The 57,671-nt window shown below is 37.7% G+C and carries 44 protein-coding genes, 1 rRNA gene and 1 pseudogene (1 of these 46 running past the window's edge); 17 read left to right on the forward strand and 29 right to left on the reverse strand.

The genetic code is table 11. The features are described from left to right. The 7 genes from B1B04_RS23210 to B1B04_RS23240 all read right to left on the reverse strand — a co-directional run. Window positions 1-187: ribosomal RNA gene (locus tag B1B04_RS23210) — 16S ribosomal RNA — on the reverse strand; the annotation flags it as partial. Window positions 188-698: 511 nt separating this feature from the next. Then, window positions 699-2,888, reverse strand: a complete 2,190-nt coding sequence (locus B1B04_RS23215) for a DNA topoisomerase III (protein WP_079563717.1) — start codon at window positions 2,886-2,888, stop codon at window positions 699-701. 387 nt (window positions 2,889-3,275) lie between these two features. Then, on the reverse strand, window positions 3,276-4,349 hold the full coding sequence (locus tag B1B04_RS23220) for a glycosyltransferase family 2 protein (protein WP_079563718.1): 1,074 nt from the start codon (window positions 4,347-4,349) through the stop codon (window positions 3,276-3,278). Window positions 4,350-4,773: 424 nt separating this feature from the next. Further along, window positions 4,774-5,532, reverse strand: a complete 759-nt coding sequence (locus B1B04_RS23225; protein WP_079563719.1) for a hypothetical protein — start codon at window positions 5,530-5,532, stop codon at window positions 4,774-4,776. A gap of 1 nt (window position 5,533) precedes the next feature. Further along, window positions 5,534-9,316, reverse strand: a complete 3,783-nt coding sequence (locus tag B1B04_RS23230) for an AAA domain-containing protein (RefSeq protein ID WP_079563720.1) — start codon at window positions 9,314-9,316, stop codon at window positions 5,534-5,536. A 119-nt stretch (window positions 9,317-9,435) separates the two neighbouring features. Then, entirely contained in the window at window positions 9,436-9,990 is a 555-nt protein-coding gene (locus B1B04_RS23235; protein WP_049667893.1) for an NADPH-dependent FMN reductase, read from the reverse strand. 395 nt (window positions 9,991-10,385) lie between these two features. Beyond that, entirely contained in the window at window positions 10,386-11,231 is an 846-nt protein-coding gene (locus tag B1B04_RS23240) for an NAD(P)H-binding protein (protein WP_079563721.1), read from the reverse strand. A 269-nt stretch (window positions 11,232-11,500) separates the two neighbouring features. Here B1B04_RS23240 and B1B04_RS23245 point away from each other — a divergent pair, with 269 nt between their 5' ends. The 3 genes from B1B04_RS23245 (at window position 11,501) to B1B04_RS23255 (ending at window position 14,722) form a co-directional block, all read left to right on the forward strand. Then, the gene (locus B1B04_RS23245) at window positions 11,501-12,547 is read left to right on the forward strand and encodes a PseG/SpsG family protein (RefSeq protein ID WP_079563722.1); all 1,047 of its coding nucleotides are present in this window, start codon (window positions 11,501-11,503) and stop codon (window positions 12,545-12,547) included. Window positions 12,548-12,930: 383 nt separating this feature from the next. Continuing rightward, complete coding sequence (locus B1B04_RS23250) at window positions 12,931-13,116, forward strand: SE1832 family protein (RefSeq protein WP_079563723.1); 186 nt, start codon at window positions 12,931-12,933, stop codon at window positions 13,114-13,116. 40 nt (window positions 13,117-13,156) lie between these two features. Next, window positions 13,157-14,722, forward strand: a complete 1,566-nt coding sequence (locus B1B04_RS23255; protein WP_079563724.1) for an ABC-F family ATP-binding cassette domain-containing protein — start codon at window positions 13,157-13,159, stop codon at window positions 14,720-14,722. 95 nt (window positions 14,723-14,817) lie between these two features. On the opposite strand, the gene B1B04_RS23260 is transcribed toward B1B04_RS23255, so the two are convergent. Both B1B04_RS23260 and B1B04_RS23265 read right to left on the reverse strand, forming a co-directional pair. Further along, window positions 14,818-15,576, reverse strand: a complete 759-nt coding sequence (locus B1B04_RS23260; protein WP_079563725.1) for a hypothetical protein — start codon at window positions 15,574-15,576, stop codon at window positions 14,818-14,820. Then, complete coding sequence (locus B1B04_RS23265) at window positions 15,569-16,078, reverse strand: sigma-70 family RNA polymerase sigma factor (RefSeq protein ID WP_079563726.1); 510 nt, start codon at window positions 16,076-16,078, stop codon at window positions 15,569-15,571. The genes B1B04_RS23260 and B1B04_RS23265 overlap by 8 nt, the downstream gene beginning before the upstream one ends. A gap of 528 nt (window positions 16,079-16,606) precedes the next feature. Between B1B04_RS23265 and spx the strand changes: the two genes are divergently transcribed. Further along, on the forward strand, window positions 16,607-17,011 hold the full coding sequence (spx, locus tag B1B04_RS23270; RefSeq protein WP_079563727.1) for a transcriptional regulator Spx: 405 nt from the start codon (window positions 16,607-16,609) through the stop codon (window positions 17,009-17,011). Between the two features lie 23 nt (window positions 17,012-17,034). Then, entirely contained in the window at window positions 17,035-17,478 is a 444-nt protein-coding gene (locus B1B04_RS23275; RefSeq protein ID WP_079563728.1) for a MarR family winged helix-turn-helix transcriptional regulator, read from the forward strand. 149 nt (window positions 17,479-17,627) lie between these two features. Here the strand turns inward: B1B04_RS23275 and B1B04_RS23280 are convergent, their stop codons facing one another. Both B1B04_RS23280 and B1B04_RS23285 read right to left on the reverse strand, forming a co-directional pair. Beyond that, the gene (locus tag B1B04_RS23280; RefSeq protein ID WP_346427008.1) at window positions 17,628-19,034 is read right to left on the reverse strand and encodes an amidohydrolase; all 1,407 of its coding nucleotides are present in this window, start codon (window positions 19,032-19,034) and stop codon (window positions 17,628-17,630) included. Further along, complete coding sequence (locus B1B04_RS23285) at window positions 19,031-20,263, reverse strand: MFS transporter (protein ID WP_079563729.1); 1,233 nt, start codon at window positions 20,261-20,263, stop codon at window positions 19,031-19,033. Before B1B04_RS23285 ends, B1B04_RS23280 begins: the two co-directional genes overlap by 4 nt. 130 nt (window positions 20,264-20,393) lie before the next feature. Between B1B04_RS23285 and B1B04_RS23290 the strand changes: the two genes are divergently transcribed. Further along, window positions 20,394-22,337: a helix-turn-helix domain-containing protein gene (locus B1B04_RS23290; protein WP_079563730.1), complete on the forward strand. Its 1,944-nt coding sequence runs from the start codon at window positions 20,394-20,396 to the stop codon at window positions 22,335-22,337. Between the two features lie 138 nt (window positions 22,338-22,475). On the opposite strand, the gene B1B04_RS23295 is transcribed toward B1B04_RS23290, so the two are convergent. Next, window positions 22,476-23,024: an RNA polymerase sigma factor gene (locus B1B04_RS23295; protein ID WP_079563731.1), complete on the reverse strand. Its 549-nt coding sequence runs from the start codon at window positions 23,022-23,024 to the stop codon at window positions 22,476-22,478. A gap of 395 nt (window positions 23,025-23,419) precedes the next feature. Then, complete coding sequence (locus B1B04_RS26300; RefSeq protein ID WP_346427009.1) at window positions 23,420-23,590, reverse strand: response regulator transcription factor; 171 nt, start codon at window positions 23,588-23,590, stop codon at window positions 23,420-23,422. Between the two features lie 296 nt (window positions 23,591-23,886). Between B1B04_RS26300 and B1B04_RS23305 the strand changes: the two genes are divergently transcribed. The 6 genes and pseudogenes from B1B04_RS23305 (at window position 23,887) to B1B04_RS23330 (ending at window position 28,134) form a co-directional block, all read left to right on the forward strand. After that, window positions 23,887-24,189 carry a hypothetical protein gene (locus B1B04_RS23305; RefSeq protein ID WP_079563732.1) on the forward strand — a complete coding sequence of 101 codons (303 nt, stop codon included), beginning with the start codon at window positions 23,887-23,889 and terminating at the stop codon, window positions 24,187-24,189. A gap of 146 nt (window positions 24,190-24,335) precedes the next feature. Continuing rightward, on the forward strand, window positions 24,336-25,040 hold the full coding sequence (locus tag B1B04_RS23310) for a phospholipase A2 family protein (RefSeq protein WP_079563733.1): 705 nt from the start codon (window positions 24,336-24,338) through the stop codon (window positions 25,038-25,040). A 69-nt stretch (window positions 25,041-25,109) separates the two neighbouring features. Further along, window positions 25,110-25,350: pseudogene (locus B1B04_RS23315) on the forward strand (SDR family oxidoreductase); the annotation flags it as partial. A gap of 218 nt (window positions 25,351-25,568) precedes the next feature. Next, window positions 25,569-26,438 (forward strand): DMT family transporter, encoded by an 870-nt coding sequence (locus B1B04_RS23320; protein ID WP_079563734.1) that lies wholly within the window; start codon window positions 25,569-25,571, stop codon window positions 26,436-26,438. A 233-nt stretch (window positions 26,439-26,671) separates the two neighbouring features. Further along, a complete protein-coding gene (locus B1B04_RS23325) occupies window positions 26,672-27,469 on the forward strand; it encodes a MerR family transcriptional regulator (RefSeq protein WP_079563735.1) in 798 nt (265 codons plus the stop codon). 20 nt (window positions 27,470-27,489) lie between these two features. After that, window positions 27,490-28,134 carry a methyltransferase family protein gene (locus B1B04_RS23330; protein WP_079563736.1) on the forward strand — a complete coding sequence of 215 codons (645 nt, stop codon included), beginning with the start codon at window positions 27,490-27,492 and terminating at the stop codon, window positions 28,132-28,134. 111 nt (window positions 28,135-28,245) lie between these two features. On the opposite strand, the gene B1B04_RS23335 is transcribed toward B1B04_RS23330, so the two are convergent. Together B1B04_RS23335 and B1B04_RS25840 are read right to left on the reverse strand one after the other, a co-directional pair. Continuing rightward, a complete protein-coding gene (locus tag B1B04_RS23335; RefSeq protein ID WP_079563757.1) occupies window positions 28,246-28,482 on the reverse strand; it encodes a hypothetical protein in 237 nt (78 codons plus the stop codon). A gap of 158 nt (window positions 28,483-28,640) precedes the next feature. After that, window positions 28,641-28,784 carry a hypothetical protein gene (locus B1B04_RS25840; RefSeq protein ID WP_170939066.1) on the reverse strand — a complete coding sequence of 48 codons (144 nt, stop codon included), beginning with the start codon at window positions 28,782-28,784 and terminating at the stop codon, window positions 28,641-28,643. 466 nt (window positions 28,785-29,250) lie between these two features. Between B1B04_RS25840 and B1B04_RS23340 the strand changes: the two genes are divergently transcribed. After that, a complete protein-coding gene (locus B1B04_RS23340) occupies window positions 29,251-30,633 on the forward strand; it encodes a dipeptidase (RefSeq protein WP_079563737.1) in 1,383 nt (460 codons plus the stop codon). 46 nt (window positions 30,634-30,679) lie between these two features. Here the strand turns inward: B1B04_RS23340 and B1B04_RS23345 are convergent, their stop codons facing one another. Both B1B04_RS23345 and B1B04_RS23350 read right to left on the reverse strand, forming a co-directional pair. Then, window positions 30,680-31,252 (reverse strand): nitroreductase family protein, encoded by a 573-nt coding sequence (locus B1B04_RS23345; protein ID WP_079563738.1) that lies wholly within the window; start codon window positions 31,250-31,252, stop codon window positions 30,680-30,682. A 95-nt stretch (window positions 31,253-31,347) separates the two neighbouring features. Further along, window positions 31,348-31,842: an amidase domain-containing protein gene (locus B1B04_RS23350; protein WP_079563739.1), complete on the reverse strand. Its 495-nt coding sequence runs from the start codon at window positions 31,840-31,842 to the stop codon at window positions 31,348-31,350. 171 nt (window positions 31,843-32,013) lie between these two features. Here B1B04_RS23350 and B1B04_RS23355 point away from each other — a divergent pair, with 171 nt between their 5' ends. Beyond that, window positions 32,014-33,036: a DUF2804 domain-containing protein gene (locus B1B04_RS23355; protein ID WP_079563740.1), complete on the forward strand. Its 1,023-nt coding sequence runs from the start codon at window positions 32,014-32,016 to the stop codon at window positions 33,034-33,036. Between the two features lie 342 nt (window positions 33,037-33,378). Here B1B04_RS23355 and B1B04_RS23360 read toward each other — a convergent pair whose 3' ends face one another. After that, on the reverse strand, window positions 33,379-34,098 hold the full coding sequence (locus B1B04_RS23360; RefSeq protein ID WP_079563741.1) for a glycerophosphodiester phosphodiesterase: 720 nt from the start codon (window positions 34,096-34,098) through the stop codon (window positions 33,379-33,381). A 249-nt stretch (window positions 34,099-34,347) separates the two neighbouring features. Between B1B04_RS23360 and helD the strand changes: the two genes are divergently transcribed. Continuing rightward, window positions 34,348-36,585 carry an RNA polymerase recycling motor HelD gene (gene helD / locus B1B04_RS23365; RefSeq protein WP_079563742.1) on the forward strand — a complete coding sequence of 746 codons (2,238 nt, stop codon included), beginning with the start codon at window positions 34,348-34,350 and terminating at the stop codon, window positions 36,583-36,585. A gap of 977 nt (window positions 36,586-37,562) precedes the next feature. Here helD and B1B04_RS23370 read toward each other — a convergent pair. Continuing rightward, window positions 37,563-38,447, reverse strand: a complete 885-nt coding sequence (locus B1B04_RS23370; protein ID WP_079563743.1) for a leucine-rich repeat domain-containing protein — start codon at window positions 38,445-38,447, stop codon at window positions 37,563-37,565. Window positions 38,448-38,983: 536 nt separating this feature from the next. Next, window positions 38,984-40,453 carry an MDR family MFS transporter gene (locus B1B04_RS23375; RefSeq protein WP_079563744.1) on the reverse strand — a complete coding sequence of 490 codons (1,470 nt, stop codon included), beginning with the start codon at window positions 40,451-40,453 and terminating at the stop codon, window positions 38,984-38,986. Window positions 40,454-40,598: 145 nt separating this feature from the next. On the opposite strand from B1B04_RS23375, the gene B1B04_RS23380 reads away from it, so the two are divergent. Then, complete coding sequence (locus tag B1B04_RS23380; RefSeq protein ID WP_079563745.1) at window positions 40,599-41,174, forward strand: TetR/AcrR family transcriptional regulator; 576 nt, start codon at window positions 40,599-40,601, stop codon at window positions 41,172-41,174. A gap of 562 nt (window positions 41,175-41,736) precedes the next feature. On the opposite strand, the gene B1B04_RS23385 is transcribed toward B1B04_RS23380, so the two are convergent. The 8 genes from B1B04_RS23385 to B1B04_RS23425 all read right to left on the reverse strand — a co-directional run bounded on the left by B1B04_RS23385 (window position 41,737) and on the right by B1B04_RS23425 (window position 54,208). Next, window positions 41,737-42,504 (reverse strand): hypothetical protein, encoded by a 768-nt coding sequence (locus B1B04_RS23385; RefSeq protein ID WP_079563746.1) that lies wholly within the window; start codon window positions 42,502-42,504, stop codon window positions 41,737-41,739. Beyond that, window positions 42,497-44,512: a hypothetical protein gene (locus B1B04_RS23390; protein ID WP_079563747.1), complete on the reverse strand. Its 2,016-nt coding sequence runs from the start codon at window positions 44,510-44,512 to the stop codon at window positions 42,497-42,499. The genes B1B04_RS23385 and B1B04_RS23390 overlap by 8 nt, the downstream gene beginning before the upstream one ends. A 399-nt stretch (window positions 44,513-44,911) precedes the next feature. Continuing rightward, the gene (locus tag B1B04_RS23395; protein WP_079563748.1) at window positions 44,912-45,928 is read right to left on the reverse strand and encodes a WxLIP family cell surface protein; all 1,017 of its coding nucleotides are present in this window, start codon (window positions 45,926-45,928) and stop codon (window positions 44,912-44,914) included. 254 nt (window positions 45,929-46,182) lie between these two features. Next, complete coding sequence (locus tag B1B04_RS23400) at window positions 46,183-46,998, reverse strand: WxL domain-containing protein (protein WP_079563749.1); 816 nt, start codon at window positions 46,996-46,998, stop codon at window positions 46,183-46,185. Window positions 46,999-47,023: 25 nt separating this feature from the next. Then, complete coding sequence (locus B1B04_RS23405; protein WP_079563750.1) at window positions 47,024-47,830, reverse strand: WxL domain-containing protein; 807 nt, start codon at window positions 47,828-47,830, stop codon at window positions 47,024-47,026. 1,487 nt (window positions 47,831-49,317) lie between these two features. Next, a complete protein-coding gene (locus B1B04_RS23415; RefSeq protein WP_240518377.1) occupies window positions 49,318-50,187 on the reverse strand; it encodes a GNAT family N-acetyltransferase in 870 nt (289 codons plus the stop codon). 467 nt (window positions 50,188-50,654) lie between these two features. Continuing rightward, on the reverse strand, window positions 50,655-52,487 hold the full coding sequence (locus tag B1B04_RS23420; protein WP_079563752.1) for an ABC transporter ATP-binding protein: 1,833 nt from the start codon (window positions 52,485-52,487) through the stop codon (window positions 50,655-50,657). Then, window positions 52,487-54,208: an ABC transporter ATP-binding protein gene (locus tag B1B04_RS23425; RefSeq protein ID WP_079563753.1), complete on the reverse strand. Its 1,722-nt coding sequence runs from the start codon at window positions 54,206-54,208 to the stop codon at window positions 52,487-52,489. Before B1B04_RS23425 ends, B1B04_RS23420 begins: the two co-directional genes overlap by 1 nt. Window positions 54,209-55,067: 859 nt before the next feature. Between B1B04_RS23425 and B1B04_RS23430 the strand changes: the two genes are divergently transcribed. Further along, window positions 55,068-57,089: an EAL domain-containing protein gene (locus B1B04_RS23430; protein WP_079563754.1), complete on the forward strand. Its 2,022-nt coding sequence runs from the start codon at window positions 55,068-55,070 to the stop codon at window positions 57,087-57,089. A 280-nt stretch (window positions 57,090-57,369) separates the two neighbouring features. On the opposite strand, the gene B1B04_RS23435 is transcribed toward B1B04_RS23430, so the two are convergent. Beyond that, on the reverse strand, window positions 57,370-57,671 hold part of the coding region annotated (locus B1B04_RS23435) for a leucine-rich repeat protein (RefSeq protein WP_079563755.1) (this coding region is incomplete at its 5' end). Its footprint extends 2,584 nt past the window's final position; 302 of 2,886 annotated nt are visible.

A 57,671-nucleotide genomic window follows, 5' to 3' on the forward strand; every position in this document is an offset into this window, starting at 1 on the left:
AATAGATTATTCGGTATTAGCCCCGGTTTCCCGGAGTTATCCCAAACTATAAGGTAGGTTGCCCACGTGTTACTCACCCGTCCGCCGCTAACGTCAAAGGAGCAAGCTCCTTCTCTGTTCGCTCGACTTGCATGTATTAGGCACGCCGCCAGCGTTCGTCCTGAGCCAGGATCAAACTCTCCATAAAAGAAATTTGATTAGCTCAAATTGTTTTGCTGGCATCATGTTTGATGTCCAAAATTTTGTTTCGTTCACTAACTCAAGGTTAGCTACTGAAAACTTTATTGATTACGTTTTGCTTGTTCAGTTTTCAAGGTTCATTGTGTTGCTGTTTTCTCAGCAGCAACTTTTATATAATATCATGTCGTAAACTCGCTGTCAACAACTAATTTATTTAATGTAGATGTTGTTTTCAGTAGTTATCTTAACGACTTGTATAATATTACTCTCTTAATCTAAAAAGGTCAACACTTTTTCTCAAAAAAATTAAAAGTTTTTATTTCATTAAGAAACTTCCTATTTAATAGCACTTCAAAAAATTTAACAAGAAAAGCTAGAACACAACCATTTTCCTTTCTTTTTATTGGTCCAAGTATATAAAGCCCAGAAAATTTTACTGTCCGTAAAATTTTCCGGGCTGCCTATTATTTAACTAAAGCTTTGTCTCAACCACTTAAATAACAATCTATCTTATACTGCTAATCAAACTTCATCCCTTTTAATAAATCTGCGAACGCATTATTAATCGGTTCAGCTTCTTTTTCTTGCTGCTTCATGTATTTTTGCACGCTACGTTTATCTACTTTGCCGCCACCTTCTTTTTTACGACGGGCTTCAAATGCAGATAATTTTTCACGATAACCACATTTACATACGAAGATTTGACCATCACCTTCACCACGAAGCTCTAGTTTTTTCTTACATTGCAGGCATCGTGCGTTTGTAACACGTGATACGTTTTTACGATGACCACATTCACGATCTTGGCAGACAAGCATTTTACCTTTTTTACCGTTGACTTCAAGCATTGGCTTGCCACAATCCGGACAGGACTTTGTTGAAATATTGTCATGCTTGTACTTTTTATCGCTCCCTTTAATTTCAGCAACTATTTCTTGCGTGTGCTTTTTCATTTCATTGATGAACACGTCTTTTTTCAACTTCCCTTTTGAAATGAGCTCAAGCTTTTGCTCCCACTCGGCTGTTGTCGCAGGAGAACGTAATTTTTCAGGCACTAAGTCAAGTAACTGACGACCTTTGGATGTAATGTAAATTTCTTTGCCGCCACGCTTTTCGATTAAGAATGAATTAAATAGCTTTTCAATAATGTCTGCACGTGTTGCGACTGTGCCTAATCCACCAGTCGATTTCAATGTATCCACAAGCTTCTTATCGTTCGTTTCCATATACTTCGTAGGATTTTCCATAGCCGACAGTAATGTTGCCTCTGTAAAACGTGCTGGTGGCTTTGTTTGACCAGATGTTTGGGCAATTAGCTTTGTCTTTAACACTTGGCCTTGTTCTAAACGAGGAAGTAATTGCTCTTTAACATCATCCGTCGATTCCTCATCATCAAAACGATTTTGATATACTTCTTTCCAGCCAACTTTTATAACTGTTTTCCCTTTGGCAATAAATTTCTCATGACCAATTTGAGCTTGTACAGTTAATTGCTCATATTCTTGTGCTGGGAATAATACAGCTAAAAATCGTTTTACTACTAAATCATAAATTTTACGCTCTTTATCATTGAACGCAGAAAAGTTCACATAGCCCTCAGTTGGAATAATGGCATGGTGATCAGATACTTTACTATCATCTACAAATGATTTATTCGCTTTAATCGGCTTTGTTAAGATTTTATTCGCGAATGTACGATATTCACCGATACCACATGCTTTTAGACGCTCAGGTAATGTGCCGACAATATCAGATGATAAGTAGCGAGAATCTGTACGAGGGTATGTCAACACTTTATGAGATTCATATAGCTTTTGCATAATATTTAATGTTTCTTTTGCAGAAAAACCAAATAATTTATTGGCATCTCGCTGTAATTCTGTTAGATCATAAAGACCTGGGGCAAATGATTTTTTAGGCTTGCGATCAACCGAAGCTATTTTTGCATCTTGATTGCCTAGTCCTTTAATAATAGCGTCAACTTTCTCTTTATTGAAGCTACGTGAATTACCATTTGCATCTTGCCATGTAAGCTTTAATGAATCTGTTTGCGCTTCAATACCGTAATACGTTTGTGGTTTGAAGTTTTTAATTTCATCTTCGCGTGCAGCAATAATTGCAACTGTTGGCGTTTGAACACGGCCACAATTTAGCTGCGCATTAAATCTTGTCGTTAAAGCACGTGTCGCGTTTAAACCGATATACCAATCCGCTTCAGAACGGGCAACTGCAGCAGCATATAAATTATCGTAGTTTTTACCCGGTTTTAAATTGGCAAATCCTTCTTTAATCGCTTTATCTGTGACAGATGAAATCCATAAACGTTTAATTGGCTTTTTCACATTTGCTTTGTCAATAATCCATCGAGCAACTAATTCACCTTCACGCCCAGCATCAGTAGCGACAATGATTTCATTTACATCATTACGAGTTAACTGTGATTTGACCGCATTATATTGCTTACCCGTTTGCTTCATAACGACTAGCTTCATTCGTTCTGGCAACATCGGAAGATCTTCTAAATTCCACGATTTATATTTATTATCGTAGGCTTCTGGATCGGCTAATGTTACTAAATGCCCTAATGCCCAAGTAACTATATATTTGTCACCTTCTAAAAATCCATTCCCTTTTTTATTACATTTCAAGACATTTGCTATATCACGTGCAACTGAAGGTTTTTCAGCAATAACTACACTTTTAACCATATATTCGTACTCCTTTACTAACTATGTAATGTCTAATATACCATAAGTTCGGGGCAGCAATTGCTTTAGAGCCATCTACTTAATGTCAATCATAGTCGCTGGTGTTTGAACATCCGCTGAAAAAGTTAAAAAAGCAAATCCACGCTAATTGTGAGTTTGCTTTTTCTATGCTTCAAAAAAATGTTTACGACGAACTGCATACTCAAACTCTCAAAACATATGTTGAGTTAACAGAATGTTCACGAAATCGAAAGGGGATGAATGAATGGATGCTCGAACTTTCAGACCTCGGAATGTGATTTTTATGACGATCGTTGTTTTTGTATCAATGTTAATTGGTTACGGTATATATATTAATTTTATTGATGTTCCCTTCCCATGACGGTCTTACTTCTTTAACTGAGTTAACAGGTATGTTCTATTATCTAGTATGCGCTGATCTTTTGGCTTATATTTACGTGCTACCTCATTATGCTGATGTGCATTTTCAAAGAGACGCAAGCGATTGTATAACAAGCTTAACTGGAAATGCGGAAGCCATATGGAATAAGCATGCTTTTGAATGCCCATCGTTTGTTCTTTAGGCTGTTGTAATGCTTGTGAATACCAGTAAATAGCCTCTTTATTTTTCATTTGTTCCATAAAAAAATGACCGATTCGACAGCATGTTTCTGGTCTTGGTCGATCATATAACAATGATTGTAATACAGCTTGTGTTGCTTGTTTTGTATCATTTAGCTGTTGATAGCAATCCGCTAAATTTAAGCAAGCTTCGATATGTTCGTCAGCAGTACCTTTTGCAGAATCAAGGAAACTATTATAGTGATTGATCGCTTCTAAAAATCGTTGATGCAATTTTAGTTCATTTGCGTAATGAAATGTTTCTCTAGCTGAAAATGGGTGCCCGTCTTTCTTTAAACGCTCATAAATAGTAATATTGCGATGAATATCACTTTTTCTTGGTAAATGCGTAACGGCTATATCGCTATGATAGAGCTGGCCTGTTACATCTAAATACTCATGGACGGCACCCTGCCACTGAAAATTACGTGCACGTTTTACGAGACGCAATCTTTTTTCACTTGATTCTACACAACCATCTGCATCGAGCGTTACATAATAATCCATGGAAACAGCATCGACGTTAGGATGATAGAGCGATTGCTTAAGTTGTAGAAATTTTCGCTGATGCTCTGTTGTGATTACGTCATCTGCATCGAGCCATAAAATAAAATCTTTCGTAGCTTGCTGAAAGGAAAAGTTACGGGCTTTAGCAAAGTCATCACACCAGGTAAAGTCGAAAATTCGAGAGGTATAGCTTCGGACGATATCTTTTGTACGATCAGTTGAGCCTGTATCAATAATATTGATTTCATCCACTAGATGTTGAACGGAATCTAAGCATCTTTCAATAATACATTCTTCGTTTTTGACAATCATACATAAACTAATCGTAAACATCGTTCCCCTCCTTTTTTGTAATAATATATGCGAGCTTAAAAATTTATAGAGGTCTTTTACCATTTTATCGCCTTACTTTTTGAATTTATCGCCATTCACCTAAAAAGAGTATGACTTCTCGGCAAAACGAGGGGTTGATTTCCGTTCCGACTGGGCGCTTTGTAGCTGTCGCACAGAAAACATCCGCTTCGCTCCAGGATCTCGGGCCAACACGAGGTTGGTCACTAAGGGGTTATCACAGGACGTGATGTTTTTAGCCTTCGTTCCTCTATATCGCTGATCCCCAAGGAGTCGCCCAGTCGTAACGAAGATCAACCACTTCACATAGCGTGGATCTTTTAGACAATATCACAAAGATATCCTTGACCATTTTTCCATCACTATGAAAAGCAAAAAACGAACGCTTTACACGTTCGTTTTTGTTTTATAAGTACTTCTTACGCCACTCTAGTTGTTCTTTTTCTGTGAGCTGTTGTTCTAGGTGTGGATCCCATTGATTTAACAACGCATTCCATACACGAACGAACATAATATCTTGTTCTTTATCGTGAAGGACAAATTCGAGGCATGGGCTATCATTAATTTGTTTAGCGTCGGTTTGCACAATTTTTGAAACTATTTTTTGTGAAGCTCCAACGCCAGCTTCTTCGCCATCCTCTTGCTGTAACGCTTCTATTAACATAGCTTCGTCGAATTGTTCCTGCTTCTCGGCCTCTTCATCCACATAACGATAGAGCTCTGGTAGATCATCATATTCTTCGATATTGCCCTCATCGACAGCAAGAAATGCAAGATGGCATGGGCTATAGTAAAGGTTAGCCATTTCTTCATCTAGCTCCTCCTCGAAGATGCCACGTTCCAGTTGCTGCTGTCCTTTAGATGTTAATCGATAGAAGCCTTCCTCTTGCTCAATCAGACTTACTCGAGACATTAATGATACTAAATCCTCAAGAAATAATGGATCGACGAGCAATAACTCACTTAAATCTTGCGCACTTGCAAAATCTGCTTCCTGTATGCTGATTAACAGCATAGTCATCAAGACATCCATAGTGGAACGACGAACGGGCTCATAGGTTACTTCTACTGTTCGAATCGGGATGCACCATTCATCGGTTTTGACGATTTTAATATTTCGATTTTGCTGAAGTTCACGCATTAAGCGCTGCTGCAGTTTTGACAATCTACATCACCTGTCCTTCATGATTACGCATGCCGTTATAGGATTTCACTGTATCTAACAGATTGCTGTACATCTCTCGTGTATCTTGATGCTTCGCACGTTTAGTAAACATTTCAGCACTTCCGACAAGTAGTAATAGCTCACGGGCACGAGATAAGGCAACGTTTAAGCGTCGGTAATCTTTTGCAAAGCCAACGTCTCCCCCTTTAGGTGTATTACGCACCATACTTACTAATATGACGTCCATCTCCATACCTTGGAACTTATCGACTGTCCCGGTTCTAATATGAAGGTGTGGTAGCTGTAATTCCTGTTGCAGAAGGCGATTAATTTTCTTTACTTGCTCCCCGTAGAAGCTAATAACTCCAACGCTTTTTTGTGCATCTTGAGGCATGCGTCCGGCTGCTTTAGCTTCGATAACAGCCTTATTCAAATCAGTTAAAATGCGTCGAATAGTTTGTAATTCACCTTCATTATAACGACTCGTTCCGCCCTTTACCTGCTCCTCTAAATAAGGTTTTTCGGTCGGAATATCGACCCATAGCAAATGATCATCTCGGCTAACAAATTGTCCCTCTAAGCAATGGTCTCGCGCTGCATCTGAATCTGGTAAACCACATTGCAAGCCATTTTCCTCTTTCGCGTAAAACGGTGTAATACTATGCATAATTTTCTCATGCATTCGGTACTGCAATGCCAGCATTTGCTTATGCGTTTGCGGTAAGTTATTAAATAAACGTTCAAACAGCGATTCACGCAGCAAATTTTTTAATTCTTGCGCGCCGTCAAAGTTTGGATTTTCATCGAGCATCGCCTTTAATGTTTCTTCCAACGTATCATCTCCAAGTAATGGAGGTAGCTGATGATGATCGCCCACTAATATAATTTTCTTACCTTTCAGCATTGGCAATAATAGCTCTGGTGGCGTGGCCTTTGATACTTCATCAATAATGACAACATCAAATGTCGGATAGTTCTCCATAAATTCCTTGCTTGCTGAAGCCACACATGTTGTACCGATCACATTCGCGTGACGCACATATAATTTTCGAATTTCATCTAAATCATATTCAGTAGCGTTTTGCAGCTTGTCACGCCATTGCTCTTGTAATTTTTTTCGAAGAGGAAGCTGCTTCTCCTTGCGCTGTAATTCCTCTATCGCTACTTCGGAGGATGCAATTGCTTCCTCTACCTCCTCAGAAGTGCGCTCCGGTGTTGACTGTAGGAGTTTCGTGCAAGCTGTGAGCTGCTTCTCTTTCTTTAACCCAGCTATATTAATTTCTTTTATATTTTCCTCTACTTGTGTGAGTTGCTGTTCAATCTCTTGTAAGCTAGTCTGCGCTGTTTGAAGTGCCGCTTTCTTTGGTAGGAGCTGTGTATTAGCCTGCTCGACTGCCTCCAGCTGTTGACGTGTTGTTTGAAGAGAAGATTTCTCTTGCGATACAAGTATTTTCAAATGCTCTACAGACTCTTCTGGTTCAGTATCCATTTGAAATGTCTCAGCTAGTTGCTGAAGTCGTTCTGTATGCTGTAAATACGGCTGCAATTGTCGCTGTATGCTTTGAACGTCAAAGCTTGTAATCGCACATTCTTGATGTATTAAGCCACCAATACCTTTACGTAAGGACTCAAATTCCTGATTTTTATGGTCTTGTTGTTGTTTCAGCGCTACACCTTTTTGCCAAACAAAATCTCGACGCATATATAAACCGAGCAAGAAACTCTCAAGTTGCTCGGTAGATGGTGTTTGATCATTTTGAAAGGCTGTATTAAGCTGGGCAAAAACACCTGTTAGATTTTGCAACGAAAACGATTGAACAGGCTGCAATTTGCTTTTAGCAAGGGCACGTTCTTTTTCTTCATCCGATACTAACGCCTCAAGCTTTGCGATCGCCTTTTGTAGACGTGAATTGATAGTTGCCCATGCGTCTAAATCTTTAGCATCCTCTAAATGCTGTAAACGACTTATTTGCTGTGACAGCACATAAGACGGGCGAATTTGATAGTGCTGTAAAAATCGTTCGATTCGCTCATAAGATGTTAAATTACTGATGTATTTTTCGGCTTCCTTCATTAATCGAAGGCGATTATTTTCCTCTTCATATTTCAATTGGATATCTTTGAACTGCACTGCTAGATGCTGCTTTTGCTCTTGTAGCTCCTTAAATTGAGCAGCTGCTTCCAATTGCTCCATCTTTTGAGTAGTTTCTTCTATAGTAAGCTTCAGTTGCTCGATAGACGGACTTTCTGCAAGAGTCTGCTCAAGCGTTTTTACAGCAGGTTCGATTTGCGCCAGCTGTTTTCCGTAATGCTCTTTATGTGCCTCGTTCTCCTGCTGCTCGGTTTTTGCAGCCTTTAACTCTTTTTTTAACGCTTGTATTTCTTGCTGTAAAATGGGCTCGTCAATTGCGGCCTGTTCTTTTGCAGCTATTTCCTTTGTAATCTCCTCAAGCCATGCCTCAAGCTTTTCTAGCTCTTCTTCAGCCTTGGTAATACTAGATTTTAGTTCCTGTTCACGTTCTGTAAAGGCTATGATTTCCTCTTCTATTGCTGCGAGAGTTTGCTCACGCCACTGAAGCGCAACATTTTCCTCAATAAATTTTTTACCTTCTTCTTCAATGCTTTCCGTTCTACCATAGCGTAAAATTCGAATTTCTTGATTGGAAAGAAGTCGTCCTAAGGCATTATCTACAGCTAAATTTGATTGTGAAGCTACAAGTGTTTTTAAACCAGCCTTCACATTTTGCTGACAAATTTCAGAAATAACGGTTGTTTTCCCTGTGCCAGGAGGTCCTTGAATGACAAACAAATCTTCTACAGACAACGCGCCTAAAACAGCTCGTCGCTGATATTCGTTTAAATTATTGTGAAAATCAACATCTTCTCGTAGCTTGGATGTTCGAACTGTGGGACGCTTTTCAAATAGTATAGTCTCTAAATTAGGGTTAACGGCCTCGCCTTTTTCTAGCTTTGTAAAACCATTGCGTAATCGTCTAATTTGACTCAATGTCGCAAAATTACTAAAGCTCGCTTGCTTCGAACGAAGGTTAAGCTGACCTTTACGTGCTAAATCTTGCACAAAAGGCTTTAAGTCAATTTCTATTGTCTGCTTCCCTGCATTAGACTTTAATACTTGTCCAATTTCACCGCGTACTCCTTGAATGTTCACACTTAACCCTTCAAGTTTCTTCCATTCCTTCGATTTTATATAAGGGCAGACTATAGTAAGCCTAGAAAAATCTTCATTAAAATAGCTTTGTTTAAATTCTGTATGAATGTCATCAACTGTCGCATCACGTTCTTGAATTTTTAAAAAGCCTTCCCAGCTCGAGATACGCTTTTTCACATATTCTGTGCGCTCCTCGGCTATAGGTAGTTGTCTTATTTTTGTATGAAGATCAAGCGGAATCCCTGCTCCATTATTAGGTCTTGTGACAAATTGTAATGCCGCTGGTAAGCGACGATTTGTATTGATGGGGCCTCGCATATGTACAAAGCGTAGATTTGTAGCTAGCAACCCTTCAGCCTTTAGCACACAATCCATAATGGCTGTTTTCTCAGCAAGGACGTCCGTTAACTTTTCATTTTGCTCTGCATTAAAATAAATCGATAAAAACGTCTCACCAATTGTTTTAGCTTTACGCTTTTCGATATAGACGGTAAATCCTTTTTGCAAGGCAAAAAAGGCATGCTCATTTGCTGAGCATTCCTCTACCGCTTCCTTCGCCTTATTCGTCAATATGAGATTACAGCGTTGTTTTTCTAGTACAGCGATGTCCTGCATGAGCAGCCCTCCCTTCCGATTCACTAAAATTATATTTTATCACATCGCAAGAGGATACTTGAAAAGAAAAATCCCCTGCACAGTGATTTCCTTCCACCGCACAAGGGATAAAGATCTTATTAATGTTGATCAATCGGTTCTTTCGGCAATGTTTTGCTCATTTCACAATATTGCACAAAAACACGAGCCAATTCACGTAAACGATTATGAACATCTTCGTCTACAATATTATTATCCGCATCAAAATGAGATGTGTGTGTGTATACATAGTTCGGAGTCACAAGTGCACGGAAGTAGTCTAAAATTGGCTTTAGCTGATTTTCCACTACTAAATGGTGTTGATATGTGCCACCATTAGCCACGATAGATACTGGCTTATAGCGCATTGTTTTTGGATGCAAGAAATCAAATGCATTTTTCAAAACGCCCGGAATCGATGCTTGGAAAATCGGTGTAGCGATAATATATGCATCCGCTTCCTCAAACTTTTGAATCATTTCCTTCATATCATCATTTAACGGTGAACCATCTACAATTTGATGCTTATATTGACTAAAATGCATAATTTCTAATTCGAAACTAGCATCTAATTCTTTAATATATTGCTCCACTTGCTCTAAAATAGCACCAGTTTTACGACCAAACATCGTGCCATCAACGAGTAAAATTTTCATTTTCTTTTTGCCTCCACATTCATCTTCTACAATAATATTGTAACAAATGAAAAGAGGCACGAAAAGATTTGTAGTAGTTAAAACCTTAAATTCAGTCTTTAGGCGGAATGTGGTCTACACAAGAAATATCGCTTAGGAATAAAGACAATGGTATGGCGATTACTTGTTATTAAAATAATATTTGGCTCATAACGTGGGGTTGATTTCCGCTCCGACCGGGCGCTTCGTAGCTGCCACTTTGCTTTCGCTGCAGAAAACATTTGTTGTTGCTGTCGCTTCGTTTTTGAACAGAGCAAAGCTTCCTTAGGGCGTCCGATGAGCCGCTTCGCTTCGCTACTGGCGGGTATTCGCTCTGCTTCCGCGGGTATTCGCCTTGCTCCCGCAGGTATTCACCTTTATTTATCCCTACGATGTTGGAAATTTACCTCTTTATCTACAACTGTTTCCTCTATTTTATATTTATCTCGATTAATCACGACTTCTTGATTTACTTTATCTCCTCCAGCGCTGATACTCGATAATTTGCGTTTCTCCCAATTAAATAAATTTTCTCTTGAAACGTCCTCATTCTGCGTTTCGGGAAAATCTAATTGAGCCAATTCCTGTGATGGATAAATGGTAACCGGCTGTTTATCGCCGTACAATGCAATAACGATCATTGCCTTCGCAACTTGGGAAGCTTCTATAGCTCTTGAACGCTTTAATGGTCCCACTAATAGTGGTTTTGCTAACTTTAAAACCTTCTCTCCCGCCTTTTCACCTAAGCGAAACTCTTCTCTCTCTCCAACCAATAAAGATGGGCGGATAATAGAAAGTCTTTGTAAGCCTAGCTCCATAAGATCGTGTTCAAGCTTTCCTTTTACTCGATTATAGTAAAATGGAGATTTTTCATTTGCCCCCATTGCTGTAATAACTAGCATATGTGGGATTCCTCGTTTTTTGGCTAACGAGGCAATCGTTAGTGGATATTCAAAATCAACTTTCTCAAATTGCTCACGAGATCCTGCCTTTTTTTTTGTTGTTCCTAAACAACAATAAAGCTCATGTGCAAATTCGAGATCTTTTTCCTCTAAAGTATCTAAATTACGAATTTTCACTTCTAGCTTTGGATGCGTAAATGCCGGCGCTCTTCGTGCAATTACCATAACTGAAACATATTCATCATTTTCACATAATTGTTCTACAAGAGAGGTACCTGTTAATCCAGTAGCCCCTACAACAATTGCTGCGCGCATTCCCATTAGTTGTACCCCCTTCTAAGCTCAGTTGCTCCAGAAACCATATTGCCGGAACAAAGCTTCTATTTTTGCTAAAAAACTAAAACAATCCTATATGTATTTTCCCGCAAACTCTACTTTCTTTATCGGTCAAAAAAGGAGCTCTTACTCATTTAATTTGTAGAAGTTTGAAAAACTATTTAGAGCTATAATTTATCTAATCCTAATTTTTTACACATACTTGCCCATCATTCACCATAATTTAAATAGACGGATGAAAGGATGGGATACATTTGCAAAACGAAACTCAACCAATGGAACTAAAAAAGACGATTGTCTTCATTATTGAAAGCTGTATTGATAAAGGGCTGTATCCTTTTGAACGGGTTGCAACGCTGACAAAGCTACTTGCAAATGAACAAGTTTTCATATTTGTAAAGACCCCTTCAAATGATGGGATTCAGATTTTAATGAATGACAATCTCTCGCCTATTTTATTTGAACATTTTGATGAGCTACCCAAGCAAATGAAAGGTATTCAGCCTGATTTAATTGTAAGAGATGGCCGTAACTCTGAAAGCTGGCAAGTACAAAATTTACGACCGTTCTGCAAATCAATCATCCATTTTGATGATTTAGGTGAGGGTGGTCAAGCCTGTGACTGTGTATTGCTAGCACTCTATCAAGAAGTTAAAGATTATTTACCCTCTCATTATATTGGTGGAAGCTTCAATTTTGTATTACCAGAAGCTTATCAAAATTTTGAGGATCGACCAGACAATAAAATACCCGAAAATCCACCTCATATCGTTGTTGCTTTTGAGGATGGGGACGAGCATAACTTAACCTACCGTACTCTTCGACACTTAACGCAGCTACAAATCCCACTACAAATTACAGTGATGATAGATGATAGCTATCGACATGCAACAGATGATTTGCAAATGATGGTACTTAGTCGTCGTAACACTGCCATTCTTCGTGATAAAAACGCACTCCTAAAACTATTACCAAAAGCAGATGTTATTATTTGTAATGCTAACTATACACCTTATAAGATCGCCTCTTATGGAGTACCTTGTATTACACTTGCACAAACTGAGGCTGAATTATTACATGCCTTCCCTCGCGAACATAATGGCTTTATTCACCTTGGACTTGGTCGCAAAATGAAACAATCACAAATTCAAAACGCTGTCATGGAATTTTTATTACATGAGGCTCGAAGTGAACGGGCTGTTAAAAAACAACGACAGCTCAATCTTGCAAGTAACAATGAAGCACTACAGTCCTTACTTTTAGATTTCGCTTACGATCGACATAATATCGCTTCTACTTAGTGATTCTTTGAAGGTGGATATGATACAATATAGAAGAATTTTTCACTTTCGTTTTTCTTTCATTACAAGAAGTGGATTCAAGCATCATAAGTACCCGATTGATAGTAACTAATAAGCGGTGGGGGATAAAAAAACCTCCATCGCTTTAACTTCTTTCAGCGGGTGTTTGGACACCCAAGAAGTTAAAGCCTCCGGCGGATGTCACGGAATCGAAAAGGAGTTCTTAGGGGATGTTAGCCTAAAACCATCGCATCCATGCGATAACGGCTAACTGACCTGCATCGTGCAGGCCTAAGCACAAAGCCGATTCCGGACACAATTATGCCGAGGCATAATTGATACGCATTCTCTATACAAAATATACACAAAAAGGAGCAATCATCATGCCATCAAAAAGTGATATTGAATATCAAATTAGAGAGCTAAAAATGGATTATATGAATTTACAAGGTGACATTGAGAAGCTTGAATCTACAGGTCATAATGATCAAGTGGCAAAAGCAGAGCAACGCCTTGCAAATATGGAAGCAACACTTGCAGAGTTAAATAAACAATTAGCAGCACTTTAATATCTAGCGGTCATGAGCCGCTACCCTCGGAGGAACATATATGGCTATATTAACAGTTGAAAATTTAGGTCATTCATTCGGTGACCGCACGCTTTTTAAAGATGTCTCTTTTCGTCTAGTTGAAGGAGATCATATTGGTCTAGTAGGTGCAAACGGTGTTGGTAAGTCAACATTAATGGGCATCATTACGGGTCAAGCAATCCATGATACTGGTAAAGTTGAATGGCTTCCAGGAACACATTACGGCTATTTAGATCAGCACACTGTATTGACAGCTGGCCGCACTATGCGTGATGCATTACGTGACGCTTTCCTTCCTTTATATAAAAAAGAAGAAGAGCTTAATGAAATTACAGGGAAAATGGCTGAAGCAACACCTGAAGAATTGGAAGAATTACTAGAGCAAATGGCTGAGGTGCAAGATGCTCTGGATGCAGGTGATTTCTATTCTCTTGATATGAAGATTGATGAGGTTGCGCGTGGTCTTGGTCTTGACGCAATCGGCTTGGACCGTGACGTTGCTGCTCTTTCCGGTGGTCAACGTACAAAAGTTTTACTAGCTAAGCTATTACTTGAAAAACCAAAAGTATTATTACTAGATGAGCCGACGAACTATCTTGATGAAGAGCATATTACATGGTTGAAAAACTATTTAAAGAACTATCCACACGCTTTCTTATTAATTTCGCATGATACAGAGTTTATGAATGAAACGGTGGATGTTATCTTCCAACTAGAATTTTCAAAATTAACTCGCTATACTGCGACTTATGAAAAGTTTTTAGAGCTTGCTGAAATCAATAAACGTCAGCATATCGATGCTTATGAAAAACAACAGGAATTCATTAAAAAACAAGAAGATTTTATTGCGAAAAATAAAGCTCGCTACTCAACTACTGGTCGTGCAAAATCTCGCTCCAAGCAGCTTGACCGCTTGGAGCGTATAGACCGTCCTGAAACAGCTGTAAAGCCTGAATTTGGTTTTAAAGAGGCACGTTCTTCTGGTCGTTATGTAGTAGAGGCTGAAAACTTAGTCATTGGATACGACAAGGACAAGCCGTTACTTCCTCCACTTACATTCGCTATTGAACGTGGGGAAAAAATCGCTCTAGTCGGTATGAATGGTGTCGGTAAATCAACATTATTAAAAACGATGTTAGGCAAAATAAATCCGCTCGATGGAAAAGTGTTTCGCGGTGACTATCTTTACCCATCTTACTTCGAACAAGAAGTAAAAGCTGAAAAAATTACACCTATTGATGATGTGTGGAATGCCTTCCCTTCTATGGAGCAGGCACAAGTACGTGCAGCATTAGCACGCGCAGGACTAAAAACGGATCATATTACTCGCCCACTTAATTCTTTATCTGGTGGTGAACAAGCAAAGGTACGTTTATGTAAGCTTATGATGGATGAAGCAAACTGGCTATTATTTGACGAACCGACAAACCACTTGGATGTCGATGCAAAAGACGAACTAAAGCGTGCCATGAAAGAGTTTAAAGGCACAATCGTATTAGTAAGCCATGAACCTGATTTCTATGAAGGTTTAGCGACAAAAGTTTGGAATGTCCAAGACTGGTTTACTTCAGGACAACAAAACTAAAAATATTATTAATGAGGGCCGCTTCCGGTATGATTTTTTTGATCATTCGGAGCTGCCTTCTTTTTTTGCTTGAAACTCATACTGGGCTTAGTGGATTATTTCACGTTGAATTTTAATAGAATATCTTTCTTCAGCCTTTCTTTGAACGCTTTCTCTTCTGTGTTTGTTGGAATGTCCTGTGCATCGCCGCCATCTAGGTTGAACTTACCGTTGTTCATATTGATAATGCTATAGCCGCCCATGCCGTTGTTCCCCAGGAACATGATATAGCGTCTGCCTTGCTTCATCTCACGATATCCACCTACCGTAACTTTTGTTTGTTGTTTGTCAGCTTCCGTGATAATACTAACCGGTTCAATCACTTCCATTTGTGAGCCAATGTTTATTCCTTCAGGTTGCTTAATTATACGCTCGATGTTTAGTTTTGTTAGCGTATAGAAGTCTTGGAGCGTGCCGTCTTCGTACTTCGTCGATTGATGATCACGGTTAGTAAAATCATCTATAGGAGATGCGACGAGAATAATATCTGCACCTTGGCTGAGCTTATCCGCCGTTTCATACCCAATATAATTAGCTTGAATATCAACCGTATGCATACTGTCCGTTGCTGATTCGGTGACATCAACCGTATGTCGATCAGAATCAGGTGTTGTACTATTTTGAACAAAATCATGATTAACCAAAGATAATATTCCAATAGATACAAGTAAACCAGCAGCTACAACGATACCTTTTACATTTTTTCTTTTTCTTTGCCTTTCGTTTTTCGCTTTTAAAACGCCCATTGCACTCCTCTTATGAAGTTCTTTTGGGATATCAATTTTTTCAACCTCTTGTTTTATTTTATTACTCATTACCTCTATCTCCTTCAAAGTATTTATTTCTAAGTTTCTTTATAGCTCTATATAAAACCGATTTTGCGGTTCCTAACGGCATATCTAACAACTCGGCAATTTCTTTAAAGGTATGATTTTGATAAAACCTTAAAAGTACGACACTTTTTTCTTCCACCTCCAAACCATCTATCAAGTCTTGTAATGATAAAGTAAGAGGAAGATCTTCTTCTTCGGTTTCAATAAACTCCTCGTATTCTGGTCTTATTAAAACAACCTTACTATTCTTTTTAATTAAATTGATTGCACAGTTCATCGTAATTTTCATCAGCCAGGTTTTAAAATATTCTGGGTTGTTCAATGTATCTATCTTTTTAAATGATTGATATACTACTTCTTGAACTACGTCTAAAGCATCTTCTTTGTTTTTGACATATACATAAGCCACTCGATAAATTTCTACCTCATATTGCTGAAAAAGCGTTAAAAAGGCTTCGTCATTCCCTTTTTGAGCTTTTTTCACTAATCGTATAATTGTAGTTTCCCCTCTCTCCTTTTTGTCCTACCTTTATAGACAATCGAAAGTTCAAATTGGCTTAAGCTTTTTTGATTTTTTTACAAAATAGCCTGAATCGCTTTTCGAGCTGTTACTACTTGAGCAATTCGCCCCTACCCAAAGAACAAAAAAATTTATAAATCTATGCATAAAAACCTGCATCCAATCATAATAATAATGAGTGGATAAACAATATATCTATTATCTATAAGTCTGACTATTTCTCTCTCTATTAAAACTGCTCTCTTTATTCTATGAGCATCTATTATTAAGGCTTAGCAAAACTTACATCATTGTAAGCATAATTTGCGAAACTTTTCGCTCTTTTGCGCGTATATTTTAGTGTAATAAAAAAAATGTTAGTTCTAGTTAAATTTTTAAAAATAAATATTGATTTATATATAGCTTACTAGTAAGATATATGTATAACCTATTTAACTTACTAATAAGATATATATTAAATATAATCCTAAAAAAGAAAGCGGGGAATGAAGAATGACAGTTACAATTTATACACAAGCGAGCTGTTCTTCATCCAGAAAAGCATTAAAATGGTTAAAAGATCACAACATCGAATATAAAGAAAAACGTATTACATCACATCCACTAACACTTGCTGAATTTAAAGAGATTTTAAGCATGACAGAAGATGGAACAGATGAAATTATTGCAACTAACTCAAATGATTTTAAAAATTTAAATATTGATATTGATCAGCTCTCTATCCAAGAGTTGTTTGCCATCATCCAAGCTCATCCAAGAATGTTACGAAGCCCTATCTTAATTGATGAAAAACGTATTCAAGTTGGGTACAATGAGATGGACATTCGCCGTTTTATTCCACGCAAAGTACGTGCCTATGAGTTAAACGCGATGACAAGATTAGCACAAGAAAGTTAAAACAGTTTTGGAGTTGACCTTATATGGATCAAGAAAAACAAATAGCCATTACCTCGTTGTTTGAAGTAGTATCTTCCATTGAGCGTAAGTGGGCAAACGAGTGGAATAATCATAATGTACTCGGCTTTTCAAAATCCCATATTTTAATTTTAGACTACTTATCGCAGGAGGGACCAAAGCGCCCTTCTGCCATTGCTGATCGGTTAAAAGTGACAACAGGTGGTGTCACTGTTTTAACAACTAAGCTTATTAATGCTGGATTTATTGAAAAAACACAGCATGCAACAGATCGACGAGCTTCTCAATTGAAAATTACAGCTGATGGCGAAGATATTTTAGAAGAATCCCGTCAGCAAGTTAACGAACTTATACACAATATGTTTGGTATGCTGTCAGCTGAGGAAGTCCAAACATTACGTAATATTTTTTCGAAATTACTCAACGCTGAACCTAATCGATATGAGTAAACACTTCATTTTCACACCGTAAAAAGTTAGACAAGCATCTAACTTTTTACGGTGTTTTTCTGTTAGCTCAATTTTTTGGTAACCTCACCCTAAAGTTTATATTCATTTATACCTCGGCATAATTGCGTCCAAAATCCGCATTCATCTCACTAAACTGGATTTGGCGCTTTTACTTCTTCTGGAATACCACATTCATACTGTTTCCCAGCTTTTAAATTTTCAAATTCCTCCTTCGCCTTTTTAAGTACATCAGGATTTAGTAAGGAATCAAGTGCAGCTCCTGCCATTGCTTTTGCCGCATAATGCATTCCTTTCATGCCGAGTGAAGATCCAAAAGCAGCGGTTGCTTGCCAAGTATGCACTTGGATCCCATACGGAGCACAAGTTGTAAATACCTGACCAAGGGGCGCTATCCACGAAACATCCCCTAAATCGCTAGAACCTTGCATGGATTGGCGAAAAGTTTGTGGCAAATGAAATACTTGCTCCACCAATACCTCCTTACTTATTTCATTTGGTACAAATGATTGCTGGGCGGTACCTGCAAGAACAGAAGGATCTAATGAAGCCTGTAGCGCCTTTGCAAAAATAAGCTCGGCCTCTGTAAAGGATAATGGCGGTAGCTCGTTCCACTGCGCCAACATTTGCTCATTTAATGTGAGATTCGGTAATGTATCGTAACACCCTGCCTTCAGCTCCCAATGCACTTCTGTTTCTGTCATCATCGCTGCCCCTTTTGCCACCTTAATGAGTCTGCGTTCTAAATCTTTGACAGCATCACGATTTGCTCCGCGTAGGTAATAATAGACACTCGCTTTATCTGGAACAATATTCGGTGCTAAGCCACCATTTGTAATTTGATAATGAATCCGAGATCCGTCTGGCACATGTTCGCGTAAATAATTGGCTCCGACATTCGTGATTTCAACAGCATCAAGCGCACTTCTCCCTAAATGTGGCGCACCAGCAGCATGTGCTGTTCGACCTGAAAAATAAAATTCAATAGCAGTGAGTGCTTGCATAGAGAAGTTCGCTGTCACGTTAAACGTCCATGGATGCCACGTATAAACAACATCTAAATCATCAAAAACACCAGCACGTGCCATATACGATTTTCCAGATAACAATTCCTCTGCCGGACAACCATAATAGCGGATCGTTCCTTGTATATTGTGAAGCGTCATCACTTCTTTTAAGGCAACTACAGCTTCTACCCCAGCCGTTCCTAATAAATTGTGACCGCAGCCATGCCCAGGTGCCCCCTCCTCCACTGGAGAATATACCGAACTGACTTGCTGCGATAACCCTGGAAGTGCATCAAACTCTCCTAAAAATCCGATGATTGGACTCCCTGAACCCCACTGTGCATAAAAGGCAGTTTGTACATCGCCAATCGGCGTAACAATTTCAAACCCTTCTTTTTTTAGAACATCTTGTTGCAGTGAAGACGCAAATGTCTCTTCATAGCCTAACTGAGGATTTTCCCAAATTTGCTTTGCCATATGACTAAACGTTTCTTCATTTTCTTGCATCCACTCAAATAGTTGTTGTTTCACAGTTCGTATCCCTCCACAGATTTTATAGTTGTTTGTTGCTGATGGTTAACTGGTAAAGTAATAGCGATTATAGCCGCAATGACACACATGATGGCTAAAAATATAAACGATGTTTTAAAGGAACCACCCGATGCATTAATTAAATACCCCATAATTGTTGGCGAAATAATACCTGCTGCTTGTCCACCAAAATTGACGATGCCAAAAGCTGTCCCAACATTTTGCTGATTGACAACACGATGTGGCGTTGTAAATATGAAAGAGGCCATAAAAGCTACAAATATAAAGGCGATTGACTGATACGTAATAGCTATTGCTGCAGAGCCGGCTGTAGCCATGAGATATAAACAAACAGCCAGCACGGCTGCTCCGAAAATCACGCCATATTTCGAACGCCCTCCTAGCTTTGAGATGATACGCCCACTTACAATCATACCAACCATTCCAAAAATCGCTGGTATGGCCGCGATGAAGCCGACATTTTTTAAATCAAGACCATGCACTTTCATTAAATAGGTTGGCATCCAAGTATTTAAGCCCCAGTTTGCAATATTAATAAAGAAGAAAATAAGAAGTACACGCATTAAATAAGTATTTCTTAATACTTTGCCAAAAGAGCCCTTCTCTTCTTTTTCCACTTTCTCCTCTGCCGTAAAAGTTTGTGCATTTTTAGTACTCCATAAAAGAGCGATCACAAAAATAAGTCCTAGACCAGAAATTAAGAAAAATACATTGCGCCAATCCATTACTAATAATAGAGGCGCACAAATAATAGGAGCGACAGCACCACCGATCATATTGGATGACATCATCGTCGTTTGAGCATTTGTACGTTGTTCTTTATGAAAATAAATAGAAATTGCTTTTGTACTTGCTGCAGGATATCCGCCTTCCCCAATACCAAATAAAAATCGAATGAAGAGTAGTGAAGTGAGTGACCAAGCTAATCCCGTAAATGCAGTAAAAACGGACCAAAAAATAACAGCGCCAATTAATAATTTAATCGTTCCGTATTTATCCGTTAACCACCCACCAGGAATTTGCATAGCAGCATAGCCAAAGAAGAAGGCACTTAAAACAAATCCTAGTTCCGTAGCTGTTAAAGATAGGTCATTTCCAATATTGATTAAAGCTAGGCTAATAGCAGTTCTGTCAATGTATGAAACCATCCATCCAAAGAATAAAACGCCTAAAATTAAATGACTGCGGTTTTTTAGTTCGACATTCATACCTCCACCTCCCTAATAATTATCTAAATATTAAGAAAAATAAAGGACGAAATCATTAGAATATCTTACAATGTTTATAAAGTTCCATTAGAATAAATTCCGAAATTATAGGAAAGGAGTCGAAATAACAATGTTTCTAGAGGAGCATACAGAACTTATATTGAGCGACGACAATTGTAGCTTTTACATTTATGGTGCAACAAAGGAATGGTCTTTATTTTATGGGCGACCTTGTGAAATACAACCTGATTTAAAAGGAGTATATTGGGATAAAAAACAGCAACGCTTCAGTGCAAGGTTATACATACCGGAGCCAAATGAGTGTATTGTCCAAGGTATCATCTTTGGAGACTTTACAGATTATGATGAGAAATTTTTAGTTTGGCAGCTAGAAAAGACCTTTTATCAGAAAACCCTTATACGGCAACATGAGCAAAAATTAGCCATTTTACAGCTCATGGGCGCTATGAACTCAACGTTGAAAATAAAGACGCTGTTACAAACGATCATAGATTTTGCCATTTTAGCTATTCCAGTCATTGACCGAGGATTTTTAATGTTATTCAATCCTGAAATGAAGTGTTTATATACAGTAGCTAGTGCGGGTGTAACAGCGCGTATTTTTGATTATGCACCTCAATTGGGCGAGGGAATGGCAGGCTATACATTTCAAACAGGTGTATCGGGCATTTACAACTACCAAGAAACATTAGAGATTATGGGCAATGTCACAAAGCTGAATCTAGACGCATTAACGGAAGCAGCACATTTAGGAAGAATCGAGAATAATACATCGATGGCTGTTCCGATAACCTTTCATGAAAGAAAATTAGGTATTATGATTGTCCATCAATATACGAATAAACGTGCTTTTCAACAAAGTGATTTAAGACTCCTAGAAAGCTTCGCATCACAGGCTGCCGTTGCTATAAGAAATGCGGAAGCTTATGAAGAAATAGAACGGTTAAATGCTTACTTTATAAAGCAACATGACATTCATCAAATCTTTCTTAAACTTTCCTTGCAAAATGTGCAAGAAATGAAAATCATCCAAACGACGAAGGAATTATTACAATTAGATGTTCAATATATAAATTTAGCAGATCGTAAAACATTTTTACATCTAGCAGAAATGGACAAGCTCTCTGCCATTAAAAAGGACCAGTTAATTGATATCGGCTATGTCTTCCCTATTGGAAATGAAACAGAAACATTCGGGTATTTAATTATTCAGCAATTGGAGGAATTAACGAGTCAGCAACGTATGATTATAGAAAATGCGGCGATGAGCTTAACGTTAAAATCGTTACAAATACAGGCAGCTGGACAAACGATTTTTAAAGAACGTTTTGAGCTTTTCCAACAACTTATCTCTGAACGCGCCCCACTCGTTGATTCTCGTTTTGATGAATTAGGACTTGATATTAAGAAACCAACATTCGTCGTAAAATTTAAGCTAAAACAATTTTCCCATAAAAATAGTATGCAATTTATTCAACATGTGCAGCAGTATTTCAAAGATCAACATTTTATATTTACAAAACGTGAAACGGTCGTTTGGATACTACAAGGAGATACAGCTTTTCGCAAAAAAATAAAACAACAATTAACACAGGCCATCATTAGTTGGGTCCAGTTTTATCATCAACAGGTGGCAATAGGCATTGGCGATGTACATGATCATTTACTAAAGGTCGCTCAAAGTGCAGAAGAAAGTAAACAAGCACTCCGACAAGCTCTGCGCCACACACAAAAAGAAGAGGCAGTAACCATTTTTGGTTATGAAGATCTAGGTATTAATCGACTGTTCAGCAAGCAAAGCGAAGAAGAGATTGGACAATTTGTCCATGATATACTCGCTCCGTTATACAAGCTAAAGGATGAAACTTTACTGGCAACACTTCGTTGTTACACTCATCAAAATCGTTCCATTTCGAAAACGGCTTCCACCTTACACATTCACCAAAACACGCTATACCACCGACTCGAAAAAATCGAACAATTGTTAAATCGAGATTTACACAATCCAGCGCATTATTTAGAAATTCATGTAGCCTTGCATTTAAGTGAGTGACTTTAACTTCTTCCAGCGATCAAAATCCCCATCAAAAAAAGATGCATCGCAAAGTAATTTTGCAATGCATCTTTTTTGGGATTGGCCGAACGAATACTTCCGTCTAAGTAATACTGCTAGTGCGACCAATGCATTTCATCATGCTGGTAGCACTGACTCTACGATGGCTACATCGGCCATTAGCATTTCTTTCAAACGAGCTTTCGCACGGAATAAACGAGATTTCACAGTACCAATTGAAACTTTCATAATTGTAGAGATTTCTGCAAGTGAATATTGGTCTATGTAGAAATACCATAAAGTTTTACGATAGATTCCATCTAGTTGGCCCATTTTATCCTGTACTAATTGAGTAACAATATCTTTTTCAATTTTTTCTTCAGTTGAAATGTCATTATTGGGAACCAAATCTAATATCGGTACGTCTAATGTTTCAGGTTGGTTCATCATGTATTTACTACGTCGTGTTGTTTTACGATAGCGATCTCTAAATGTATTCATTGTAATTGTTGTAAGCCAAGCTTTAATATGCTCCACTTCGGCAACGCTATTCTCATAACGTACAACCTTTACCCATACTTCTTGCATTAAATCTTCAGCTTCTACAGTATTGCGAGTAAGTTTTAAACATAAGTGGTATATGTAACGATTAAATTCCTCATATACGCCTTCTAATTTTTCATTCATTTTGTATTCCTCCGCTTCTTGTTCTTGCTTCTATATACATTCTCGCAAAATAATGTATTACACTCTATCGTATTGGCTTTCAATTACATTACAATCGTGTAAGCTAAGATCCTTTCACTTGTAATATTCGTAAATAATGTTTTATTACAATACTTCCTTTGCGGAGGAAAGCTTCATAACACGTCCCTTCTACTTCGTTTTTATTGTACTCCCAATAGCATTCTCTTATATTTCCTAAAGCACAGTACTCCTTATTTAAGATCATCGCCAAAACGTGTGGATGATTGATCCCCAAGGAGTCGCTCAGCAGGAACGAAGATCAACGTATTTACAAAGTAGACATTTTAACAAAAGTCATTCATAACTTTTGGTGATGAGCCTTAAATAATTCAGAGTTAACTCAACAAACCTAATCGAAGGACAGAAGCGACAACCTGTGTACGATTTTTTGCTCTTAGCTCAGTCATTAAATTACTGGCATAACCCCTTACTGTATGTTCACTTAAAAACAGTAGGCTACCTATTTTTTTATTGTCATACCCTTCTGCTAATCCAAAATCATAGATTCCCTTTACGTTAAGTGGAGTTCAGAGGCGTTCTCCACTCTTTCCCCTTTTCTTGATAAAAATAAACCTAAGCGTTCCCCCATCTTGTTCAGTGAGCAGCCCCTTCATGCTCTGAACTTTTGAAAGCTCTGAAAAGAAGTTACAAGTTGTTTTCATAATACTTAGAATAGTATAGTATATTTAGACAGGATCAATCGATAAAACAGTTATCTGCTCAATTTCTTAGGTTTGAATAAATTTGTATAGCAAAAAAATATAAGTTAATCAGTTATGAAAGATACAGAGAGGTGATTCTGATGGAAGGTGATCTTCAAGTTATTCGCAAAGAATCGAGGCCAATAATCTTTACGCTTATATTAGTCATAGCTACTTTTGCAGTTTTCTTTATTAGTCGTTTCGTGAATGAACCATACCTAACTATTTTTTTAGGGCTCTTTGCATTAATAGATATTGGATTTATTGTTTCAATAGTGATGGGGATTAGAACAAAAAAAACAAATATTATTATTTTAAGTGTCATTGTCAATGGTCTATGTTTTGTACTTTTGACTATATTTTTATTACTAGTTGGCTTTGGGATAGGATTTTCTGAAGCATAATTAAAAAGCCGAATATCTCGGTTATTTAGAAATATATCTCAAATATTTTTTTGAAGATTGGTTTAAAATACGACTCTTTCACTCACTTTTTTAAGATGTAAACCAATAGAGGGTTTACGAATTCTTGAAAAAGGAGCGATTTGACTATGGTAAGAGGTCGGGTAGTAGAGAAAGAGCTTTCAACTCAAACTTTAGGGATTACGGAAAATCCTTTAGTAGAGCAAGCAATTAAACATTTAAAGGAACACAAATCTCGTGTAAATGATGATTTTGTTCAAACTGTTTTCAATGTAGAATATTTTGAAGACGAAAAGGAATCAGAGGAAATTTTAGTTGAACAAACGCAAACTTATGTACAACTAAGTGACGAAGCTCAACTTCGTATTATTGCTACAAAAACAAATGAAAAAGAATCACTTAATGTATCTGCTATTCGCTTAGGTGAAAAAGACGGTGTTCCTCGCGTTTTCGTAACAGCTTTTGAAAACGGCCAAATTATTTATGAAGTAGATCATTCGTATGACGAAAGTCAATTCAAAATCCCAGAAGATAAAGAGGCAGAGATTGAACCATATATTGCTTATCTTGATTGTGTATGGGGTAGTTCTTGTTGTACATTAGCTGGTAAGAAATATAACTGGTGTGGAGCTGGTTGTGGGTCAGGTACTCCAATAAATGACTTGGATACTTGCTGCAAATGGCACGATAATTGTTATGTAACTAATACAAGCTACCCTGGTCGTTGTGGATGTGACAAAGTTCTTAATGCTTGTGCTGATCAGACAAATGTAGATGGTGCAGGTGTTCTGATTTCTGCATTTATTGCGAAAATGGCTTGGTACGGTTGCTAAATTAAATAGTGAGAATTCCCTGGATTTCAGTCAGGGAATTTTCACTATTTATTTGTTATGTTTTATTATCAAAACTTATGTACTGCTTATACCAAAGAAGACATTCGTGTAAATACAGTATGCCCGAGATCCATCGACACACCCCTACTCTCTGAAGTAGATGCTCAAAAAAAAAGAATATTTAGCTGCCCTTCATCCACAAGGCCGACTTGGTAAACTAGCAAAAGCTGTGCTAGTTTTAGCAAGCGATGATGCAAGCTTTGTCAACGGCACTACCCCACTTGTTGATGGTAGGTATACAGCTCAATAGTGTTGTAGCATTTAAATATGGTCTGAATTTAGATCATTTTTTCTCTCAAATTCAAAAAAATGTTATATGATAAATGAAATATAATAGAAGGAGTTGGCTAATGATGATCTTCTCACCATTATTTGAACATGATGTACCTGAAGTGATTCTCCCTTAACGGAGAATCTTCATATCTCCGTTAAGGACAAAAATTGTCTAGAGATAACGGAGGGGAAAACATGAAAAAAACCTTAGTAGGTTCCTTATATTTATCACTTGCTGCTAGTATTTGGGGCGGCATGTATGTAGTCGTTAAAGTAGTTGTCGATACTATACCACCTTTAGAATTAGTATGGCTACGCTATATGATTGCCATCATCGCGTTGTTCATCATCGGCACTATGACAAAACAATCTTGGCGAATCGAAAAACGGGACTGGCTGTTAATCTTTATGATTGGGCTCATCGGAAATACAATTTCTATCGTCGCCCAAGAAATAGGTACTATGCTATCTACTGCTCAAATGGGCGCCATCATTACAGCAACGACACCAGCATTTATGGTTGTATTTGCGAGATTCATTTTAAAAGAAAAAATTACGTTAAAAAAAGCTGTTTCTATTATTCTAGCGACATTCGGAGTCTACATGATCGTAGGTCGAGCACATATCGATTCCTCCTATCAATTAGGGGGTGTTGCTCTGCTAATCGCTGCCCTCACCTGGTCATTAATGTCCGTTCTTATTAAACGTATACCGGAGCATTATTCACAAATCGTTGTCACAAGCTACGGAACACTTGTCGCTATCATTGTTTTAACACCTTTAGCCATACCACGACTACTAAAGTTAGACTTCCATGCTATGGTAGAACCATCCATCTGGGGTGGCCTACTCTACTTAGGCGTCATCTCTACAGCGTGCGGCTTCTTACTGTGGAACCGTGGATTACAGATGCTCAATGCCGCAAGTGGCGGTCTATTTTTCTTCTTTCAACCAATCGTCGGCACCTTCCTAGGATGGCTATTACTAGGCGAACAAATCGGCGTATCCTTTTGGGTTGGCACTGTATTAATCTTTAGTGGCGTACTATTGGTTATTCGCGAATAAGCATACGGAAAGCTGAATGATTTCTATCATTCAGCTTTTTATTAGAATTTATTTACTTAATGAGGTTCAGTTCAAACGATTGGGCGACTCCGTCGTGACCAACACACTTTGGCTCGCTTCGTTTTCGAACATAAAACATCTATTGCCCCAAGCCCCCCTATAAAAAAATTTAGCTACATTGATTGACCCTCCCCTTACAGGAAGCATTATAGTTAAAACAGGAGGTGATTATTATGCTTACAATTGGTGAGTTTTCGAAAATATCCCATCTCAAATTGAAGACTCTTCGCTACTATGATGAAATCGGACTTTTAAAACCTGCTTTCATAGACGCCAAAAACAACTATCGCTATTATAATATTTCTCAATTGGAAACAGCTTTATTGATTGCACGCTTAAAAGGCTATTTATTTTCATTGGAAGAAATTAAGGTTATTTTTGCTAATTTGGAGGATGCCGAACTTCTTAACTCTAAAATGAAAGCCAAACAAGAAAGTCTGACACAACAGATTACATTTTATTCTTCGTTGTCCAAAAAGTTAAAACATGATATTCAACTATTAGAGGAAGAGAAAAATATTATGGGTTATTTAGATCAGATTGAGATTAAACTTGTTGATCACTTAACCTATCCTATCTTTTCTCAACGAAAACAAATAAATACCGCTGATTTTCTAAAACACTTTAATGAGTTGTTTAGTAAAATTTTGTTTGAAAATCTATCACCTATTGCCAAGCCACTTGCTATTTTCCATAGTTCAGAATATGAACCTGAAAATTATGATGTAGAAATTGCGATTCCCCTTGCAATAGCCACCAATATTACAAAAGTGTTTAATCCTGGTCTTTGCGCAATGGCTACGCTTATTGGCTCTTACGATGAATTACCTTCTATTCATACAAAGCTGCATGTTTGGATTGATGAAAATAACTATAAACTGAACGGTGCTCCGTTTGAAATTTACAAAACGAACCCCTATAGCACACCAGAGGAGAATCATATTACAGAAGTATATTTCCCCATCAAATAAAAAATGAAGGAGGATCTTACATGTATGGTATTAGCAAGTCAACGATAAAAGAAAAGATTTTAATTTTAGTTGCTGAGATTATCTATTTAATCATTGCCTATTATTTACTTTTCATTACATATGACAAATCAGGCATTTCACTAGGGCTTTTTATTGCTTTAATTATTACAGCTTTACGATTAACAGCTATGATGTTTTTATGGTTGCCTAGGGGTATTGCATGGCAAGAAGCCATCATGAATAGTCTAGCATTTGGGATTTATAATTTAGGTTTCCCCATTTTAATGATTACTAGTAATCAGGATCCAAACTTAACAGTACTTATTGTAGGCTGGATATTATTTTTAGGGGGCAGTATGTTAAACACAGTTTCAGAGTTACTTAGAAAACCGTTTAAAGACAATCCTAAAAACAAAGGTAAACTATATACAGGCGGTTTATTTAAATATGCGATTCATATTAATTATCTCGGAGATTGCCTTTGGGTACTAGGCTTAGCGCTAATCTCTAACAATATGTACAGTTTGCTAATTCCTCTAGGTTTATTCTTAGTATTTATTTTTGGCTATATCCCAAAATCTGATGATTACCTACAAAACAAGTACGGAGAACCATTTACATTATATAAACAGACAACTAAAAAACTAATCCCTTTCATTTGGTAAGTAGTAACAAGACCGTCTATTTATAGGTGGTCTTTTTTAACTTCTTTCAACACGTTTTCTTATCGATAAAAGAAAAAGCCTTCCCCTGCTAGGAGTAAGGCATATATGCCTTCATATTTGTTTATTGAAGTTCTTTTTAATTAATTTTTTATTGGTGTTAGCAACTTCTATTAAATAAATCATACATAATGCTAAAAATAATAGAGACCACTCGATTTTTCCATATAAGAAAAGCGAATAGATAACAGCAATTACACAGTAACATAATATAATGCTAGCAATAACTATTCCTTTTTTAATCACGTTATTATCATGAACTGGACGTTTTTTATGTGGGGTTTCTTCCATAATAAATCCTTCCTTCTTATGTTTTATGTATTCTTCAACTTTGCTGAAACACAATTTCCAATTTCTTCCTCAGACATAAAATAATACTTACCTTTATCTGTTAACGTTACATTCACATACCCAAGTTTATCTTCATCTGAATAGTCTTCCCCATGTATCTACCCGAAGCTTTTCAACATAAATGTCCCATGTATTTCTTCTTTCGATATATCTTTAGTTTTCTTAGGAAAAAGAATTTCTTTTCTTCCATTTTTAACTTCTTCCAAAATTTCCACTTCTACATCATTCATCTCAAAAATCATTAACACCTCCAAAATACCTATATATATAATAGTGCAACTGGAATGTATTGTCATTACCAATTCAGCACTCGAATACTATCATCACAATATATAATTCATTTGCTGTTTCTGTAGGTTGATGATAACTGAATACTATATTGTTAACTTCGTGACTTTTTGCATTTTTAATGGCATCATTCACTTTCTTTTCTAATCCCAAGAGATCATCTGATTCATAAAATTTAACCTCCAATAATCCACCTCATCTTTCAAGTTTACTAAAATGATATGTGCGGATGATTTACTAAATTCATGATCATGTTTTAAAAGAGTTAGAGGAAAAATCTGTTTCGGTATTCAACCAAACTTTACAGGCTAGTGGGGCTAATCATCAAAAACGTTAGAAACCATTGCTATAGCAAGATTCCCCAACCACATTATGCTATACTATTTCTATTATCGAAATATTTGAAAAGAGGGATGCTAAATGATAAATGTACAGCAGTTAGATGCGTATTTCACAGAACATCGCGAGGCACACTTAAATGAATTAAATGAATTTTTACGTATTCCAAGTATTAGTTCTTTATCTGAGCATAAGGGCGATATACAAAATGCCGCAGAGTGGCTAGCGAACGCTTTTAAAAAGCTAAATCTTGAGAATATCTCTATTACGCAAACTGCAGGTCACCCTGTTGTTTATGCTGATTGGTTACACGCCGAGGGTAAACCAACTATTCTATTTTATGGTCATTACGATGTACAACCTGTTGACCCATTAAATTTATGGGAAACAGAGCCATTCAACCCTACGATTCGTGACAACAAATTGTTTGCTCGCGGTGCTAGTGACGATAAAGGACAAGTGTTTATGCACCTGAAAATGATTGAAGCATTATTTGCGACAACTGGCACTTTACCAGTGAACGTGAAGTTCATCTATGAAGGTGAAGAAGAGATTGGTAGCCCTAACCTTCCTGCCTATGTTGAAGAACATAAAGAGAAACTAGCCGCAGACTTAATTTTGATCTCTGATACAGGTTTATATGGTCCTGGTAAGCCTGCTGTATGCTATGGTTTACGTGGCTTAACAGGGGTTCAAATTGATGTTCGTGGTGCTAAAGGTGACCTTCACTCTGGTCTTTACGGTGGCGGTGTACAAAACGCTATTCATGCATTAGCTGACATTTTAGCCTCTTTCCGTGATGAGCATGGAACAATTCAAGTAGAGGGTTTCTACGACAACGTTTTACCATTAACGGAAGAAGAACGCGAAGCTTACAGTGCACTTGGTTTTGATGAAGAATCCGTGAAGGAAGAAGTTGGCGTGAAGGAATTATTCGGTGAAGCTGGTTATTCCTATTTAGAACGTACTTGGGCGCGCCCAACATTAGAGGTCAATGGTGTGTTTGGAGGCTTTTCTGGCGAAGGCATTAAAACAGTGCTTCCTGCTGAAGCTAGCGCAAAAATCACATGCCGTCTTGTGCCAAATCAAGAGCCAGATGAAATTGTAGCACTTTTAAAAGCGCATATTGAAAAACATAAACCAACTGGCGTTGAAGTGACGATTTCTGAATTTGATAAAGGACGTCCATTCTTAACACCATTTGATCATCCATTTATCCAAGCTGCCGGTCACTCATACGAAAAAGTATATAATGTACCAACTGCTTACACACGTGGCGGAGGATCCATCCCTATCGTCGCTGCCTTTGATGAAATTTTAGAATTACCAGTAGTGCTAATGGGCTTCGGCTTATCAAGTGAAAACTTCCATGCACCAAATGAGCACTTCCATTTAGAAAACTTCGATAAAGGCTTACGTGTTTTAAGTGATTATTTATTTGAGGTTGCTGAATTACAAAAATAAAATAAAGAAATCCCCTCGTCTATTTTAACGGGGGGATTTTGCTATGTTATTCTCCAAAAATCGTAACGATATCTGCTGATTTTTTACGTTCTTTCCCTTTTGGTGCTTCATCAAAATAACCAACTTGTAGCATCGCAATCACGCGCTCACCCTGCTGAACCTTTAGGGCTTCACGGAATTTCGGATTATCAAGGAAACCAGGAGTTTTCCAGCATGAGCCGATTCCTTTATCCCAAGCTAGCAATTGAATATTTTGAATAAAAATACTTGCCGCTCCGTAATCTTCTAATCGCTCTTTTTGTCGTGCATCCTCTGGAACGATTACAAATGCATAACCGCCTGGTAATGTGAATTTCGTCATTTGCTTCGCTAAATCTTCACTTGAAAGTTCCTGCCATTTTGGTATCGCTATATCGCGCAATAAATTATGAAGAGCCGATAACTCCTCACCACAAGCAACGACTAAACGCCAAGGCTCACGATTACCGTGATTCGGTGCCCATACCGCATCGTCAATAATAGCCATTAAATCTTCACGCTCTACTGGCTGGCCATTAAATTTTTTAATAGAACGACGCTCAATAATCGCATCCCTTACAGATAAAACTTGTTCACTCATATACTCATATCTCCTTCTATAACACTGCTAGTATTAAATTTATATATCCTCCTTCACATTATCATAAAATGATGGGCTTTAAAACTACTATCACTTTAAGCAAAACTATCATCAATATGAATATAATAATAAGTCATGCTTGGCGTATAGGCTGTGGAATCTTCATAAAAATAAGATCGATTAATACTATCTGAAGTGTGTGCATTAACATAAGGAATACCATTTTGAATACTAGTCACAATGACAGAATGGTCAACTCTCCCATCCCCTTGAAAATCATAAAAAATAATATCTCCAAGCTCTAATTCTTCGGCAGACTGAACCCGCCTTCCCTTTAACCCAGTCATTGAGCCTTCCAAATACCATCTAAGGGAATGTGCCACCGACCAGCTAAAGCTCCAATTCCCATGCTGAAGCCACCAACCTTTCCCTCTGTTTGGAGCCCCCCGCATAGGCGCTCCCCCCGCAAGTAAACATTGAGATATATAGTTCGTACAATCAACAGTAAAATTCGGAAACGCTGGATTACGCCTGTTCCACCACAAGTTCGCATACTGCACAGCGGCCTGTCTGTTATACATTTTTGCCACACTCACCCTCCTTATGTTCAACATATGTATAAAGGGATCTTTCTATTAGCTAGGTCCTTATTCATAAAAATGTCGAAAGTGGTCTTATTTGGCACTATCTTTGCTAGTTTTTGCTACAATAAGGGTAAGGAATTATAGATATTTATTTTATGATCAGAAGGGATGTTGAATGTGAAGCAGCATGCTGAGAAAGAAATTATACAACCTACTCTTTTATGCGATAAAAAAGGCAATTTAAATCCAGCTGCCATCGGATTTGCACGCAAACCTCTTATAAACAGCAATTTAAGTGGCCATATCATGCGCAAAAAGAAATGGAATTATTGGTGTGTCTACGGTGATGAGATTATCTTCTCTGCTACTATTAGCCATCTAGACTACGCAGCGGTCTGCTTCGTCTATTTCCTCGAATATGAAACACAGCGCTACTTTGAAAAAACAATTATAGTTCCATTGGGCGGAAAATTAAAAATGCCAACACAGGTGCTAGATTCAGTAACCTTCAAAAATAGTGAAATGATGATCGATATGACATATGTACAAAATGAAACCCAGCTATCCGTTTCGATCCCAGACTTTGATGGAGATACTTTATGTGCAAAGCTTATCATTCAACATCCGCCTACAGACGAGTCATTGAATGTAGTCATCCCTTGGAACCGTAAAACATTCCAATTTACAGGGAAGCATCACACACTTCCTACTTCTGGTTTTGTGTCAATTGGTGCTCGCCGCTTTACATTTTCTCCTGAGGAAAACTTCTCTGTACTAGAATACAGTCGTGGCGTTTGGCCGCGTCAGTCCACATGGACTTGGGGAATGGCCTCACAGCGAGTTCGAGGCAGACGAATCGGACTCAACTTAGGCGGTAAATGGACAGACGGCACTGGAATGACCGAAAATGCTGTTTTCGTTGAAGGCAAAATGACAAAAATACATGAAGATGTACTGTTCAATTATAATCAAGAGGATTTAATGCAACGGTGGAAAATTAAAACTAAATTCACGAACCAAGTTTCATTAACATTCTCCCCATTCTACGAGCGTGTTGCCGTCACAAAAGCTGGCCTCGTAAAATCTGAAGTACACCAAATGTTTGGCTACTACGACGGCACCGTATTACTAGACAACGGCGAAACACTTGTCATCAAGCAAATGCTAGGCAGTATCGAAGAGAATCGCGTTAAGTGGTAATAACTTAATTGCTTACTATACTCTTTTCATACTGGGATTTAACGCACTGAATTGCGCACCCTCAGCGCGTTAAATCCGAAAAGTCTATGAATAACGGCTTTCTGTGGATTTTCGTGGGGCTATCCGTTGATTTTGTGGTTCTATCCACGATTCGGGCGGGGCTTTCCACGTCTTTGATGGTTCTATCCACGACTTCGGCGAGTCTATCCACATTTTGGGCGGTTCTATCCATCACTTTGCCGGTTCTAATACTTTAGCTTCTCTATCCATCACTTCGCCGATTCTTTCCTTCACCTTAGCTCTTCTTTCCGCCACTCCACCCCCAGCCACGTTCCAGCCATTCTACCCTATCAACGCAGCTACTATCTTCTCCGGGTCATCTGTAAATATCCCCTGTACGCCGAGCTGCTGTAATTGTTTTGCGTTATCGACGTCATTTACTGTATATACACGGACATTCGTTCCTTCATTTAGTGCTTCTTGGACAGATCTTCGAAGCGCTGTAGGTAGGTTGACGTGTATAGCGTTTGCTGGGATTTGGGCTGTATAGCCGGTAAAGTCTACTAAGATTTCTGCAAATAGGGCCGCTTTTTCGATATATGGCGCTCTTTGCGAGATGATTTGAATTGATTCATGATTGAAGGAGGATATAATCACTCTTTCTGTCATTTGATAGGCAGCAATCTCTCTAATCACAAGGGCTTCTATCCCGTCATATGGGAATACATCGGTTTTGAGCTCGATGTTAATGCGATGATTTGTGCCTGCAAACAGTTCTAATACGTCTCCTAGAGTTGGAATGCTTTCATCTTCAAATTCAGCTGAAAACCATGAGCCAAAATCAAATGCACGCAGCTCTTGTAGCGTGTAGTCTTTTACGTAGCCAGAGCCGTTTGATGTGCGGTCGATTTTTTCGTCATGAATAACGACTAACTCCCTATCTGCTGTTAAATGAACATCTAGCTCAATGCCTGTAATCGGAAGCTTTGATGCGGCTGTAAAAGCAGCCATTGTATTTTCAGGGTAATGTGCCGAAACGCCTCTATGAGCAAAAATTTCCAATCTAATAACCTCCTAGTTCGCTCACCTTTAGTTGATGGAGCGATTTTCTATCATTCAAGTTCTCTTGTTCTTCCTTAAATAAGCCTATTACAATTTCACTTGCTGGTAAATATTATATATAGTAGTATGAGAATCTACATTAATTATACCTAGGCGTCATTGTGTCCGGATTCGGCTTTGAGCTAGGGTCTACTTTTCTCTTCAAAAAGTTTTATTAAAACATCGTAAGTAATTAGGAGGTGCTAAAAAATGACTGCACAACATCCAGATTTTCAGGCTGAAGTGGAGCGGCTTGCTTACACTAAAAATTACATGCAGCAAATTTTAAATGAATCGCAAAGAGGTTTGCAATCTGCTCAGGAGAATATTCGTAAGTCGATGGCGGATCTTGATTATTTAGATTCAAGTTTGGGCTACAATAATATTTTGGCAAATGCTCGTTTTTTTGAAATGGCTCGGAACCAAAAGGAAGGCTTAGAGGCTATTCAAAAAAAGCCATACTTTGCCCGAATTCATTTTCAAAAGACTGGAGATCCTGAAGAGTTTCTTTATATCGGAAAAACGTCTTTGTTTCATCGAGAAACGCATGAGCCGATTATCGTCGATTGGCGTTCACCGGTAGCAAACGTTTATTATGATGGTCGCCTCGGGGATATGGAATATGATGTTCGTGGAGAAATCCATAAGGGACACCTATTTGCCAAACGACAATATAAAATCCAAGATGGTGAATTGCTTGATATTCGGGATATTGATTTAACAACAAACGATGAATTACTGCAGGAAGCGTTAGCTGGAAAAGCCGATGTGCGTTTGACAGAAATCGTCTCCACTATTCAAAAAGAACAAAATGAAATTATACGAGCACATCTTCGTCAGCCGATTATCGTACAGGGTGCTGCTGGTAGTGGAAAAACAACCATCGCTCTACACCGAATATCGTACTTCCTCTATACAATGGGCGAGCATTTTAACCCTGAGCAGCTCATGATTTTAGCACCGAATAAGTTATTTATCGATTATATTGGAGATGTTTTGCCAGAGCTTGGTGTCGATAAAATTTGTCAAACAACCTTTAGCGATTACGTTCTAGCTGCGACTAAGCTAAAACTGAAACTCCAAAACCCTAACGAGCAGTTAGAATCGCTTGTTGCAGGTGAACCCCAACAGGTAGCTTCTTGGATATCTGAAATGAAGGGCTCTCTTTATTATCGTGATGTCATCGAGCGCTACGTTCAAAAGATTGAGCAGGAAATTGCCAATCAATTTGAGGATGTGTTCATTGAAAAATATTGCATTATGCGCGCCTCCCATTTAAAGAAGCTATTTTTATATGAATTTTCTTATATGCCGATTGAAAAACGACTGGCACATATTAAAAAAGTGCTAGCAAGCCATGCGCGTCAAAAGAAACAAGCTATTTTAATTACGCTCCATAAAAAATATGATGAAGCACTTGGCAGAGCACTTGATGGATTCCGTGATGATGAAAAACGTCGTCGGGTTGTCACGAAGTTTATTGATGAGCGTGATGAGCGCATTCCTGCCATTGAAAAAGAGGCAAAGTCAACAGCAACTGTTTATATGCGACGCTTTTCTAAATATAACATCAAGACTCTCTATCGCTCCCTTCTAACAAATGCTGAGCTGTTAGCAGAGCTTGCACCGGAATGGCATTATCTTGAGCAACAGCAATTTTTACAGGCACACGCTAAAGAGCGATGGGCGCTTGAAGATTTAGCTGCCCTTTATTATTTACAAGCTCGCTTAAAGGGCATTCCTGATGAATGGAAAATGCGAGTCGTCTTTATAGATGAAGTACAGGACTATAGTTTATTTCAGCTTGCTGCTTTAAAAGCTGGGCTGGAGACAGATATGTTTACGATGGTCGGTGATTTAGCGCAAGGGATTCACAGCTATCGTTCCCTTACTGCCTGGGAACCTGTCCAAGATCTATTTCCTAGAGCAAGCTTTAGAACACTTCAAAAAAGCTATCGAACAACCATTGAAATTATGGAGGTAGCGAACAAGGTTTTAGCGCAAATGGATGAACAGCTTCCATTAGTAGAGCCGGTAGTTCGTCATGGCAATGTCCCTACCTATATAGAGGCTCCATCATTTGATGCCCTGCAAATTAAAGAGATTTTTGATGCCATTCGAGCTAATGGACATCATTCCATTGCTTTAATTTGTAAAACGACTGCAGAGGCGATTTCAATGCAGCAAGCCTTAAAAGACAAGAAAATTGCTTCTCAGCTTTTAACTGAAAATGAATCCATTAATCAGGAATTATTGCTCGTTGTTCCGAGTCATTTAGCAAAGGGGCTTGAATTTGATGCTGTCATCGTAGCTGCCTTCGATACACCTTTCTACGATACGAAGGTTGATCGAAAACTACTGTATGTGGCACTCACTCGAGCTATGCATGAGCTGTATTTAATTGGTCCAACAAAAAATACTTTTCTATTAGAAAATGAACAGATCTAACTCAATTTCGCCTTGGCGTAATTGCCGCTGACGCGCAGATAAACAATGCGTCCGGATTTTGAATTGTGCTCAGGCCTGCACGATGCAGGTCAGTTAGCCGTTTTTGCAGGATGCAAAGGTTTTAGGCTAACATCCTTTTTTCATTCCTTTGAAAATCCGTGACATCCGCCGGAGGCTTAGGCCAACAAATGTTTTCTGTGCGAAAGCGCAGTGCTAACGTAGCATCAGCAATATGAAGTTGGTCACTCAGTCGTTGCCACAGGACGTGGCATTCTTAGACTGGGTTCCTCTAATTCAGTAGGTGTTTGGACACCCACTAAAAGGAAACACATCTATATTCATCTCACACTGTCAGAGGTGGGAGTCTTCTAACTGAATGAAGATAAAAAAAGTCGCTATGAAGGCGACTTTTTTTTGCATCGAACATTCAATGCCCATCTATCATTTCCGAGGCGGTATGCGGTAAAACCTTCCTCTGGATAAATACGCTTTTACAACTTTCCACCATGACCTTGGTGCTTCCCTTGGAGGAGACTTCTTTTTAGGTAGTGCCGGCATGCGCATCATAACGACTCCTTTCATAGGCTTGCTGTTACTATATGAAGATAGTTACAAATTTATGATAAAAGGTTTCTTAATAATAGCTTACACAATTAAGTCTGGGACTTCTAGTATTATTTACCAATAAATAGCATACAAGCCATTTTCTTTACACTAAAAGAGAGATGTACCAAGCATACGATACATCTCTCTTGAAATTAACATTTCCATCACCTAGCACAATGTCATGGCCTGCTAGTGCGACGGAACGGCATCTTCGCCTCATGGCGCTAAGTCAAAAGTAAGGACCTTCATTTGAGTAGTCGCGTAGCTTTTCGGTACATCCTAAAATGATGCATCTTCTGTTAGTTGTAATACACAATCAATCATAAGCGCTAGCTGCTGACGTTGAAGGAAATCATATACGCCTTGAGAAGTTACAAATCTAATGGGTTCAAATCAAACATACGCCATCCTATTGTTGTCACGCTTGAGAGAATTTCTATACTTGCTAATTGATTATTGGCAAACGCATAGCTTCCTATTTTTGTCTCACTTGAAGGTATTTTTATACTTGTTAATTGATTATCGGAAAATGCATAGCTTCCTATCGCTGTAACGCTTGAGGGTATATGTAAGCTTGTTAAGTGATTACTCCGAAATGCAGACAAGCCTATTGTTGTCACGCTTGAAGGTATTTCTACACTTGTTAATTGATTATCGGAAAATGCATAGTTTCCTATTGTTGTCACAGTTGAGGGTATTGCTATATTCCTTAATTGATTCGTTGAAAATACATACGATTCTATTGTTGTCACGCTTGGGGGTATTTCTATATTTGTTAATTGATTATTAGAAAATGCACCCATTTCTATTGTAGTCACACTTGAGGGTATTGCTATACTTGTTAATTGATTGTTGGAAAATGCATGTCCTCCTATGGTTGTCACGCTTGACGGAATCGTTACACTTGTAAGCTGTTTGTCAGAAAATGCTTCATAGCCTATTTCTATAACTGGTTTACCATTGATTTCACTTGGAATAACAACATCCTTTGTTTGTTCATCATCATATCCTATAATGATCACACCAAGGCCAATATCTCTAATGTCAAAATCATTATCACTATTGTTCAGTGATCCACTATCCACCTCATCATCATTCAAAGAAATCTTTTCATTGTCCAGATTCATCCGTTTAGCTTCCGTGTTGGCATGACTTCTGCTTTCACTATTGCTTATCGCATGAACAGATTGAAAGCTTAAAGATACTTGAGAAAAGGCTAAGAAGAAGATCGTTAACAGTAAGCTTATTTTTTTCATTTAGTAACTCCCTTTCTATTCCTCAACAGATAGGTTCCCATAAAATAGATACCCTTTATTGAGAAGTTTAAACGTTGTTAACATCCATCTTTACTTGTGATCGAGTTAGGTCAACCCGAGGTTATTCTTTAGACATCGTAAGACCTTTAATAGAAGGATGCAAATCAACTTTTGCACACTTTCATGAAAATTTTGATAATCGATAAATCGATGCGTTTTCAGCACATGCTCTGATAGCGAAAGCGTCATTTCCTAAATAGCAACTCATTTCTCAATTTCAGCAATTATTATTTCGAAATAAATAGATACCCATTAATTGGATACCCTTTTTTGTGCGTTATAAACTAGTAAAATCAATTTCTACTTGTTTTAGAGCATTTATTGACAATAGGATTTACCTGATTTCCCTACATAAATCCCCGTTAAATAGAAAAAGAGATGTATCAGATTAACGATACATCCCCTCTTTCAATACGGCCTACATTTTCACAAATTTTGGTCACGGACCTGTTTGATTAGTAGCTCATACAAATCTTTTAATTTTCTAAAATCTGAGTGGCTTTTACTTTCTTTTTCTGTCCTTTTAAGAAAAATGATACTACGAGGGCAACAATTATAAAGACTAACCCAAGTGTAAATGCACCCTGGAAACCGGTTGTTAAACCATTTACCTTTTCAACTGGGTCCATTGGATTTGCCGAGCTTTCCATATATTTAGTTGTGCCGGTCGTCATTTTAGATATAAATATAGCTGTTCCTATTGCACCAGCTACTTGCGATAACGTATTAAAGATCGCTGTACCGTGTGGATAAAACTCTGGTGTCAATTGATTTAATCCATATGTTTGTACTGTCATGACAAACATGAGGCCAACCATTAATAGGCTGTGCATCAAAATAATTTGCGTTAATGTTGTTTCTGGGTTAATGCCACTGAACAACCAAATCGCAAAGGCTACTAACCCAATACCTGGGATGATAATAATCTTTGGACTTAATTTATCAAATAGCATACCTGCAACCGGTCCCATGATGCCGCTAATAATACTTCCTGGTAGCATGATGAGCCCTGATTTAAAGGCTGTCACAAGTAACACCATTTGTAAAAACATCGGTAATAATGTCATCGTTGAGAACATGGACATCATAACGATGAATATTAACCCAACTGATAAAGTAAACATTGGAAATTTAAAGGCGCGTAGTTCTAAAATTGGATGATCTATTTTTAATTGACGGACAACAAAAATGACTAACGCTATAACCCCAATCATTAAAGTGACATAAACTTTCGGATCTGACCATCCTAAATCTCCTGAAGAACTAAAGCTATACACAAAACCACCGAAACCTAATGTTGATAAAAGAATCGATACATAATCCACTTTTGGTCGTGTTATCTCAGAGACATTTTGAAGATACTTCATTCCAATTAAAGTCGAAATGATGGCTATCGGTATAACAAGGTAGAATAACCAGCGCCAGCCAAGAGAATCAACGATGATTCCCGATAATGTCGGGCCAATTGCTGGAGCAGACATCATAACAAGTGCCATTAAGCCCATTGTGGCACCACGTTTTTCAGGTGGACAAATTATTAAAATTGTATTCATTAGTAATGGCGAAATTAATCCAGTGGCGATTGCTTGGACAATACGGCCGATTAATAAAATAGCAAACGTCGGTGCACCCCCGGCAATCAATGTACCGACTAAAAATGTAATCATGGCGGTTAAGAACATTTGTCTTGTTGTGAACCATTGTTGAAGTAATGCTGTAATCGGTACTAAAACGCCCACAACTAACATGTAGGCTGTAGAAAGCCATTGAATGGTTGGAGCTGTTACATCAAACTCTCTCATTAGTACAGTTAAAGCATTACCAAGTAATGTTTCGTTTAAAAGCGCGACCATTGCACCTAACATTAATGCGATGATTATTGGCTTATGTCTAATAGTAGAATGATCAACTTTGCTACTTGTAGAACTCGTAGTCGTCATATTCATTTACTAACTTTCCTCCTGTCGTCTTGACTATTAATACATGTGTATACAAAAGTTCACACGTAATATAATATACATTTGTAGAATAAATAGGCAGAATCAATTTTCAACAGTTGTATAAATAAACTACAGAATAGGAGAAGTGTAGATGAAAAGTAATGAGAGGCAGCTAGATTTACGTATTAGACGTACACATAAATTATTGTGGGAAGCGTTATTTGAATTAATGACCCAACCAAAACAAAAATATAGTGCCATTACTATTAATCAAATTTGTGATCGCGCAATGGTACACCGTACAACATTTTATCAACATTTTGAGGATAAAAATGCATTATTGGAATTTGGTCTTAAACAAACTCTAGAAGAAGCATTGACCATACCACTTTTAGATCGATTAACGAAGCCATTTCAAGCAACAGAACAATTCTTACGTCATAAAGAGATTGGTAAAATAATAGAGTCGCAAATGGATGATGAACAATTTATTAACTTTATGGCTTATCAAGCTCGTGAAATGAAGAAACAAGAAAATGAAGAATTACAACGCATTTGTAAAAATCATACGATACCATCTGAGTTGATTATTGAATTCCACTCAGGTGTCCTTACAACGTTAAGTGCATGGTGGTTACAAAATAGAAAAGAAGTTTCAGCAAAAGAAATGGATCAATACTTTCACGCAATGATCAATCAAGATATTTTTCAATTTGAAAAGGAATAAATCGTTAGTAAGGAATGATAACACATCACTCCTCATCCCCCATTGGCCATTCCGATATTTTTATTAGTTTTAACATTATTTATAATCGTGCTAATAATACTAGCTGTAAGAAACCCAAATAAAAGGAAAAATAATTACTGCAAGGACTGTCAAAATTCATTGATTAAAGCTTCTAGGACGCCATGAGGTTAGTTGTTTTTGTTTCGTTTTTCAAATCCCACCCTATTAAATTCCATCAACACATATCCTTCAAGTATTTTCACAAATCAATTACGTTCCATTGTCTCCACCAGTTCATCCTAAAACACAAAAACATGGGACTGTTAAAAGTACAATCCCATGCTTTTGAATTATTTAATTTTCTTTTTGATATAGCTTAAATTATCAAAATATGACTGGTTTATTCTTCATTTATAGGTACATTCTGCAGTACCCACTTTATCGATCCTGTATAAGCATCAGCCCTCGCGGTTCCTGCTGCTACTTCTAAATAAAGTCCGTCCCCGTCTGGTTGCCATGTTTCAGAAATATTGACTACTTCACGGTTTTCTGTTTTCTTTTTCTAAATTTGTACGGAAGCATCCTCAGTAAGAATCGAAATATTTCCATCATAGCTGTAACGCAAGCTATCTAATTTAGAGCCTGTCGTACTCCCTGTTAACGGCGTATCTAATTTTGCTGTCATTGTCCAAGACGGGTTGCTCGTCAGTGGACGATTATCTTTTACTGCTAAAGGCGTGTCAGGATTGATGGGATGATACGTTTTATTTTTAGGTGAAATCGCCAGTTTTTTGCCAAAGTCAATCACTTGAGGCGCAGAAACGAATTCCAATACGCCAATGCTACCAATAATGGTGATTCTCACTTCATTTGATGTCTTATTGACTTCATCGCCAGTACTGTATTTCCCTGATACTGTTGCTTGACCTACAATAAACTCTCCTTCTGCCGCATCGTCTTTTACTTCAGCTTTAAACGTAACGTTTACTTTCTTAGAGCGTGGCGTACCAGCATCTAGTTTTGCTTCAATCACTTTTGTAGAAGCATTATAGGTGGCCGTGCCAATTTTTTGACCATTTTCATCGATTACGTTAAGGTCTGTTGGTGGTTTTAAATGTGTATCATATGTTTGTGTAATCGTAACTTGTCCATATGTGCCTTTATCTTTCGCGATATAACCGGAATCTACTAAAATCTCATAGTTTAATGTTTCATTCGGTGCGATTTCTGTAGGCACTTGACCATCTTTACCAAAAACTCTTTCTGTAATGGTTAATGTTGGGCGGATTTTCATCGATTCAAAATTAGACAGGTTGGAATCATCATCCACCGCATTCGTGATCTAGCCCCTTTTCTACCTGCTTAATTGGAACTGTGTACTCCCACGGAACATCAGTATTTAGATTCGAATTTTTAAATTCTCCGATTTGATGATAACTACTGCCACTAATTATATAAAATAGACTGACATACTCACTATCTGGATCTTTCCATGTCCCTGTCATACGATAACCATTATCTGTATATTCACCATCTTTGTCTAATTGAATCACTGGCGGACCTTTCTCTGGTGCAACACCCGATCCGTCAGTTACCGCAAGCTCTAGATTTACTTCTCTAACATCGCCAGGCTTTTGATTTATATGATCCCACCTTACTGCCCATCCTGGATCAGGTTTAAGATCGTACATAGCATCCTTACCAGGATCATACACAGGTCTGTTTGAAGAACTCAATGTCTGAAAATACATATGGAATGGTTTGTTACTCGGGTTTCTTTGAGTTGTACTAAATGCCGTTGGATGATTCGTATAACCATCACGGAAGAAAGTTATACGATAGTTGTCACCGTCTCCCATGTTCTCCTCATTAAAGTAGAATCCCTCATGATTCCCTAGAGAATATAGCTTAGTATTCTCATGCCGCATGCCAACATCCATATGCACTGAATAAGCAAGAGTTGTAAGGGGATACGTATTGCTTTTTTTCAAATATTTCATACTAACATTAATACGCCCTTCTGTACCTCTCACCGGACTCATTTTAATTTTTACATAGCCATCTACGTCCATACCATTCATTACAACTGTATAGCCAATCAATTCATGTGTCTTTTCATTTTTATATAGTTTTAAAAGTGGCATGGCTCCAGATTGAAACGCTGCTACATTGCTTTTAGTACTTGCGTGAGCAATCACAAGTCCATTACCATCAGGGTGTTTACTAGCTATCCCATTTCCAAAATAATATGATACGATACCATTTGGTAAAGTTGGATTTTGGGCTAGAGCTGTCGCTACTGAAAAATTTTGTGCTTGTACATAATAAGTATTTCCTATACTGTTAAGTGCTTGATCCATGGCAGGCAATGGACGTGACCAGTCATCATCATAATCACGATAAGTTTCACCTACCAATGAGTTCACCGGCCGCTTATTGTTAAGATCCCCAAAGTACATGTAATAAGTTCTGCCGTTTTTCTCACCTGATGGAAATTCAAGCCCCGTATTTGTAAATACTTGTGTAAATTCATCTAATTCATTCTTAGAATCATCCAAAGCTGAAAAATCAATATCGCGGATTTTAGTAGACCATATTCTTGGTCTTTTACAATTAGGTGCCAGCTTTTCTTTGCTGTTAAACTTTGGCTGTTCCTCATCTTCAGTTACTAGTTTTTCTTCGCTGTCTAACCCTAGCGGTTCTTCACTTTCAGTTACTAGGCCTTCTCCACTGTAAAACTCTTCCGTACATTCAATTTCTAAATTTTCTTCACTTTCAGGCTCTTCTTGTTCCTCACAATCTATTTCTGGATTGTCTTCACTGCCAAACTCTAGCTGCTCCTCTCCTTCAATTGCCAGATTTTCCTTACTTTCAGACTCTGGCTGGCTCTCACATGCATTTGCTAGATTTTCTTCACTCTCGGATTCTTCCTGTTCCTCTCCTTCAGTTGTTAGATCTTTCCCACTTTCAGACTCTGGCTGTTTCTCCTCTTCAGTTGTTAGATCTGCCTCACTTTCAGACTCTGGCTGTTCCTCTTCTTCAGTTGTTAGATCTGCCTCACTTTCAGGCTCTGGCTGTTTCTCTTCTTCAGTTGTTAGATCTGCCTCACTTTCAGACTCTGGCTGTTTCTCTTCTTCAGTTGCTGAATTCCCCTCACTATCAGGCTCTAACTGTTCTTCACATTGAGTTGGTAGATTTTCTTCGCTGTCAGTCTCTAGTTGTTCCTCACATTCGATTTCCGACTCTGTAGGATCAATAATAGACATTTCCGCCACTGATACATTCAGTTCAGAGAAGACTAGAAGGATGACCAACATCGAAATTATTATTTTCCTCATTTTTCCTTCACCTACTTTTTTTACGTTTCAGGTTGTTTCGTTCCATCGTTCACCATAATGCTACGAGAAATAATAAGTAAAACAATGAAGTTAATTACATACTGATAACTTTGCGTACCCTCTCATTTCGTCAAATTAACGTTTTCCTTTTAATTTTTAACAAGTGATTCATCTGATTTTTATTGATTCACTTGTTAAAAAACCAATCGCAATAAAGCATTTTTCTATAAGTCATCAGCGTCAAGCGAGCGATAATCGCCTTTATCCTGCATCTTAGAAACTTAAATTGGTGTGTAATTTTCCAAAACGAAAGGAGCAAAGTAAAATGATAGAAAACAGGAGATAATCATAAGCTACTTCCAGTACAAAGGCGTATTTTTTCAATTAATTATTCATTTTTTATTGTTTTTTCTGTTTTTTCCTACTATAAAATATAAATATCAGTAATCCTACTACTATCAAAGTTAGCAACCCTACCATATAAGCTAGATAATTCGGGCCTTCAATCGATACATCTGTTGCATTGAATTGCTGTGCTTCTTCTCCTTTAATGGTAAAGTCCTTTTCGAATTCCCAAGACTCTTTGCTAGACTTCGCCTTTAAATGTAACGTATATTCTCCAGTTTTGAATTTTTCTCCATTCAATTCAATTGGATAATCAAAGTTGGAATTCGGCGCCACTTGCATGTCTTGATTTTTCGATTCATAAAGCACTTCTGTTTGACCTTTTTTCGTCACTTCTGCATCGACTTCAAAACGGTTTAAATACGTTGCCGTTGGATTTTGAAGCGTAGCATTAATGACATTGCGTGCATTCAATTGTCCTGCTTTCACATCATGTAGTTTTAAATCTTGTGTCACTTGTTCAATCGTTTCTTGTAAAGTAATTCCTACTACATAAGCATATTTATTCTCAATACTTAAGCCTTTATTGGCTTCCCCCGTATTTGTTGACGATGCCTCCTTCTCTTCTATCGTAATACCACCCGCTAAAATGCCATCAAATTCCTCTTCAGGCATCTTTACATGTAAAAATAAATCTTTACTCCCTTTAGCTGGAATCGTAATCTCTTTTTCTGTTGTAATTAAATCCCCTAACTCATACCGCAATGTAGGATCCGGTTCAGCGTTTGTAGGGCCATACTCTACAACACCATTAAGGTTTGTTGTAGCTGAATGGATTTTAGGCTCAATGATGACATCCTCTCCCGTATCATTTTTTAATTGAATCGTTAATGTCTGCTCTTGATTCGGCTTCATCATTAAATTGAAATAAGATTTTTGTTTATCAATTTGGTTATCCGGAATAACGGTATATACACCAAAGTTAAATTCAGATGCTAAAGCAAATGGTGTAAACGATACTAGACTTACAATTAATAGTCCAAATAAGGTCCATAAAGTATTTTTTCTCATAATCTGTACCATCCTTACATTAAAGAGTTTTTCTAAAAAATCTTCTAAGTTATTAATGAGGGTAAAAAACCCGCTATACTTTCCTCTAGCAATGGAGCAACAGGTGTCACGAAGACGTGGTACTCCTGTTGCTTTATTGCCGATAGAATTAGTATGATTTAATGCGGGTTTTCACCCTGTATATCAACATATTGACTGAAATGATAGGTTCCTATTTGTGTTTATAGGACAATCCTCCATCATGACTATGTTTATTATTGTTGTGTTTCTGTTTCTGGTTCTGTTTCTGATCCTGCATCTTTTCCAGGAGTGTCTGTTAGTGTCCAAGTTAATGAAGTAGAATATTGTTCTCCTGCATATTTTGTAGTTTTACCTGGAACAAAAAGTTCAATACTGTCTGCCGCTGTTTGGTCTTCACCAAATACTAAAACGTAAGTACCATTACCTTCCCCTACTTTAGCGGTCATAATATCTTCTACTACTCCATTTCCTTCTGGCTTTAAACTAAATGTTTTTTTAGAAATAGATGGTATAGGAGATTCAGAAGCTGTATTCACCCAAGCATTTTTAAAAGTAATTTCAGCACCAGCCAGTTCCTTACCTGTCTCGGTCTTGAATTGACCATCTTGCTTCACTTGCAGGGACCAACCTGCATCTGTCCCACGAGTATCTGAAACTTGAACATAGTTCGGACCGTCGCCACGCTTACCAAATTTTTGTGCTTTTGCATAGTAAGTTTTATTGGCAGAAGTAATATCTTGCGTACCAAAATCTAAGCTAGAAGCATAGTCAATACTTAATGGACCAGGTGTTCCCGGCTTTGTTGGACCGGTTGGATCTACTGGATCTACTGGATCTGGGTTACCTGGATCAGTTGGATCTACTGGCGGTGTTACGGAGCCTTCTCCATCATTTTGTTTAAATTGGATAATCGTATTAGATGTATATGCGCCGCCATGTCCTTTGTTTTCTTCACCTTCTGCAAACGCAGTTGCACTTCCTCCTAATACGAAACCTGTTAACATTGTTGCTGCAACGCCTAGCGCTTTTAAATTAGTATTAATTTTCATTTTTTATCATCCTTTATTATTTTTATTATTTGTCAATTGGAACATCCGATAATTTCCATGTTAATTTTGTCCTGTATTGCACAGCATCCTTTGCCGTACCCCCTGGAATAGTAAGGGTAATCGCTTTGTTTTTTTGAACTTTATTACCTTTGCCATCCGTCATTTCTTCTACTGTCCCCCAAAGATTCACCCAAAGGCCAGCCCCTTCAGTTGGTTTTGCTGACATGACAAGTGACTCGGCTCCCTGTGGTTCTAATTTAATTTCTTTAGCTGTTGGCGGTGTCACTTGTGTTTTACCTGAGACAATTGGATTTTTAAATTCGATTACCGCGCCTTCTAATGTTTTATTTTGTGTGGTAGCATCCTCATTAGAAAACTGCCCTTCTTGTTTAACGGTTAATGTCCATCCGGCATTTTTTCCGCGATTATCTGAGATTTGGGCATAGTTTGGTACATATTTACTTTCCCCACCAATACGTAACTCCTGTGCATTCGCATAGTAAGTAACCTTACCGCTCTTGATTTCATTAACACCAAAATCGAGACTTGATACAAAATCAATACCTAGTGGACCGCCAGTTCCTGGCCCTGGACCCGATGGATCTGTCGGATCTACTGGATCTACTGGCTTCTCTGGATCTGGATCAGTTGGATCTACCGGACCTGTTGAACCTGAATTCTCAACAAATTTCACTATTCCATTTGTTTGATACGTTTTTGCTCCTTCTTCTTTTTCTTCCTCTGTTCCATTTGCTAAAGCAAATAATGGCGAAATGGCCATACTACTTAATACCGTAGCGATCGCTGCAACTTGCATTGTCTTTTTCTTCAATGGTTAAATCTCCTTTCATCTTGTATTTTTTTATATTTACGTACCAGTTCAAATGCTAATACGGTAAATAACACTACTAAAATTTTTCATTTCTACATAAGGTTCTTCCACCGTTTTGTGGAGTACTTACAAATAAGTGATAAACCAATTTCTTTATTTTATGTAATAAAATTACAGTCATTAAGCAGAAAAAGACCTTTCGAGGTTCAACCATCCTCTCACTTCATTTGTTTTGCATTTTATTTATACTTACGATCGAATAAAATCCGATACGGTAATTGACTCTCTTTAAATTATGATTTTTCATAACTCTCATCTGTAAGCTTTCTCTATGCATTTAAATTATTGGTATCCCTTATTTCGCAAAAACCTAACTTCCTCTTAATTTGATAATTTTGCGATTTAGAATTATAGATGAAAAAGAAATACTAAGAAACTTTCTCTACTTTTCACACTAAACCTACGCCTTATCCTGAACTCCTTTAAACATCTTTTTTCTTTTTTTATGTTTGTTTTTACTTTTTCAATCTTTTACAGTTACCTACTGTAACGCATTTTGCAAGAAAATAAAAATCAACTTTTGTTGCTTTTCCGGAAAAACTTGATAACGGGGAATTTGGAATCTTAAAAACATCATTTCCATTACCCAAATACAAGTTTGTTTACTTTTTACACTTAACTTATACCTCTAATTGACTTTCTTTAAACATATTTTTTCTTTTATTACGTTTGTTTTTTTCTTCCATATTTACAGTTGCCAACTGTAACGCATTTTTCAATATAATAAAGATCAACTTTCGTTGCTTTTCCAAAAAAATTTGATAATAAGAAATCTGGAATCTTAGTAACATCATTTCTATTACTACAAACACAAGATTTGTTTACTTTTACACGTAACCTATACCTCTAGTTGACTCTCTTTAAACATATTTTTTCTTTTTTATGTTTAATTTTCCTTTCCACCTTTTACAGTTACCCGCTGTAGCGCATTTTTCAATATAATATAAATCAATTTTGTTGCTTTCCCAAAAAAACTTGATAATAAGGAAGTCGGAATCAATGAGTTAAAACTTAAAGGTTATTTTCGGAATAGCGTGAAAATAACTGCGTTATTTGGACCTCGTGTAATGACATGGCCTCAGGTTCACAAATAGCCATTATTCAACTTTATTTATAAAATTATCCCATTTATAAAACGAATAAAGGAATTCTTTTATCTTTAATGCTCTGACTCATTCAGCGTATATCCTTCCTTGAAAAGATGCAAATCAACTTTTGTTGATTTTTGAACATATTTTGATAAACTGATTACTTGCCATCATTATAAGTATTCTTTTCACCCTTATATCCCAGATTCGAATGATGTTTCCTTTGAAAGAAAGACTTATCTATCCTTTTATGTAGTTCGGTCTATCTCATTTGGAGACTCCGTGGACACAAAAAAAAGTGAGAAGCGATGCATAAAGCATACTCCTCACTCTTTATATTTACTGTTTTACAAAATAGTCTATTTGCTGAGCCTTCATAAAACCGGCCCTCTCATAAACTGAAAGTGCCTTTCGATTGTCGATTTCTACATCGAGCATGACGAATTTCACGCCAATTTTGCTCGCATAATCTTTGGAAAATGAAAGCATTGCCGTACCAATCCCTTGCCCCTCGCAAGTTGGATGAACTGCTAACGCCGTGACCCATTGAATTTCATTTTCTTGGGCAGTCGTCACGGTTCCAACAACTTTTCCGTCTTTACGTGCTACCCATAGTTTTCTTCCAGTCGTTGACGTATTAAAAGCGATTAGCTCCTCAGACTCTTCAGGTAGATCTCCAAACGCTGCACTATAAATAGCAATCAGCTCTGCCTGTTCATCTGTATAAGGATTAATTTCGATATCATTCTTTAATTCTACTGCCTCTGCTTTTGTTTCTAAAGTGGCTTCTGAAAAGCTATATGCAAAGCCCATCTTTTCAATAAATGTGTGTCCGAAAGGCGCCCCATCGATCAATACCGCCAATTGACCTTCTGCTCCACGCTCTTCGAGGCCTGCCTGTAAAACTTCTACTAAAGCAGTTCCAATTCCTTTTTGACGGTACGTAGGTGTTACAACTAAAGACCATTCATATGTATGCAGCCCCATTAGATCGATTGCACTAGCCGCACCCACTAAGACATCTTTGTCATCTTCGTAAGCAAGTACCATAAAGCCCTTCGATTCAAAGGAACTCGCCATAGGCAAACCCATAGCTGTTTCATAAACACGATAGTCATGTGTAGTCGCTTCTTCACACAATAATTTTAATTCATTTAATGTTTCCCCATCTAACGGAAAAGACACTGTCATCACTGAAATATTCATCATTTACTCCGTTCCTGTATCAAACTATTGCCCTATTGTAGCAAGAAAGAAAATAAGCTGGCAACAAATAATGTTTGACACTTCTAATTATTAACAATTCTTTTCAAATTTAGTGAAATTAAAAAGTTACTATGATTATTGACGGTTATAATGACTGAAAGTTACTATAATCACGTGTGCACTTATACACGCCCCATTTATCTGAAAGTCCGATTTCCACTGCGAATGGATGTCTAGTCGCTCCCTTACCTAAGTAAAATATCATTAATAAATCCTCTATCGTTCAATAATAAAACTCTATTTTTCATTTTATTATTATCCATAATTATACTATTTTTATAGATGAATTACAGTTAAAATTTGAATTGATATACTATACCCCAACTAAAAAAGAGCAACCCAAAAAATTTCGGAATTACTCTTTCTTATGCTTAAGGAATGAGATTTATACCTACATCGTTTCGTTCACCCTACTCATCAAGATGATGGGATGAAGATTGTAGCATTTGCGCATAAATGCCACCGGATTCCATTAACGCTTGTTGAGAGCCCGCTTCTACTAACTCACCTTTGTGCAGAACAAGCACCATATCGGCATTATGCACAGTATTCAAACGGTGAGCAATAACAAAGCTTGTGCGTCCCTGCATTAACAGATCAAGAGCTTCTTGAATCGCAAGCTCCGTAACGGTATCAATACTACTTGTCGCCTCATCCAATAATAAAACTTTCGGGTCGGCAATCAATGCTCGTGCAATGGACAATAACTGTTTTTGGCCTTGCGAAATGCCACTGCCATCTGCGACAAGTACTGTGTCATAGCCATCCTTTAGCGACTTGATAAAGTCATGTGCATTTGCACGCTTTGCCGCTTCCTCTATCTCCTCATCACTAGCATCTAATCGACCATAACGAATATTTTCACGTACAGTTGCTTCAAATAAAAACGGATCCTGCAACACAAAGGCCATTTGTGAGCGCAATGCCTGTCGTTCGATTTGCTGAACATTGACACCATCAAATAAAACCTCACCTTTGGATACTTCATAAAATCTTGCAATTAGCTGCAAAATCGTTGTTTTGCCTGCTCCAGTTGCGCCCACAAGAGCTACCGTTTGCCCAGGCTCCACGTTAAAATGAATGTCCTTTAATGTGTAAGCTTCTTCTTTTTGCTCATATTTAAAGTACACATGTTGAAAACTTACCTGTCCTTCTAGTTTATGCTTTTGCGCTGAAGCTGCTTCCTCTTCAGGCTGTTCATCCAGTAGTGCAAATACACGCTCAGCACCAGCAATTGCTGACAGCACGGTATTAAATTGATTGGCCAAATCATTTAACGGTCGTGTAAATTGCCTTGCGTATTCTGTAAAAATAACAATGACGCCGATGGATACATGCCCATAAAGAGCAAGTACACCGCCAATACCAGCTACAATTGTAAAGCTCATATTGTTTAAAAAGTTCATGACCTTTGGAATATAGCCAGAGTATGTCTGTGCCCAAAAGCCCGTTCTTTTTAATCGTATACTTTTTTCGCGAAACTCCTCTTTCATTCGTTCTTCTTGCGAGAAAGCTTTCACAATTCTCTGGCCCGAAATCGTTTCTTCAATCATGCCATTTAGAGCTCCTATGGCTGCTTGCTGTTCCTTAAATAATGGTGCAGTTCTCCGTGTAATCCAACGCATCGCCCAAAACATAATCGGTATAATCGTCATTGTTAATACCGTTAGTAAAGGGCTTAAACTTAGCATGATGATGACTGTTCCCGTCAGTGTTAATACACTCGAAAACACTTGAATAAAGGAGCTATTTAATGTGGAGCTAACAGCTTCAATATCATTCGTCATCCGACTCATTATTTCTCCATGCTGACGACGATCAAAAAAAGCAATCGGCAGTCTTTGGAAATGCTCAAATACACTCGTTCGTAATCTATAAATGGTTTGCTGGGCAATACCAATCATCCAATAGTTTTGTAAAAATAACGATACGGCTAATAAAGCATATATGCCGATTAACAGCATAATCCCCTTCTCTAATCCTGCCAGCTCCCCGTGCGTTACGTACATGTCAATCATTTTACCAATTACATATGGCCCAAGAAGAGCCAACACGGAACTCACCAAAACAAGTAACAGTACGGTCAGTAGTAGTACACGTTGTTCATCAACTATTTTCCATAAACGTAGCAGTGTACTTTTCCAATTTGTCGCACGAGGTCCCTTCTTTTTCTTAACCGTTTGCTTCACATCATCCTTCGTCAAAATCGGCTCATAGCCAAAAGGTTTTTGGAAAAATCCCATTATTCCTCCACCTCCTGTTGGGAGATTGCGATTTTTTTATAGAGCGCTGACGTTTGCAGAAGCTCTTCATGCGTCCCATATGCGACTACTTTTCCGGCATCGATGAGTAAAATACGATGTGCGCCTTTCGCTGTGCGAATTTTTTGAGTGACGACTAACATTGTTGCTTGTTCTTCACTCAACGCCTCCCATAATGCCTGCTCCGTTTTCACATCAAGCGCACTCGTACTATCATCAAGCATCAATATATGTCCTTTTCTTAATAACGCTCTTGCAATCGACAATCTTTGTTTTTGACCACCCGAAAGATTGACACCCTTCTGACCGACTCTTGTTTCGTAACCATTTGGGAAATCTTCCACAGAAGCATGGATTTGTGCTTGCATGGTAGCGTGTAACACTGCATCCATGTCAGCCTCTGCATCGCCCCAACGAACATTATCAGCAATGCTTCCTGTAAATAATAAAGACTGTTGCGGAACATAGCCGATCGTTTCGCGCAGCTCTTGTAAATCCCATTGCTGCACATCTTTCCCCTCTACTACGATTTTACCTTCTGTCACATCGTAGAAACGTGGGATAAGCTGTAATAGCGTTGATTTCCCTGCACCTGTTACCCCCATAATGGCCAGCTTTTCACCCGATTTCACTCGGAAGCTTACATCGGAAAGTACAGGCGTGTCTCCCCCAGGATACGTAAAGCTTACATGCTCAAAAGCTAATTCTCCGAAGTTTAAATCATTCGATGTTTTCTCTGAAAATGATGGTAGTTCAATCTCATTTTCAGTCGAAAGGACTTCTGCCATTCGCTCTGCTGAAGCCTTTGCACGCGCATAAAAAATAATAATAAAGGCAAACATCGAAAACGCGCCTGTCATACGCATTGCATAATTGACAATGGCCACTACATCTCCAAGTGGTGTTGTACCGGACCCTATTTGTTTTGTCCCAAACCACAGCACTGCAAGTAGACTCATATTCATAATGAATAACAATACAGGCATAATATATTCCATTGTGCGTAGAGCTTTTACTGTATCTATTTTTAAGCGTGAGGCCACTTCATCAAAACGCGAGGCTTCATAGGCACCTCGTAAATAAGCTTTCACCAATCGAATAGCCTGTAAATTTTCCTGTAGTACTCGATTCAAACGATCGACTCTCTTTTGCACACGTCCAAAATAAGACACACCTTTTGCCACCATAACAATAAGAAAAATAAAAATAATCGGTGCGCCAATAACTAAAAACAGCGCTAGTTTAGCGTTTACAACAAAAGCCATAATGATGCTACCAATAACAGCAAGTGGTGCACGAAGCATAATACGCAAACTCATAAATAGCACAGTCTGAACTTGCGTTACATCATTCGTTAATCTTGTAATAAGAGACGCCGTTGAGAATTTTTGATAAGTAGCTAATGTAAAGGATTGTATTTTTTCAAACAACGCATTACGTAAATCATAAGAGAAACTCTGTGCTGTATGTGATGAAAAATATGAATTAACGACACCAGCTATAAAAGCTACGAAAGATAAGGTCAGTAACACCATTCCCCATTGCCAAATCATCCCTTGATTTTGAGCACGTACTCCATCATCTATAATTTTCGCCATAATCAGTGGCTGCGCGAGCTCCACAAACAATTCCAACAGCATTAAACTAAATGCGATTAATGCTGTCCATTTATAAGGCTTTACATAGGAAAAAACTTCTTTCATATTCTTCCCCCTCGTTCTTTATAAAGGCGTTCCATAAATTTAACTATAACAAGGAACCCCATACTGTATTTTTTACTTTCCCTTCACCTATAGAAAGCCATGTTGCACAAGCAAGTTAACGATGGACTAAACACAATAACTGCAATCACCATCGCTGTTAGCCGGTGCAATAATAGATAGGATGCGTATTAACTAAAGCATATTAAAGCGGTCATAAAGCATGTAACCTTAAAATCTATGAAAACGAGCCACAAGTTATATAAGCTTCCCCAACTGATAACAAGTAGAAGCGCCCTGAATACAATGTGTAGTAGGAAAACCGCTACTCCCCATAATAAGACTTTGCTACTAACCCTGAAAGCATCAAATGAAGCATTCGTTAGTAGGAGAAAAAAACCTATTCGTGTATCCATAATCCCTATTACTTGATATTTTGGTAACCCTTTCTTTAAACTAAGAGAGACATAAGCAATATAAGTACCAAAAATTGTAACGAGATAACGAATACAGCAATACTTCAGTTGGTTGCTGGCAAATGACGAAATACCTTTTTTAGTAAAATATCAATATGTAAATAATATAATACCTGCAACCGATAAAACATTAAAAAGGTCCATCGCTACCTATAACATGAACCAGAGCTAATAAATACCATTTCTTTTAAATGTCACATATACTACTCACTTCCTATATATATACTAAAAAATGTTATTTTTCTTCAAATCTTTCCATGTTTTTCGTTAAAAAAGTCCTTATATTTTTTATTATCAAATATTTACAATCATATTCATAATGACTAATTCCTGATAATTAACTATAATAATAGTATATATAGATTACTCAAGGAGATCGAATAATCATGAGTCATATGCATAAATTATTTACCATTGATGAACATTATTTAAATTCACTTCCTTTTCCTGCAATTGTCATGAATCAAGATGGACAAGTTATACATTTGGGAAAGCTTGCTGAACAGCTATTTGGTTTTTCAGCTACTACTATTAAAGAACATACCGCTTCATTCATTCACGAAAATTTACTACGTCAGCTTTCATTAGAAAAATTTCAAACCATTTTACAAAATGATGACAGTACGTATATCAATCAAATCCAACTGAAAACGTATACAAACGAAGAAATTAACTCAGCGCTGCTAGCTAAACCATTTACTGAACAAGGAGAGCGTTTCATCCTTATGATGTTTATGCTACCAGAATTAATGATTAATTCTGTCTCAAACTGCGGTACTCTCGCAAAATTAAAACAAGGTTTAGACTCAACATTTATGACCGTAGCACTAGATCATGATGGGTTCATTTTAGAATGTAATGCTGAATTTCTAAAAACGAGTCAGTGGACACCAAAACGTGTGATTGGTAAAACGTTCTGGCAGCTATTCCCTGATAATAAAGAAAGCGAAAAGATTACAACTACCATTTGGCGTAATTTAAACAATGGCCAAACGTGGCAAGGCGAAATCGAAAAAGTTACAAAAACAGGTCAATCTTATTGGGTACTACTCACGGCTATCCCAACATTTGATATCGAAATAAATGAGCAACAATTTTTATTGATTGAAAAGGATATCACGAAGTCTAAGTCCATACAGCATCAGCTTGAAAAAATCGCTTATATCGATACAGAAACAGGTCTTATGAATGCACATCGTCTCGAAAAAGTGATTTCCAACATGATTGAGGATGAAAGACACTTCTCTTTCGTCTATTTAAGTATTGATAAATTTTATACATTAAAAGAATTACATGATCAGCAAATTGACCAAAGTCTTATTGTAGAGTTTACAAATCGTATAAAAATGTACTTCCAAGATAGCACGATGGCACGTATTAACGAAAATGATTTTGTCGTAATTACACCATTAAGTGAATGGTTTATTCAAGGCTTCCTGTCTTACTTACAACAACATCCAATTTATAACAGTAATGTAGCTGTCCCTATTTCTATTAGCGGCGGAATTACACGTTATCCAGAGGATCAAACTACATTCTCCCAACTAATGAAGGCATCTATTGCTACTATTACAACTGTCCGTGAGGCCGGTGGCGATAAAATCGTCTCCCTATCCAAAGCAACACATAAAGCATTAAATCGTAAAGCTTTAATTGAAAAACGTTTACTTCAGGCTCTTGACCAAAAAAATCTAAAAGTCCTTTATCAGCCGCAAATTGATGTTACTTCAGGTAAAATCACAGCTGTAGAAGCACTAGTTCGTTGGGAAGATGAAGTAATAGGCGTTGTCTCACCAGATGAGCTCATTCCAATTGCGGAGGAAACGGGTCTTATTAATAATATCGGTTCCTTTATGATAGAAAAAGCTTGTGAACAGGCTCTCATCTGGAAAAAAGCTGGTCTAAATTTAAAAGTATCTATTAACTCTTCTGTACGCGAATTCCGTGATAAAAACATGGCGCAGTCTATTCTTGAAACATTAGCGAAAACGGGCTGTCCTGCAAATCTTATTCAAATCGAAATTACAGAGAAGTTTGCTCTTGAAGCAGAGGCTGCTACCTCTATTACAAAGCAAATGCGTAAGCTTGAAAATGAGGGAGTCTCCTTTATACTAGATGATTTCGGTACCGGATATGGCTCATTCAGATATATGCAAATTCTACCGATAGATACATTGAAAATCGATAAAACATTTACAAGTTCTCTATTAAAATCTGAGAAAACCCAAAAGCTTATGAACGGTATGGTACAACTCGGAAAATCTATGGAACTTAAAGTTGTCGCTGAAGGTGTCGAAACGGCTGAACAAGCAGATCTTTTAATGGCTTATGGCTGTGATGCGATTCAAGGTTACTATATTAGTAAGCCAATTCATGCTGAGGAAATTGAAGCATTACTTGTTAAATAGTTAATTTTAAAAAGGAGGTTACGTTTAAAAACGTAGCCTCCTTTTTGTTGTTGAGAAACTATTATGTTATGAAGGTAAATAACTCTTTGACAAAGTGAAGGGTTGATTTCCGTTCCGACTGAGCGCTTTCCTGGGGGCGTTTGATGAGCCGCTTCGCTTGCGCTCCAAGGTAACTTATAAACATGACATACTTTTTAAAATACCTCCCCTAATTATAATTTGGGGCTTTTCAGAAAAAGAGATGTATCAAATTATGATACATCTCCCTTTATGGTAAGACTTATAAACCAAGTGCTCGATACATAATCGCTGTAAATTGTGCTCGAGTTAAGTTGTCATTTGGTCTGAAATTACCGTTTTCATCACCTAGTGCAATGTTATGATCCGCTAGAGCGGCAATATATTCACTCGCCCAGTGTGATGAGTCGACATCCTTGAATGTACTATTGCCTTCTGGCGTTAAGCCAAATGCAATCACGATCACTTTCGCCATTTCAGCACGTGTTATAGAAGCGTTTGGTCGGAATGCTCCATTTGAACCGTCCACGATACCCGCTCTTTGTAGTCGTGTAATTTGTTCAT

It is taken from the genome of Lysinibacillus sp. KCTC 33748, from assembly GCF_002237755.1.
GTDB lineage: Bacteria > Bacillota > Bacilli > Bacillales_A > Planococcaceae > Lysinibacillus.

Excerpts from the sequence above, each read along its gene's own strand:
- B1B04_RS23215 (WP_079563717.1), bottom strand. The coding sequence starts at position 2,888 with ATGGTTAAAAGTGTAGTTATTGCTGAAAAACCTTCAGTTGCACGTGAT.
- B1B04_RS23220 (WP_079563718.1), bottom strand. The coding sequence starts at position 4,349 with ATGTTTACGATTAGTTTATGTATGATTGTCAAAAACGAAGAATGTATT.
- B1B04_RS23230 (WP_079563720.1), bottom strand. The coding sequence starts at position 9,316 with ATGCAGGACATCGCTGTACTAGAAAAACAACGCTGTAATCTCATATTG.
- B1B04_RS23235 (WP_049667893.1), bottom strand. The coding sequence starts at position 9,990 with ATGAAAATTTTACTCGTTGATGGCACGATGTTTGGTCGTAAAACTGGT.
- B1B04_RS23240 (WP_079563721.1), bottom strand. The coding sequence starts at position 11,231 with ATGGGAATGCGCGCAGCAATTGTTGTAGGGGCTACTGGATTAACAGGT.
- B1B04_RS23250 (WP_079563723.1), top strand. The coding sequence starts at position 12,931 with ATGCCATCAAAAAGTGATATTGAATATCAAATTAGAGAGCTAAAAATG.
- B1B04_RS23255 (WP_079563724.1), top strand. The coding sequence starts at position 13,157 with ATGGCTATATTAACAGTTGAAAATTTAGGTCATTCATTCGGTGACCGC.
- B1B04_RS23260 (WP_079563725.1), bottom strand. The coding sequence starts at position 15,576 with ATGAGTAATAAAATAAAACAAGAGGTTGAAAAAATTGATATCCCAAAA.
- spx (WP_079563727.1), top strand. The coding sequence starts at position 16,607 with ATGACAGTTACAATTTATACACAAGCGAGCTGTTCTTCATCCAGAAAA.
- B1B04_RS23275 (WP_079563728.1), top strand. The coding sequence starts at position 17,035 with ATGGATCAAGAAAAACAAATAGCCATTACCTCGTTGTTTGAAGTAGTA.
- B1B04_RS23285 (WP_079563729.1), bottom strand. The coding sequence starts at position 20,263 with ATGAATGTCGAACTAAAAAACCGCAGTCATTTAATTTTAGGCGTTTTA.
- B1B04_RS23290 (WP_079563730.1), top strand. The coding sequence starts at position 20,394 with ATGTTTCTAGAGGAGCATACAGAACTTATATTGAGCGACGACAATTGT.
- B1B04_RS23295 (WP_079563731.1), bottom strand. The coding sequence starts at position 23,024 with ATGAATGAAAAATTAGAAGGCGTATATGAGGAATTTAATCGTTACATA.
- B1B04_RS23305 (WP_079563732.1), top strand. The coding sequence starts at position 23,887 with ATGGAAGGTGATCTTCAAGTTATTCGCAAAGAATCGAGGCCAATAATC.
- B1B04_RS23310 (WP_079563733.1), top strand. The coding sequence starts at position 24,336 with ATGGTAAGAGGTCGGGTAGTAGAGAAAGAGCTTTCAACTCAAACTTTA.
- B1B04_RS23320 (WP_079563734.1), top strand. The coding sequence starts at position 25,569 with ATGAAAAAAACCTTAGTAGGTTCCTTATATTTATCACTTGCTGCTAGT.
- B1B04_RS23325 (WP_079563735.1), top strand. The coding sequence starts at position 26,672 with ATGCTTACAATTGGTGAGTTTTCGAAAATATCCCATCTCAAATTGAAG.
- B1B04_RS23330 (WP_079563736.1), top strand. The coding sequence starts at position 27,490 with ATGTATGGTATTAGCAAGTCAACGATAAAAGAAAAGATTTTAATTTTA.
- B1B04_RS23335 (WP_079563757.1), bottom strand. The coding sequence starts at position 28,482 with ATGGAAGAAACCCCACATAAAAAACGTCCAGTTCATGATAATAACGTG.
- B1B04_RS25840 (WP_170939066.1), bottom strand. The coding sequence starts at position 28,784 with ATGATTTTTGAGATGAATGATGTAGAAGTGGAAATTTTGGAAGAAGTT.
- B1B04_RS23340 (WP_079563737.1), top strand. The coding sequence starts at position 29,251 with ATGATAAATGTACAGCAGTTAGATGCGTATTTCACAGAACATCGCGAG.
- B1B04_RS23345 (WP_079563738.1), bottom strand. The coding sequence starts at position 31,252 with ATGAGTGAACAAGTTTTATCTGTAAGGGATGCGATTATTGAGCGTCGT.
- helD (WP_079563742.1), top strand. The coding sequence starts at position 34,348 with ATGACTGCACAACATCCAGATTTTCAGGCTGAAGTGGAGCGGCTTGCT.
- B1B04_RS23370 (WP_079563743.1), bottom strand. The coding sequence starts at position 38,447 with ATGAAAAAAATAAGCTTACTGTTAACGATCTTCTTCTTAGCCTTTTCT.
- B1B04_RS23375 (WP_079563744.1), bottom strand. The coding sequence starts at position 40,453 with ATGAATATGACGACTACGAGTTCTACAAGTAGCAAAGTTGATCATTCT.
- B1B04_RS23380 (WP_079563745.1), top strand. The coding sequence starts at position 40,599 with ATGAAAAGTAATGAGAGGCAGCTAGATTTACGTATTAGACGTACACAT.
- B1B04_RS23390 (WP_079563747.1), bottom strand. The coding sequence starts at position 44,512 with ATGAGGAAAATAATAATTTCGATGTTGGTCATCCTTCTAGTCTTCTCT.
- B1B04_RS23395 (WP_079563748.1), bottom strand. The coding sequence starts at position 45,928 with ATGAGAAAAAATACTTTATGGACCTTATTTGGACTATTAATTGTAAGT.
- B1B04_RS23400 (WP_079563749.1), bottom strand. The coding sequence starts at position 46,998 with ATGAAAATTAATACTAATTTAAAAGCGCTAGGCGTTGCAGCAACAATG.
- B1B04_RS23415 (WP_240518377.1), bottom strand. The coding sequence starts at position 50,187 with ATGATGAATATTTCAGTGATGACAGTGTCTTTTCCGTTAGATGGGGAA.
- B1B04_RS23420 (WP_079563752.1), bottom strand. The coding sequence starts at position 52,487 with ATGGGATTTTTCCAAAAACCTTTTGGCTATGAGCCGATTTTGACGAAG.
- B1B04_RS23425 (WP_079563753.1), bottom strand. The coding sequence starts at position 54,208 with ATGAAAGAAGTTTTTTCCTATGTAAAGCCTTATAAATGGACAGCATTA.
- B1B04_RS23430 (WP_079563754.1), top strand. The coding sequence starts at position 55,068 with ATGAGTCATATGCATAAATTATTTACCATTGATGAACATTATTTAAAT.